Here is a 56314-nt window from a genome sequence, read left to right on the forward strand (position 1 = left end):
GGCCGAGAGCCGGGGCTCCCCTGCGACGTCCCCGCGGGAACATGCCACGGACCGGCCGCAACGGCCAGGACCCAGGCACGACAGCCGGGCACGACAGCCGGGCGCGACAGCCGGGCGCGACAGCCGCGCCGCCCCGCGCCGAGGCCCGGGCGGTGGTCCCCGCCGTCGTCCGCCGCCCTCGCCGCAACCGTGGAAGCAGCACGTACAGCACCAACCCGGCAGCGATGACCGCGCGGTACCTGGCCGGCCGAGAGCCGGGGCTCCCCTGCGACGTCCCCGCGGGAACATGCCACGGACCGGCCGCAACGGCCAGGACCCAGGCACGACAGCCGGGCACGACAACCGAGCGCGACAGCCGCGACGGCCCCCGCCGAGACCCGGGCCGTGGCCCCGGCTGACAGCCGCCGCCCTCGCCGCGGCCATGGGAGCAGCACGTGCAGCAAGCACCAGCGCGGCAGCGATGACCGCAGCCGACCCCCGGCGGGCCCACCCGGCCTCCAGGGGGCGGCCCAGCGAACCGGCCCACGCCGGGGACCGGCCCACCCTGGGGACCGGCCCACCCCGGGACCGGCCCATGCCCGGGCTGCCGCCGGGACTGCGGGCCGGGAAGGCAGAAAGAGGGTCGGAGACGAAGAAGGGCCGGAGTGCTGCTCCGGCCCTTCTCCTCTGATCCGCCGTCGGGTTACGCCCAGAGCTGTCCCTGGAGCGTCTCGATGGCCTCCTCCGTCGTGGTCGCCGTGTAGACGCCCGTCGACAGGTACTTCCAGCCGCCGTCGGCGACGACGAAGACGATGTCCGCCGGTTCGCCGGCCTTCACGGCCTTGCGGCCCACGCCGAGCGCGGCGTGCAGCGCGGCGCCCGTGGAGACGCCGGCGAAGATGCCCTCCTGCTGGAGCAGCTCGCGGGTGCGGGTGACCGCGTCCGCGGAGCCGACCGAGAAGCGGCTGGTGAGGACCGACGCGTCGTACAGCTCGGGGACGAAGCCCTCGTCGAGGTTGCGCAGGCCGTAGACCAGGTCGTCGTAGCGCGGTTCGGCCGCGACGATCTGGACGTCCGGCTTGTTCTCGCGCAGGTAGCGGCCCACGCCCATGAGCGTGCCCGTGGTGCCGAGGCCCGCCACGAAGTGGGTGACGGAGGGCAGGTCCGCGAGGATCTCGGGGCCCGTCGTCGCGTAGTGGGCGCCCGCGTTGTCCGGGTTGCCGTACTGGTAGAGCATCACCCAGTCCGGGTGCTCGGCCGAGAGCTCCTTGGCCACGCGCACGGCGGTGTTGGAGCCGCCCGCGGCCGGGGAGGAGATGATCTCGGCGCCCCACATGGCCAGCAGGTCCCGGCGTTCCTGTGAGGTGTTCTCCGGCATCACGCAGACGATGCGGTAGCCCTTGAGCTTCGCCGCCATGGCCAGGGAGATGCCGGTGTTGCCCGAGGTGGGCTCAAGGATCGTGCAGCCCGGGGTCAGGCGGCCGTCCTTCTCCGCCTGCTCGATCATGTGCAGGGCCGGGCGGTCCTTGACCGACCCGGTCGGGTTGCGGTCCTCCAGCTTCGCCCAGATGCGCACGTCGGCGGACGGCGACAGCCGCGGCAGGCGCACCAGGGGGGTGTTGCCGACCGCGGCCAGGGGTGAGTCGTATCGCATCGGTGATCAGACCATGCCGCCGGCCACGGCCGGCAGGATCGTGACGTTGTCGCCGTCCGACAGCTTGGTGTTGATGCCGTCGAGGAAGCGCACGTCCTCGTCGTTCAGGTAGACGTTGACGAAGCGACGCAGCTGGTCGCCGTCCACGATGCGGGCCTGGATGCCGGCGTGCCGCGTCTCGAGGTCGGTGAACAGCTCGGCGAGGGTGTCACCGCTGCCCTCCACCGCCTTCTGACCGTCGGTGTACTGGCGGAGGATGGTCGGGATGCGGACCTCGATGGCCATGGCTCAGGGCTCCTGTCGGGAGTAGTCAGTCGGGCGCGCGGCAGCGCAGGAACAGCGGGGTGGTGCGTGTGTGCAGCGCCGCGGCTCACGGCCGTACGGCGGCAGGGGTCGGCGTCAACAGATGGCGCTGGCGAGCCTGCACAGGTCGACGTGCAGCCGCGCCACGAGCAGCGACGCCCAAAAGGGCTCCGCCGTCTTGTCGCTCACGTCGTGGAAAACCATGCGCTCATCGTATCGATTCCCGGTCCGGGTTCTGGAATGTGATCCCACATCGCGGACGATTTAGGGCCGGGGAGTGAGACCGCCCTGTTCAGCCCCGTTCAGACCCGCTCAGTACGCTTCGACGATCTCGACCTCCTCCTCCGTGACCTCGCCCTCCACGATCCGGAAGGAGCGGAACTGGAACTCGCCGGCCCCGTCGGTGTCGGCCGTGGAGACGAGGACGTAGTGCGCGCCGGGCTCGTTCGCGTAGGAGATGTCGGTGCGGGAGGGGTAGGCCTCGGTCGCCGTGTGGGAGTGGTAGATGACCACCGGCTCCTCGTCGCGGTCGTCCATCTCGCGGTAGAGCTTGAGCAGGTCGCCGGAGTCGAATTCGTAGAACGTGGGTGACATGGCCGCGTTGAGCATCGGGATGAAGCGCTCGGGGCGGTCCGAGCCCGCCGGGCCAGCCACGACGCCGCACGCCTCGTCGGGGTGGTCCTTGCGCGCGTGGGCGACGATCTGGTCGACGAGGGCCTGGGTGATGGTCAGCATGCTCGTCAGGATAAGCAGAAGGGCCGTTCCGTACCGATGGCTGGTACGGAACGGCCCACATGCCGGACGCCCTGAGTGGCAGCCGCAGGGGGCGCCACGAGTACTCCCTGCGGCTGGACGTCCTGGCTGGTTCGACAGCCGGTCTTCCCGAACTCAGCCGACCTTCTCGAACTCCGCGTCGCGGCGCTCGGCGATCTGCGGGTTGCGGCTCTTGAGCACCGCCCAGCCGATGCCCAGGGCGACGGCCCAGCCGGCCGCGACGTACAGGCAGATCCGTGCGTCCTTGTCGTACGCGATCATGCAGGTCACGCCGACGAGGAAGAGGAGCGCGACCCAGCTGAAGAGCGCACCGCCGGGGGCGGGGAAGGACGAGGCGCGCAGCCGGCCCGCGTCGACCGCGGCGCGGTAGCGGATGTGGCTGACGAGGATCATCATCCAGGTCCAGATGCCGGCCGCGGTGGCGACGGAGGTGACGTAGAGGAACGCCTTCTCCGGGACGACGTAGTTCAGGACGACGCCGATGCCCATGAGCGCCACGGAGACCGTGATGCCGACGGCGGGTGTCTTGCGGGCGTTGAGCTTGCCGAACGCCCCCGGTGCCTCGCTGTTGGCGGCCAGGTCGCGCAGCATCCGGCCGGTCGAGTACATGCCCGAGTTGCAGGACGACAGGGCCGCGGTGAGCACCACGAAGTTGACGATGCCCGCGGCGAGCGGGATGCCGATCTCGCCGAAGGCGTGGACGAACGGGCTCTCGCCGGCGGAGAACTCGGTCCACTTGACGACGGAGAGGATCACCAGCAGCGCGCCGACGTAGAAGACGATGATGCGCCAGGGCAGGGTGTTGATGGCCTTGGGCAGGGTCTTCTCGGGGTTCTCGGACTCGCCCGCGGTGACGCCGACGAGTTCGACGGCGAGGTAGGCGAACATGACGCCCTGGAGCGTCATCAGGCTGGAGCCGATGCCGTTCGGGAAGAAGCCGTCGTGCGACCAGAGGTTGGAGACGGTGGCGGTGTCACCGGCGTCGGAGAAGCCGAGGGTGAGCACGCCGAGGCCGATGACGATCATGCCGATGATGGCCGTGACCTTGATCATCGAGAACCAGAACTCGACCTCGCCGAAGATCTTGACGGAGATCAGGTTGACGCCGAAGAGCACCACCAGGAACACCAGGGCGCTGACCCACTGCGGGATCTCGGGGAACCAGAAGTGGATGTAGATCGCGGCGGCCGTGAGTTCGGCCATGCCGGTGACCACCCACATGAGCCAGTACGTCCAGCCCGTGACGAACCCGAAGAACGGGCCGAGGAATTCGCGGGCGTACTCGGCGAAGGAGCCGGAGACGGGCCGGTAGAGGAGCAGTTCGCCCAGCGCCCGCATGATGAAGAAGATGACGACGCCCGCGAGGGCGTACATGAGGATGATGCTGGGGCCGGCCTTGGCGATGTTCGCTCCGGCACCCATGAACAGGCCGACGCCGATGGCGCCGCCGATCGCGATCATCTGGACCTGGCGACTGCCGAGTCCGCGCTCGTACCCCTCCTCGGGGACGTTTTCCGTGTCGACCTGCGCAGAGGTCATGTGTGGTGCGCCTTTCTCCATGCCGACCCGGACCTTCGTCGGCCTCGGATCGGGTCTCGATCCCCCCGGATTGCTGGAGTGATGCCTGGCCGGCGGTTGCCGACTCGGTGGCGCACCCGGCCGGACATTCGGGTGGTGTCGGCCGGGCGATCGTGAAGATCTATCACGGCGGCAGCACTGATCACACGGGCGTCTTGTGACACACCGCACAGGGAAAACCGGACAAAGCGCAGCCGAAGTCGGCATAGGAGGCGGGCGCGGTGATGTGATCGTTATCCGGATTTGAGTGTCCGTTGAGCGAACACCGATCGGTCATCCGGCGGTCACAGAAACTGCACAGATCAGGACATAAGGGTTCCGACCAGCGTCTCCTGGAGTCCGCCCAGCCACAGGTAGGCCATCACCATCGGCTTGCGCGGGTCCTCGTCCGGGAGGCGGTAGAGGAGGTCGGTGTCCTCCTCGTCGGTGATCTCCAGCCGCGAGCCGATCGCGAGCCGCAGGTCGTTCAGGGCGCCCAGCCACCGCTGGGACTCCTCCGCCGACAGCTTCAGCACCGCGCCGCCCTCGCCGGCCGAGGCCGAGGAGAGCGCGTCCAGGGAGCGGATCACCGCGAGGGCGTTGTCCCGCTTGCCGGCCCGCAGGTCGTTCTCGGTGTAGCGGCGGAACTCGGCGGAGTACGCCCGCTGTTCCTCGGCGTCCCGGTGCGAGGCGGGCTGCTCGGGGTCGCTGTAGGCGTCCGGGAAGAGGCGCTTGAGCACCGGGTCGGCGGGCGGCTCGCTCGGGCCCTGAGAGAACAGCTCGGCGAGCGGGTCCTCGTCAGCGGCGCCCTCGGCGGGTCCGGGGCCGATGAGCTCCAGGAGCTGGACGGCCAGCGACCGGATGATGGAGATCTCGACGTCGTCGAGGGCGACGGCCGCGCCGCCGCCGGGAAGCGGTTCGAAGGTTCCGGGCATGAACGCCTTTTCGCTGCTGGGCGGGCTGCTGGCTACTTGCGGTCCTGCTGGAGGGTGGCCCACAGGCCGTAGCCGTGCATGGCCTGCACGTCGCGTTCCATCTCCTCGCGGCTGCCGCTGGAGACGACCGCCCGGCCCTTGTGGTGGACGTCGAGCATGAGCTTGGTGGCCTTGTCCTTGGAGTAGCCGAAGTACGTCTGGAAGACGTACGTCACATAGCTCATGAGGTTGACCGGGTCGTTGTGGACGATGGTGACCCAGGGGAGGTCCGGCTCCGGTACGGCGAAGACCTCCTCCGCCGACTCGGTCCGTTCGATCTCCAGGGGCGCGGGTGACGTCACACTGCCCATGCTGCCACCCAAGGGGGGTAGTCGCACAAACGGGCCTGGAAGTACGGCGATCGCGTCGACCGGAGACACAATCGTCAGACTGACGAAATGGGGGTACGATCCCGCTCATGAACACAGCGGACCTTGGACTGCCGGTGGATGTTCCCTCGACGGCGCTCTTCACGGACCAGTACGAGCTGACGATGCTGCGGGCCGCCCTGGAGGCGGGCACGGCCGAGCGGCGCAGCGTGTTCGAGGTCTTCACCCGGCGCCTGCCGAACGGGCGCCGCTACGGCGTCGTGGCGGGCACCGGGCGGGTGCTGGACGCGGTGGAGAACTTCCGCTTCGACGCGGGCGTCCTCGACTTCCTGCGCGAGCGCGAGATCGTCGGCGGGGAGACCCTCGACTGGCTCGCCGGCTACCGCTTCAGCGGGGACATCTGGGGCTACCCCGAGGGCGAGGTGTACTTCCCGGGCTCGCCGATCATGCGGGTCGAGGGCACCTTCGCGGAGTGTGTGCTGCTGGAGACCGTGATCCTGTCGATCCTCAACCACGACTCGGCGATCGCCGCTGCCGCCTCGCGCATGTCGTCGGCCGCCGGGGACCGGCCGCTGATCGAGATGGGCGCCCGGCGCACGCACGAGCTGGCGGCGGTGGCGGCGTCCCGGGCCGCGTACGTGGGCGGCTTCGCGACCACCTCGGACCTGGCCGCCGGGTTCCGCTACGGCATCCCCACCGTCGGCACCTCCGCGCACGCCTTCACCCTCCTGCACGACAGCGAGCGGGACGCCTTCCAGGCCCAGGTGAACACGCTGGGGCGGGGCACGACGCTGCTGGTGGACACGTACGACGTCGCCGAGGCGGTCCGTACGGCCGTCGAGGTCGCCGGGACCGGGCTCGGGGCCGTGCGGATCGACTCCGGAGACCTGCTGCTGGTGGCGCACCGGGTGCGGCAGCAGCTGGACGAGCTGGGAGCGACCGACACGAAGATCATCGTGACCTCGGACCTGGACGAGTACGCGATCGCCTCGCTGGCGGCGGCGCCGGTGGACGCGTACGGCGTCGGTACGCAGCTGGTGACCGGGTCCGGGCACCCGACGTCCTCGATGGTCTACAAGCTGGTCGCACGGGCCGAGTCCACCGACCCGAACGCGCCGCTGGTGCCGGTGGCGAAGAAGTCGAGCGGGGGCAAGACGTCCGTGGGCGGACGCAAGTGGGCCGCGCGGCGGCTGGACTCCTACGGGGTCGCCGAGGCCGAGGTGGTCGGCACCGGGCCGGTCCCGACCGAGCTCGCGGACCGGCAGCTGCTGGTGGAGCTGGTCAAGGGCGGCGAGGTCGTCGCCCGCGAGCCGCTGGACGCGGCGCGGGACCGGCACGCGGCGGCGCGTGCGGGGCTCCCGATGTCGGCCACGCAGCTCTCGCGCGGGGAGCCCGTCCTTCCGACGGAGTACGCGCACGGGGCCTCGGGTAGCTAGGAGGTGTCCGCACGGGACTGTGCGGACACCCCCTGATTGCGGTGTGCCGCGATGCGCCGACCCGTGCCCCCTCCCGTCTCGCCCTCCATGTCAATAGGCTCGGAAGTTCACCGGCCGGGCTTGCCGACCTCATAGCCGAAGGACACCGACCATGCGCCGCGCCTTGATCGTCGTAGACGTGCAGAACGACTTCTGCGAGGGGGGCAGCCTCGCGGTGGCCGGCGGTGCCGACGTGGCCGCCGCCGTCACCGAGCTGATCGGCCAGGCGGCCGGGTCCGGCTACCAGCACGTCGTGGCCACCCGCGACCACCACATCGCCCCCGGCGGTCACTTCTCCGCCAACCCCGACTACGTCCGCTCCTGGCCCGCGCACTGCGTCGCCGGCACGGAGGGCGTCGGCTTCCACCCGAACTTCGCCCCCGCCGTCGCGTCCGGCTCCGTCGACGCCGTCTTCGACAAGGGCGCGTACGCGGCGGCGTACAGCGGCTTCGAGGGCACGGACGAGAACGGCACAAAACTGGCCGACTGGCTCCGCTCCCGCGAGGTCACCGAGGTCGACGTGGTCGGCATCGCCACGGACCACTGCGTGAAGGCCACCGCGCTGGACGCCGTACGGGAGGGCTTCCGTACGCAGGTGCTGCTGGACCTGACCGCCGGGGTGGCCGAGGAGACCACGGAGCGGGCTGTCGAGGAGATGCGCAAGGCCAGGGTCGAGCTTTCCGGCAAGCCCGTCGTCTAATCCCTCACCGGTCGGCCGGGCAAGGCGCCTCAGGGCGCTTTGCCCGGATTTTTCAGCGTGGGCAAGCAGTACGCCCTCTACCTGACGCAGCTCGCCGCGGGGGACCACCCGGGCATCACCTCGGTGCCCACGTTCTGGATCCCCGTCGGCGGGAACCAGGGCGTGTTCGTCCACAGCAAGGGCACCGTCCAGCCGGCCTCTTCCCACATCGTGGCGCTGACCGCCGCCGAGGCCGAGAAGGTGCGCAAGAGCTCGGCCCGCCCGGGCAAGTTCACCACGACGGTCACCGGCCTGAAGAAGGCGGCCGCGGTGGCCGCCGCCAAGGAGAGCGCCAAGCAGCGCAAGAAGTAGCGCGGACGGCGGCGCAGGCGAGAGCGCCGACAGCGGCCGGCCAGGGAAGCGGCCCGGACGCGGGGCACCGCCACAGCCGCGGTGGCCCGCGCCGGCGTCACTACGTCTGGGCCGTAGGGCGCCTCAGGAGGGCTCTGATCGGGCGCCACAGTTCCAGGACGAGGTCCGGGCCGCCCACGACACCGTTGTCAGGGGCCGTGCGCCATATCAGGCCGTCGGGGTGGTGGAGGACCGCCGTGATCTCGTCGGGGGTCGGTGGGGCGGCGTTGCCGCGCAGGTAGACCGACCGCAGGCCGAGGTTGCGGAGCCTGGTCAGGGCTCGGGCGCGGTTCACGGAGTGGACGAGGACGCGGACGGCGCCGGGGCCGTCGACGGCGGGACTGGGCAGGTTCAGTGCCACCACCACCATGCCGTTCGGCAGCTTGCAGAAGCCTCCTGCGGCCATGCGGTCATCCCCCCGTGTCGGTCGGTGTCAATAAGAGAGCCACAGGACGCACCTAAACACGAATCGGCGGTGACCCGCCAGTGGGTCACCGCCGATCATGCTCTGACCTGGTAAAACGCCGCCTACTTCACCGCGGGGCCGACCTCGAGCGAGATCGTGGAGCCGTCCTTGGCTTCCTTGACGATCTTGATCTTGGTGTTGGTGTCAGTGATCTTGACGCCGGCGCGGGGGTTTGATTCGTCGTAGTACGTGCTCGTGCGGTCGTTGAAGACCGGGACCCCCTTGGAGGACGGGATCTTCGTCGCGACGTCCGCGTTGTGCAGCGTGATGCCGTCCGTGCGGTACCGGCTGAACGGCGAGTCGTAGGACTGGATGCGGTTGCGCATGAGCGTGCCGTCCGACCACTTCATCGCCGTCGGGTGGGAGTCGACGGGAAGGAGCAGCCCCGTGCCCGGGTGCTGGCTGGTGTTGTTGTCCTTCTGGGAGGTGTCCCACTTCCAGATCAACAGGCCGTTCTGGTAGGGGTAGTGCTCCACCCAGTCCGGACGCGTGGTCAGGAAGCCGTAGTTGTACGGACCGACCTTGAGGGTCTTGTCGTACGACACGTACTGGCGGTTCTCGGCGATGTAGTACTGGGCGTAGTCGTCCGTGATCGCCGCGCCGATGCGGGAGAAGCCCTTCGCCGTCCAGGCCGCGTCCGCGCTCTCCGCGTTGTCGGAGAAGAGGTCGGTGCCGTCGGCGGTGACGGTGATCTGGTCGGCCGTGAAGCCCTTCAGCGCCAGACCGCCGTCGGTCTGGTAGCGCAAGCGCAGGTCGATCTTCTTGCCGGCGTAGGCGTCGAGGGAGTACGCCAGCTTCTTGTAGGCGTCGGCCGAGCCGGTCAGGGCCGGCTTGCCGCTGCCGTCGCGCGGGATCGGCTGCCCGTCCACCGTGCCGTCGAGGGCGGTCCAGTTGGCGCCGCCGTCGGTCGAGACCTCGGCGTAGAGGTAGTCGTAGTCGGCCTCGATGTCGTACCAGCCGTCGAGGGTGAGGGCGGCCGACGCCTTGCCGGTGAGGTCGACGGAGCGGGTCAGCGTGTTGGCGAGGTCGTTGCCGCTGCCGCTCCACCACTGGTTCGCGCCCTGCGCGGGCGCCACGATCTCGGTGGTGACCCGCTTCTCGGGCAGCTCGACCACGAGGGCCTGCTTGTTCTTCGTGTTGTACTCGGCGACGCCCAGTTTGTGCTTCGACTTCGTCGCGGCCTTGGCGGTGTCGTAGTCGAGCCAGCCGAGCTGCAGCTTGTCCCAGGCGGTCATGTCGCCGGGCAGGTCGCCGATGGTGTCCTTGCCGGTGCCCAGCCAGGAGCCGGAGGACATCAGGGTCCAGAAGCCGGTGGAGTTCTCGGCCCCGGTGCCGGAGGTGTCGTAGTGGTCCGGCAGGCCGAGGTCGTGGCCGTACTCGTGGGCGAAGACGCCGAGTCCGCCGTTCTCCGGCTGGATGGTGTAGTCGCCGACCCAGATGCCGGTGTCGCCGATCTGGGTGCCGCCGAGCTTGTTGTCGTCGGGGCCGGTGGCACCGGCGTCCGTGCCGAACGCGTACCAGCGGTGGGCCCAGATCGCGTCCTCGCCCTGGGCGCCGCCACCCGCGGACTCGTCCTCGCCGGCGTGCACGACCTGGAAGTGGTCGATGTAGCCGTCGCGCTCGTTGAAGTCGCCGTCACCGTCGTGGTCGTAGCGGTCCCACTGGTCGTACTCGGCGAGCTTGGCCTTGATCTCGGCGTCGGTCTTCCCAGCCGCCTTCTGCTGGGAGACCCAGGCGCTCACGCCGTCGGCGACCGCGTACCAGGCGCAGTTGTCGGGCTCGCACTTGTTGGAGCCGTAACGGGCCTCGTTGTAGGGGACCTTGACCCAGTCCGAGACCTCGCCCTCGATCGAGTAGCGGCCCGAGGACTGCTTCTCGTAGTACTTCTTCATCGACTCGACACCCTTGCCGGTGCCGAAGTACAGGTCCTGGAAGTGCTGCTGGTTGTAGTCCGCCTGCCAGGCCGTCGAGTTGTCCTTGGTGCGGTCCGGCTTGGCTATCCGGTTGTGCAGCGGGCCGGGGGTGCCGCCGTAGCGGCTGTCGGTCTTGTCGCCGAACTCGACCAGGATCGTGAAGATCTTGTCGGTCTTCTCACGGCCGAGCTCGACGTACTTGCTCTTGCCCTTCTTGCTCTTCAGCTGCACGACCTTCGAGCCGTCACGGTTCTTGACCGTGGCATCGCCCGATATGACCTGTCTCAGGGCTTCCTCGCGCTGGGCCTCCTGAGTCTTGCTCAGCGGGCCTTCGAGGTCGTGCTCGCGGTGGTGGCGATCCGCCGGGTCGTGCCGGTCCACGGTGGTGGACCTGGGAGCGGAGGTGTCGTCGGCCTGAGCCACACCGTATGTCGAGGCGGTGGCCGCCGCGAGCGCCACACCCATGGCGGCCGCTCTGAACGTCCAGGGTCTACTGGTCACTTGAGTTCCTCCCCCGCGTTCGAGCGCGCGGAAGGAAGGGGTCTTGGTCGTGGAAGGCCGCGCGCGTGATCAACGCGTGTAGTCAAGTGACGACATTTGACTAGAGGTTTAGAAGAAAAGACAGACCTTGACTTGGACAGGTCAAGTGCACTATGCGGAGTCACTGTTCGTCTTACGGACGACCGACCCGGCACCCGGCGGGCAGAGTTCGCCGTTCGACAGGCACGTGCCACCGTCCGGTGGGCGCGCGCATATGTCCACTACCTGGACGCCATGACTCCGTGCGCCCCCTGTGCTACGGCACTGTTGGTTAGGTCACGCTTACCGTTCGTTCCACTCGGGCACCCTGCCGGTTAGAGTCGCTTGGCGGAACGCCCGGAAGCTGGCGGAATGCCAGGCCGACACCCCCGTGGACCCCCACTTCGAGGACATGATGGCCATGCCCCGTCCGACTGCCGCACAGCTCGCCTACGGTTCCTGCACCGTGATCTTCTCGACCCTCGCCATGCTGCTGCTGTCACAGACGAGTTCGGCTGTGGGGATCGCGATCATCGCCGTCGCGGCGCTCACCCTCGGTCTGCTGGTCGCCATGACCGTGCCGCTGCCCGGGAAGCGCCTGGCGGCGGTGGAACAGCCCGCGCCCGAGGAACCCGTACGGGCCTCGGTCCCCGCGCCGGCCCCGACTCCGGAACCGGTGCGCGAGCGGGCGGTCTCCTGACCGCCCGCTGACCCTTCCTTCCTTACCTCCAGTTGAAGCGTCTGCGCCTCAATTGGTGCTGACCACGACCGTTTTGGCCGCCTTGTCGTGCAGGCCCTGCTTGTAGGGCCGGTCGAAGAAGCTCCAGCCGCCCGAGATCGCGGTCCAGACGCAGGCACAGCAGAAGGCGAACGGGAGCCACAGCACCGCCGCGCGCATCAGCGCGTTCTGCACGGAGGGCGTGGCGCCGTTGTCGAGGTTGGCCACCCGCATGTGCAGCAGTTTCTTGCCGAGGGTCTGGCCGGTGCGCGCGGTCAGCAGGGTGTCGTAGGCGATGTAGAGGATGGCGGCGACCGCCGACTGCCAGAAGGACCTGCCGACCTCGATGCGGTCGCTGTCCACGTCGTACTCGTTGACGTCGAAGCCCCAGGTGAGCAGCCAGACGACGACACCCACCAGGATCATGTCGATGATGCGGGCGAGTGTGCGCTTGCCGCTGTCGGCGAGCGGGGGCATGCCGGCGAGGGGGTCGGTGGGGTAGGAGCCGCCGCCGTAGGGACCGCCAGGGCCACCAGGACCACCACCGGGAGGGCCGTCGTAGGGGCCGCCGCCCTGGCCGCCGCCGGGAGGGACACCGCCGGGGCCGCCGCCCGGGTACGGCGGGGGCTCGTGGTCGTAGGGCGAGCCCGCGCCCTCGCCGGGCTGTTCGCCCGGGGGCCGCTTCCTGAACGGATCGTCTTCCGGGGGCTGCTGACCGAAGCCGGGGGGCGGTTCACTGCTCATGGCCCGAGTCGACCGCGAACCCCACGGCTCCGCATCCGGCGGGCGGCCGTCCGAGGTACGGATTCACCTGGTGCCGCAGCGGTACGACGCCCTCCCGTGCCGGACGTACGGGTGCTGCTCAGCCCGCCACGAACGTGTGCGCGGCCTTGTCGTGCCAGCACTGGCGCCACGGCTTGTCGAAGAGGCACCAGGCGATGCCGACGATCCCGACGACGAGGAGTCCGGGCACGCTGTAGACCAGCCAGCGGCGCAGGGCCGCGCCGAACTCCGGGGCGTCGTGGCCCTCGATGTCCCGCACTTCGAGACCCATCAGCTTCTTGCCGAGGGTGCGGCCCCACTTGGCGGTGGGCAGCACCTCCGAGACGACACCGACGAGCAGCAGGACGGCCACGACGATGCCGAGGTACGCCGACGTGGTGCCGTCGAGCAGCCAGACCGTGACGGTCTCGCCGGAGAGCTTGGCCTCCTCGATCTTCTCGTTGACGTGGTCGACCGCCTTGATGCCGAGCGGTACGGCGGCCCCGGCGGTGATGCCGGCGAGGACGAGGGTGTCCAGCAGCCGGGCGGCCAGCCGCTTGCCGAGCGCCGCGGGGCGGGCCGACGCCTGGCGCCGGGCGGCCGCCTGGAACACGTCCTCGGTCGGCGGCTTCCAGGGCGCGACGGGCTGCTCGTCACCGCCGCCCGCTCCGGCGAGCCGGTGCACCTGCTGCGCCCAGGAGGACTGACCGCCGCCGGGGCCGGCGCTGAGGGGCATGGCGGAGGCGGCGGGGCCGGGCTGGGGCCCGCCGGACTGCGGGGGGACGGTGGGCGCCGACTGGGGCCCGGACAGCGCCGTCGGGGCGGCTGCGGAGGCCTGGACGCCGGGGTCTGCCGGTGCGGCGGCCCGGGCGGCGGCGGCCTTCCCTGCGCCGAAGCCGGGACGGTTCGAGGCGTCGGCGGAGGCGGCCGCGCCGCCCGGAGCGCCGAAGGCGGGTCCCACCGGGCTGCCGGCCGGGCCGGCCTGGGCTCCGAAACCGGACCCCGCCGACCCGAAGCCCGAGGCACCGGAGCCCGCCGCCCCTGCCTGCGCGCCGAAACCAGACCCTGCCGAGTTGCCACCGGAGCCGCCCGACCCGGCCTGCGCGCCGAACCCGGACGCCGCCGGGCCACTGCCCGGACCGCCCGAGCCCACTGAGCCCGCCGAGCCCGCAGAACCGAACCCCGGAGTCCCGGAGTTGCCGCCGGGGCCACCGGCCGGCTCGGAGCCGCTTCCGGACGCGGCCGTGCCCGGACGCGGCGACACCGCGCGGAACGTCATCGTGCCCTCGTCGGGGGCATCGGCGGGGGCTCCTCCCCCGGCCTTCCCCGTCGGGCGACGGAAGACGAACGTGCTGCCTGCCTCCGCGGCGTTCGCCTCCTGGTCGGCGGGAGACGGTGAATCCCCCTGTGGGGCGGACTCGCCGGCTGGCTGCCGGTCGGCGTGCGACACCCTCGGGTCGGCGCCCTGCGCGCCCTGCGGTGCGCCCCACGAGACGCGGCGGTCCGGATCGCCGCCGAAGCCCGACTGACGGGAGCGGTCGGCGCCCCAGGCGGACGCGGGTTCGGGACGGCTGCCGTGCTGGGCGTCGGCGGGGGACGGCTCGTCGGCCGGGTCCTCGTCGAAGAAGTGTGGACCGGTCTCCTCGACCGGGGCCGAGGCCGAGCCGGAGGGGGAGGCGGCAGAGCCGGAGGCGGCGGCAGAGCCGGAGGCGGCGGCGCCGGGCTGCTCCGCCCCCGCACCGGGCGGCGGCGCGAGCGTCTCGCCGTCCTTGGGCGCGGGACGGCTGGTGCCCGGTACCCAGGCGGCACCATTCCAGTACCGGACATATCCAGGAATGGACGGGTCCGGGTAATAACCTTCGCGGGGCCTGTCGTCACCGGGGGCCGGGGTTGGGGCGCTCATCTCCGTCGTCCCGTATCTGCTCGAGGGCCAAATGGGAGCCTCCACATCTATCAGACGTGCGCAACCCCCACCGCCGCTCCCACCGGACCCACCCCTTTCGAGCACCGATGTGCTACGGATCGCGCGGCCGGACACCTCCCCCTGCGAAAAAACTTCCGGAAACACGCGTAATGCCGCCGCCCCCGCGCGCTCTCTCCTCCCGACCGGCCCTCGCGGGCAGCCGTGCAGAGAAGGGAACACCGTCATGCGCATCGTGGTGGAACGCGAACTGGAGCTGAAACTCGTCCTGTCGCCGGAGCGCCGGATCCCGGTGCCGGCCCGGCTCGGATATGTCACCGACGATCCGTACGCCGTGCACGTCACCTTCCACATCGACTCCGCGCACCCCGTGCACTGGACGTTCGCCCGGGACCTGCTGGTGGAGGGAGTGTTCCGGCCGTGCGGGCGGGGGGACGTGCAGGTGTGGCCGACGAAGGCCGAGGGGCGCAGTGTCGTGCTGGTGGCGCTGACCTCACCCGACGGGGACGCCCTGCTGGAGGCGCCGGCGGCCCCGGTGTCGGCCTGGCTGGAGCGCACGCTGCGGGTGGTCCCGCCGGGGACGGAGGGTGAACAGCTCGGCCTCGACGACGAACTGGCCCAGCTGCTCGCCCAGTGAGACCGGCGAGGACACGGCCGTCAGAAGAGCTTGCCCGGGTTCAGGATGCCCAGCGGGTCGAAGGCCTGTTTGACGGCCCGCTGCATCTCCATCCCCACGGGGCCGATCTCGCGCGCCAGCCACTCCTTCTTCAGCACGCCGACGCCGTGCTCGCCGGTGATGGTGCCGCCGAGTTCCAGACCGAGGGCCATGATCTCGTCGAAGGACTCGCGGGCGCGCCGGGACTCGTCGGGGTCCGCCTGGTCGAAACACACCGTCGGGTGGGTGTTGCCGTCCCCCGCATGGGCGACGACCCCGATGGTGAGCTGGTACTTCTCGGCGATCCGGTCGACCCCTTCGAGCATTTCGGCGAGCCGGGAGCGGGGTACGCACACGTCGTCGATCATCGTCACGCCCTTGACCGCCTCCAGCGCGGTGAGCGACAACCGCCGCGCCTGGAGGAGCAGCTCGGACTCCGCCGCGTCGTCGGCCGGTACGACCTGGGTGGCACCGGCGGCCTCGCACAGCGCGCCGACGGCGGCGAGATCGGCGGCCGGGTCGGTGGTGTCGAAGGCGGCGAGCAGCAGGGCCTCGGTGCTCTCCGGTAGGCCCATCTGCGCCATGTCGTTGACGGCCTTGACCGTCGTACGGTCCATGAGTTCGAGGAGTGACGGGACATGGCCGCCCTCCATGATGCGGCACACGGCTTCGCAGGCGGCGGCCCCGGAGGCGAACTCGGCGGCCAGCACGAGCTGCTCGGGCGGCTTGGGGCGCAGGCCGAGCACGGCCCGTACGACGATGCCGAGCGAGCCCTCGGAGCCGACGAACAGACGGGTCAGGTCGTAGCCGGCGACGCCCTTGGCGGTGCGGCGGCCGGTGGACATGAGCCGCCCGTCGGCCAGTACGACGTCCAGTCCGAGGACGTACTCGGCGGTGACCCCGTACTTCACGCAGCACAGGCCGCCCGAGGCCGTGCCGATGTTGCCGCCGATGGTGCACATCTCCCAGCTGGAGGGGTCCGGCGGGTAGTACAGGCCGTGTTCGCCGACGGCCCGGGACAGGGCGGCGTTGATCACGCCGGGCTCGACGACGGCGATGCGGTCGACCGGGTTGATCTCCAGGATCCGGTCCATCTTGGTCAGGGAGAGCACGATGCAGCCGTCGGAGGCGTTCGCGGCGCCGGACAGTCCGGTGCGGGCGCCCTGCGGGACGACCGGGACGCGCAGGGCGGTGGCGGTGCGCATCACGTGCTGGACCTGCTCGACCGTGCGGGGCAGGACGACCGCGGCCGGGGCGCCGGCCGGGCAGAAGCTCGCCATGTCGTGGGCGTAGGAGGCCGTGACGTCGGCGTCGGTGAGCACGGCCTCGGCGGGCAGGCCGCCGAGCAGGAGATCGACGAGGTTGCCGGTCGCTGCGGTGTCTGCGCCTTCGGAGCTGGGCGCTTCGATACGGCTCATGATCACAGGTTCGCACCCGGGGCCATCGGTGTGAACCCCGTCGGCGGCACCCTTCGCCTGCTCGGGTGTGGTCGTCGTACTGACGCACAGTGAGCGCCATGGAGAACCAGCAGGAGGGTCCGCAGCGGCAGCAGAGCAGCCCGAGGGGCCACTTGCGCACCCGGCGGGTGGTGCTCGCCTGCGTCGCGGGGGGTGCCGTGCTCGGCGGGGTGCTGGTGCTGGTGCCGTGGGAGCGGCCCGCCGAGCCTGCTCCGCCGTCGCCGGGGGCGCCGGCCATGGCGGCGGTCACCGCCGGGGTGCCGGCCGCGCTGCCCGACCTGGCGGAGCTGATCGACGAGCGGGAGCGGCGGCTGCGGACCCATCCGCGGGACGCGCGGTCCTGGGCGGTGCTCGGGGCGGCCTATGTGGAGCAGGGGCGGCGGCTGGCGGACCCGGCGTACTACCCGCGTGCCGAGAAGGCGTTGCGTACGTCACTGAAGGTGCGGCCGGAGCGGAACACGCGGGCCCTGGCCGGGCTGGCCGCGCTGGCCAACGCGCGCCGGGACTTCCCCGCAGCCCGCCGCTGGGGCGAGGCGGCGCTGAAGCTCGAGCCCCGGCGGTGGACGACGTATCCGCTGCTCATCGACGCCTACACCGGGCTCGGTGAGCACGCGGCGGCCAAACGGACGCTGGACCGGCTGACGGAGCTGCGCTCCGGTCCCGCCGTACTGGCGCGGGCCGCCGCCGTCTACCGGGACCAGGGTTGGAGGGAGGACGCGGCGGCCTCGCTGGCGGACGCGGCGGCGGCCGCGCGGGCACCGGCCGAGCGGGCGGCCTACCTGGAGCGGGCCGGGCAGCTGGCCTGGGAACGCGGGGACCTCCAGGACGCGCTGCGGCACTTCCGGGAAGCGGTGCGCCTCGACCCGGACCAGCGGGCCGCGCAGGCCGGACAGGCCAGGACGCTTGCGGCCCTGGGCCGCACGACTCAGGCGCTGAACGCCTACCGGGTGGCGCTCACCAAGCAGCCCTGCCCCCGGTACGCCCTGGAGCTGGGCGAGTTGTACGAGTCGCTCGGGATGCCGGAGGCGGCCCGGGTGCGGTACGGCCTGCTGCGGGAGCGGGTCCGGACTGCCGCCGCGGGCGGGGCCGACGAGGAGCTGGTGCTGGGGCAGTTCGAGGCGGACCACGGCGATCCGCGGGAGGCGGTACGGCGGTTGCGAGCGGAGTGGCGCCGCCAGCCCGGCACCGAGGTCGCCGACGCGCTGGGCTGGGCACTGCACCGGGCCGGGCGGCACGAGGAGGCCCTGCGGTTCGCGGTGCGGGCGACGGAGGGGGAACAGGGGGGCGGGGTGCGCAGTGCGGCGTACGCGTATCACCGCGGCATGATCGAGCGGGAGCTGAAGCGGTACGGGGCCGCGCGACGGCACCTCGCGGAGGCGCTGCGGATCAATCCGTACTTCTCGCCGCTGCATGTGCCTGCGGCGCGGGCGGCGTTGGAGGCGTTGGGGGAGCCGCCCGATGAGGGGGTGCCGGAGATGGACGGGGAATGAGGTCGTGCGGGTGCCCCGTGACACCCGCACGACCTGTCCGGGGCAGCCGGGGTCACAGGTTGCCGCGCCGCGCCTGCTCTCGTTCGATCGCCTCGAAGAGGGCCTTGAAGTTGCCCTTGCCGAAGCCCATGGAGCCGTGCCGCTCGATGATCTCGAAGAAGACGGTCGGGCGGTCCTGGACCGGCTTGGTGAAGATCTGGAGCAGGTAGCCGTCCTCGTCGCGGTCGGCGAGGATCTTCAGCTCGCGCAGGGTGTCGATCGGGACGCGGGTCTCGCCGACCCACTCCCCCAGCGTGTCGTAGTAGGAGTCGGGCGTGTTGAGGAACTCGACGCCGGCCGCGCGCATGGTGCGGACCGTCTGGACGATGTCGTTGGTGTTGAGCGCGATGTGCTGGACGCCCGCGCCGCCGTAGAACTCCAGGTACTCGTCGATCTGGGACTTCTTCTTGGCGATGGCCGGCTCGTTGATCGGGAACTTGACCTTGAGCGTGCCGTCGGCGACGACCTTCGACATCAGCGCGCTGTACTCGGTGGCGATGTCGTCGCCCACGAACTCCTTCATGTTCGTGAAGCCCATGACCTTGTTGTAGAAGCCGACCCACTCGTTCATCCGGCCGAGTTCGACGTTGCCGACGCAGTGGTCGATGGCCTGGAAGGTGCGCTGGGCGGGCGGTTCGACGATCGGCTGGGCCGCGACGTAGCCGGGCAGGTAGGGGCCGTCGTAGCCGGAGCGCTCGACGAGGGTGTGGCGGGTCTCGCCGTAGGTGGCGATGGCGGCCAGGACGACCGTGCCGTGCTCGTCCTTCAGCTCGTACGGCTCGGTGACCGGGCGGGCGCCGTGCTCGACGGCGTAGGCGAACGCCGCGCGGGCGTCCGGCACCTCGATGGCGAGGTCGACGACGCCGTCGCCGTGCTCGGCCACGTGCCGGGCGAGGAAGTGGCCCCAGTCCGAGGAGGGCTTGATGACGGAGGTGAGGACGAAGCGGGCGGAGCCGTTCTCCAGGACGTAGGCAGCGGTCTCGCGGCTGCCGTTCTCCGGTCCGGAGTAGGCGACCAGCTTCATGCCGAAGGCGGTGGAGTAGTAGTGCGCCGCCTGCTTGGCGTTGCCCACGGCGAAGACGACCGCGTCCATTCCCTTGACCGGGAAGGGGTCGGCCTGCCGGGCGGTGTCGGGAGTGTGGTGTGTGGTCTGCGTCATAGCCGCAGGGTCTCCCCGCCCGGCAAGGTGCGCAATAGTTTGCGTATCAGCTGGGCAATCTGTTCAGCAATACGGCCGAAGCATCGGCCTTTCTGTACAGGATGACCATCTCGGGAGGCTGCTGTGACGATCGATCATCTGGACGGCCGGATCATCCTGCTGCTCGCGCGGGAGCCGCGGATCGGGGTGCTGGAGATGTCGCGCCGGCTCGGCGTCGCCCGGGGCACCGTGCAGGCGCGGCTCGACCGGCTTCAGTCGAACGGAGTCATCCGCGGATTTGGTCCGGAGGTGGATCCGGCCGCGCTCGGCTATCCGGTCACCGCCTTCGCCACGCTCCAGATCCGGCAGGGCCAAGGGGCCGACGTACGGGCCCACTTGGCGACCGTGCCCGAGGTGCTGGAGCTGCACACCACCACCGGCAGCGGGGACATGCTGTGCCGGCTGGTGGCCCGCTCGAACGCCGATCTCCAGCGTGTGATCGACCGGGTCGTCGGTTTTGATGGCATCGTCCGGGCCTCCACGGCGATCGTCATGGAGAACCCCGTCCCGCTGCGGATCATCCCGCTGGTGGAGCAGGCCGCGGAGGAGACGTCAACTACCCGGGACTAAAGTCCCGGGCTTGCACAACGGGCATCACTGGCTGTGATGCCGCGTTTGCGTCCAGCCCCGCCCCGGGATGTCCGGGGTGGGGCGGGGGCCGTTGACTGGGCCCCGCGTCGCCACAACTCCCACGCGCGGGCGCGGATGTTGCGGGAGCCGTTCCGGTCTGCGTGATCAACGAATCCGCAGTTCCGGCATGCGAAGAAGGCCTGGGAGACCCGGTTAGCCTTGTCGATGTGCCCGCATTCGGCGCAGGTGCGCGAGGTGTACGCCGGGTCGACGTGCACCACTGGCACCCCGGCCTTGCGGGCCTTGTACGCGATGAACTCTCCGAGCTGGTGAAACGCCCAGGAGGAGTGGGTGGCCCGTTGGGGCTTGCGAAGCCGTACCCGCTCACGGATGCCCGTCAACTCTTCCAGGGCGATTCCGCGACCGGTGCGTTCTGCCTCGGCCACCACATGTTTCGCGATCTTGTGGTTGATGTCCTTCGCCCGCCGCGCCTCCTTGCGCCTGCGTTTCTTCAGGCGCCGTTTCGCGGACGGGGTGTTCTTCTTCTGCAGTTTGGTGCGCAGGCCGCGCTCACGGACCCGGACGCGGTTGAGCTCGCGCCCGGCCATGATCTCGCCGTCGGATGTGGTGGCGATATTCACGATGCCCAGGTCGATGCCGAGGAAGTCCGCCGGAGCCGAGTTCAGCTCCGCCTCGGGGACCTCGCAGGTGGCGCTGAGGAACCACATGCCGTCGCGTTCCAGCAGATCGGACTCGCCCTTGCGGTACAGGGCGAGCGTGGCGAGCTGCTCCACCGAGGCGGTGAAGGCCACGTTCTTGACCCGCCCCGACGTGGTCCAGACCGACACCGTGCGCTCGGCGATCTGCCACGAGAGCATCCGGTCGTCGTAGGGCTGGGCGCCCTGGGGGCGGAAGGCGAGAGGCTTCTCGGTGGCCTTGCGGTAGCGCTTCGAGCCGGGCCTGCCGAGGTTGCCGGCCTTCAGGTTCGCCTTCAGAGTGGTGTACGCGTCACAGGTCTTCTTGATCACGTGCTGGGCGGCCTGCGCGCCCAGGCTCCACCTCGACTTCACCTCGTCGTAGGTGTGCTTGCGCAGGGGGAAGTTCTTGAACTCCCCGCGCTCGAAAGCGATCTCACTCACCCAGGTGGCGGCCTCGTTACAGGCGCGCAGGGTCGCCTCAAGCGCCGCCGCCTGTCCGGGCGTCGGCTCCAGTTTGACCTGCACCACCAGCTTCACGATCACCGATCGTAGGCACCCGTACGAGATGCCCCCACACGTTCGGCCGCGTTCATCACATCGAGTGACTCAACCGACCACGCGCTCACATCACCCGACCGCTCCCCGGCCGAGCCGTCACAGTGATGCTGCGGCGCTCCGCGCCGCAGCCACGGGGATGCCATTCCTCCCGGGCGTAGACGCCCGGGGTGCCTCGCAAGAATTCGCTGAAGTCTAAGGGTGAGCGCGTGTGAACTTCTGGGAGTACGTGGCGGGCCGGCACCAGCAGCTGCTCACGGACGCCTACCAGCACGCGAGCGCCGTCTTCCAGTGCATGGTCGTCGCGACCGTGCTCGGGGTGCTGATCGGCTTCGCCACCTACCGCAGCGCGTGGGCCGGGAACCTCGCGACCACGGCCACCGCCACCATCCTGACCGTGCCGGCGCTCGCCCTGATCGGTCTGCTCATCCCGGTCGTGGGGCTGGGCGTGGCGCCGACGGTGATCGCGCTGACGCTGTACGGGCTGCTGCCGGTCGTGCGCAACGCGATCGTCGGGCTGCGCGGGGTCGACCCTTCGCTGGTGGACGCGGCCACGGGCATCGGGATGTCCCGGCCGGCCCGGCTGCTGCGGATCGAGCTGCCGCTGGCCTGGCCGCCGATCCTGACCGGGATCCGGGTCGCGACCCAGATGCTGATGGGCATCGCGGCCATCGCGGCGTACGCCTCCGGCCCCGGCCTCGGCAACGTCATCTTCCGCGGCCTCGCCTCGCTGGGCAGCGCCAACGCGCTCAACCAGGTCCTCGCGGGCACGCTCGGCATCATCGTGCTGGCGCTGCTGTTCGACGCCGCGTACGTCCTGATCGGGCGGCTGACCATTCCCAGGGGGATCCGTGCCTGAGACCGGCGGCCACGGGGCCTCCATCGAGCTGGAGAACCTGACCAAGCGGTACCCCGGCGGCGCGCAGCCGGCCGTGGACGACGTGAGCATGGAGATCAAGGCGGGCGAGGTCGTCGTCTTCGTCGGCCCCTCGGGCTGCGGCAAGTCGACCACGCTCAAGATGATCAACAGGCTGATCGAGCCGACCGGCGGCCGTATCCGCATGGGCGGTGAGGACGTCACCGACATCGACCCGGTCAGGCTGCGCCGCAAGGTCGGCTACGCGATCCAGTCCGCCGGGCTCTTCCCGCACATGACGGTCGCGCAGAACATCGCGCTCGTACCGAGGATGATCGGCTGGCCGAAGGCCCGGATCAGGGCACGGACCGAGGAACTGCTCGACCTCGTCGGCCTCGATCCCGGCGAGTTCCACGGCCGCTACCCGCGCCAGCTCTCCGGCGGCCAGCAGCAACGCGTGGGCGTGGCCCGGGCCCTCGCCGCCGACCCCCCGGTGCTGCTGATGGACGAGCCGTTCGGGGCGGTGGACCCGATCACCCGCGCCCATCTCCAGGACGAGCTGATCCGGCTCCAGCACGAGCTGCGCAAGACGATCGTCTTCGTCACGCACGACTTCGACGAGGCGATCAAGATCGGCGACCGGATCGCCGTGCTGCGCGAAGGGTCCCGCATCGCGCAGTTCGACACCCCGGAGGCCATCCTCACCAACCCGGCGGACGACTTCGTGTCCGGCTTCGTCGGCGCCGGTGCGGCGCTGAAGCGGCTGAACCTGACCCGCGTACGGGACGTGGAGATCACCGACTATCCGACGGTCACCATCGACGACCCGCTGCAGCAGATCTTCAACAGGCTGCGGGCCAGCGGCACCAACGAGGTCCTGCTGCTCGACCGGCGCGGCCGCCCCTACAAGTGGCTCAGACGCGGCGACCTGATGCGGGCCCGGGGCTCGCTGGCCCGCGCCGGGACGCTGGTGCACGACACGGTCACCCGGGACGCGACCCTGCGGGACGCGGTGGAGGCGGTGCTCACCGACAACGCCGGACGGGTGGCGGTCACGGGGCGGCGGGGCGAGTACACCGGCGTCGTCGACATGGAGACGCTCATCAACTCCGTGCACCAGATGCTGGAGGCCGACCGGCTCGACGCGCTGGAGCACCAGCTGGAGGCACTGCGGGCGGCGCAGACGCACGCGGAGCAGGAGGGCGGCGGAGGCGTCACGCGCGTGGGCGGCGTCGGAGGGACGCGGTGACCGCTCCCGGGCCGCTGCGAACCGCCCCCGAGCAGGGGGCCGGACCCAAGGCCGAGGCGCCCCGGACGTCGCCCGGCCCGCCGCCCCGACGCGTCGGCTGGCAGAAGCTGACCGTCCTGCCCGCCGCCCTGGTGGCCGTACTGCTCGCCACCTGGCTCTGGTTCCAGCAGGCCGACCTGGACGCGCTGTCCCGCAACGCCCTGTCGGGCGGCCAGGTCTCGAAGGCCCTGTGGCAGCACATCCAGCTGACCGCGATCTCCACGTTCTTCGTGCTGATCATCGCCATCCCCCTGGGGATCCTGCTGACCCGCCGGGCGTTCAGCAGGGCCACCCCAGTGGCGATGGCGTTCGCCAACACGGGCCAGGCGACCCCCGCGATCGGCCTGCTGGCGCTCCTCGTCATCTGGCTGGGCATCGGCCGCCGGGCCGCCCTGATCGGCATCATCGTCTACGCCGTCCTGCCCGTGCTGTCGAACACGATCACCGGCCTGAAGGCGAACGACCCGACGCTGCTGGAGGCGGCGCGGGGCATCGGCATGTCGCCGGTGGGAGTCCTGACCCGGGTGGAACTCCCCCTCGCGGTCCCGCTGATCCTCGCGGGCGTCCGCACGGCCCTCGTCCTGAGCGTCGGCACGGCCACCCTGGCGGTCTTCGGCGGGGGCGGCGGACTGGGCGTGCTGATCACGACCGGGATCACCAACCAGCGGATGCCGGTGCTGGTGCTGGGCTCGATCCTCACGGTGGTCCTGGCGCTGCTGGTGGACTGGCTGGCCTCGCTGGCGGAGGTGCTCCTGCGGCCGCGGGGGCTCCGGCCTTGAGACGGCGGATGTGCCTGGCGGCAGCGGGACTGCTGGTCGCGGGCTGCGGCCTGACCAGCGGCTCCCCCATGGCGGACGACGTGCGGCCCGGGTCGGTCGGACGGGGCGAGCCGCTCAAGGGCGCGCGCCTGACGGTGCCGTCGAAGTCGTTCACCGAGGGGCTGATCCTCGGCGCGGTCATGGGCATCGCCCTGGAGGCGGCCGGCGCGGAGGTGCTCGACCGCACGGGCATCCAGGGTTCCATCGGCAGCCGCGAGGCCGTCCGCAAGGGCGACGCCGACGCCGGGTACGAGTACACGGGCCCGGCCTGGATCACTTACCTGGGGCACAGCGAGCCGAAGAATCGCATCAGGTGGCGCTGGAGTGGATGGTGGAGGAGGGGTTCGTCAGGGAGGGGTGACTTACAAAGAAGCCGTTGCAAAGGAGCCTTTGCAAGGCTACCTTTGCATGTATGCCCGAACCCGAGGATCGGCCCACCCATCTGCTCGACGCCCGCTCCCTGCGCGGCCTCGCGCATCCCCTGCGTATGCGGCTGCTGACGGCCCTGCGCCGCGGCGGACCCGCCACTGCCTCCCAACTCGCTGAGAAACTGGGCGAGTCGAGCGGCGCAACCAGCTACCACCTGCGGCAGCTCGCGGAGCACGGCTTCGTCGAGGACGCCCCCGAGCACGGCAAGGGCCGGGAGCGGTGGTGGCGAGCGGTCCACGGGGGCGTGCAGTTCGACGAGTCCCTGCTCCGGCACGCCGACCCGACGGTGCGCGGGGCGGCCTCCGCGTTCCTGCACGAGGTCGCGACCACACACGCCCAGGAACTCTCGACGTTCCTCGGGACCACTCACGAGTGGTCCGAGGAGTGGTACCGCGCCTCGGACGCCAGCGACTTCACCCTGCGCCTGCCGCCCGCGCTCGCCCTGGAGCTTGTGCAGAAGATGCACGACCTCGTGGAGCACTACCGCACCCAGGCTTCCGCCGAAGCCGCCCCGGACGCCGAGCAGGTACGCGTCCACACGCACGTCTTCCCTGTTCGCACGAACTGAAAGGCCCTGCCCGATGCAGTCCGACATCCATCTTGTCCTGCACCACGCCCGCAGCGCCGAACTTCGTGACCGGGCCGACGAACACCGCCGGGCCGCCGCACTCATCCCGCACCGACGCGAGCTGCGCACCCGGCTCGGCTGGACACTCGTCGAACTCGGTCTCCGCCTGGCCACGACGCCCCGGCCGGCCGCCGCCCACTAACAGCTGGGCACGGACCCCTTCCCCGTCTCCAGGGCCACCAGTGAACTCACCGTGCTCTTCAGCGTGGTCACCGGAATCAGCCGCAGGCCCTTCGGCAGCTCGGCCCGCGCGTCCGCGCACTCCGCCTTCGGGACGAGGAACACGCTCGCCCCGTCACGCTTGGCGGCCTGGGTCTTGAGGGCGACGCCGCCCACCGCCCCGACCGTGCCGTCGGCGGCGATCGTGCCGGTGCCGGCGATGACACGGCCCCCGCTGAGATCACCACCGGTGCCGTCGCCGTCGAGCTTGTCGATGATCCCCAGGGAGAACAGCAGCCCGGCACTGGGCCCGCCCACGTCCGCGAGCTTCAGGCCGACCTTGACGTCCTTGTCGTCGAGGCCGAGATGGTTCAGCGCGGCCTGCGTCGCCGCGTCCTGGGACTCCTTCATCTGCTTCTCGTTGTGCCGCTCGATCTCCTGGACGGTGTCACCGCTCGGGTAGATCGCGTCGCGCGGCATGACCGCCCGGTCCGTGCGGAACCAGCTGTCGACGATGTCCGGGAGCGAGACCCGGGTGTCCGGCGAGGTCGCCACGATGGTGGTCATCCGCAGCTGGCCACGGGTGTCCCGGACCGGTGCGCCCGAGATGGTGATCACCGGATCGCCCTTGTCCTCCCCGAGCACGTTCGTCGTCTGCCCGGGCTGCGCCACCGAGAACGGCAGCGGCGCGAACACCGCCGTGGCGAGCAGAGCCACGACGGGCAGGGCACAGACGGCGATGGCCTGGGGGCGCGTGAGGCGAGAGAACACGGGATCAATCTAACTCGGGCGTGGAATCCGGCCTGGCCCAGGTCGCCCGAGGTCCGGCTGGAGGGCTCCGCGCACGTCAGCGCAGCGCGTCCGCGACCTCTCGTGCCGCCTCGACGACCCTCGCCCCCACCCGTTCCGGCACCACGTCCGACAGCATCACCACGCCCACGCTGCCCTCGACGCCCGTGACGCCCAGCAGCGGCGCGGCCGCACCGCATGCGCCGGCCTCCAGCTCCCCGTGGGTCAGGGTGTAGCCCGGGTCCGTCATCGGGTGCTGCCGGGCCGCGAGTATCGCCTTGCCCGCGGCCCCCCGGTCCAGGGGGTGGCGGAACCCGGCCCGGTAGGCGACGTGGTAGTCCGTCCAGGTCGGCTCCACCACGGCCACGGCGAGCGCGTCCGCCCCGTCGACCAGGGTCAGGTGCGCCGTCGCGCCGATGTCCTCGGCCAGCGACCGCAGCGCGGGCATCGCGACCTCCCGTACCAGCGGGTGGACCTGCCGCCCCAGACGCAGCACCCCGAGCCCGACCCGGGCACGTCCGCCCAGGTCACGGCGTATGAGCGCGTGCTGTTCCAGCGTGGCGAGCAACCGGTACACCACGGTCCGGTTGACGCCCAGCTTGGTGGAGAGCTCGGTCACGGTCAGCCCGTGGTCCGTGTCGGCGAGCAGTTTGAGGACACGCAGTCCCCTGTCGAGCGTCTGGGAGGTCTCCGCGGTCACGACGCCCACTCCTTAGTGGTGAGGTCGGCGGCCCTCTGGCGGTCGGATGCGTCACCGAGTCCCGTCGGCAACGCGCTTGAGAGGCCGCCGATCGGCCGGCGGCCCGGCCTGTCCGGGCCGCGTCGCTTCACGGCTGCGCTCCGCGGCGGCGCTGCCACGGGGCGTATGCGTAGCCGGACAGTAGCGAAGGGGGTTCGCTGAGCGGAAGGCTCCGTCCAGAATCCGGGCACGGGTCAGGTCGACTGGCTCCCTTTGCCCCCATACGTACACGCGGGGCTCACTTCATCCGCGTAGCCCACTCCTGCACCTTGGCGATCCGCTGTCGCAGCTGCCCCGCCGTCGCCTCCGCCGCCGGAGGTCCCCCGCACACCCGCCGCAGCTCCGTGTGGATCACTCCGTGCGGCTTGCCGCTCTGGTGGACGTACGCGCCGACCATCGTGTTGAGCTGCCGCCGCAGCTCCATCATCTCCTTGTGGGAGACGACGGGGCGCCGCTCGGCGGGCACTTCGAGCAGGTCGGCCTCCTCGTCCGGCTTCTTGCGGCTGTGCGCGATCTGCCGGGCCTGCCGCTTCTGGAGCAGCAGCTGGACCTGGTCGGGCTCCAGCAGCCCGGGAATGCCGAGGTAGTCCTGCTCCTCCTCGCTCCCCGGGTGGGCCTGCATGCCGAACTCGGCGCCGTTGTACATGACCCGGTCGAAGACCGCGTCGGACTCCAGCGCCTCGAAGGGCAGCATGTCCTGCTCGCCGGTGTCCTCGTCCTGCTCCTTGTTCGCCTCCTCCATCTCCTTCTCGGATTCGGCGTACGGGTCCTCCTCGCCCTGCTTCTTGGGCTTGTCGAGGACGTGGTCGCGCTCGCGCTCCATCTCGTTGGCGAAGGAGAGCAGGTCGGGCACGGTCGGCAGGAACACGGAGGCCGTCTCGCCGCGCCGCCGGGACCGTACGAAACGGCCGACGGCCTGCGCGAAGAACAGCGGCGTCGAGATGGTCGTCGCGTAGACACCCACCGCGAGCCGCGGCACGTCGACGCCCTCGGACACCATCCGCACGGCGACCATCCACCGGTCGGTGTTCGCGCTGAACTCGTCGATCCGCTCGGAGGCGCCGGCGTCGTCGGACAGTACGAGGGTCGCCTTGCTGCCCGTGATCTCGCGGATCAGCTTGGCGTACGCACGCGCCGAGTCCTGGTCGGTGGCGATGACGAGCGCGCCGGCGTCCGGGATGGCCTTGCGCACCTCGGTCAGCCGCTGGTCGGCGGCGCGCAGCACGGCCGGCATCCACTCACCGCGCGGATCGAGGGCGGTCCGCCAGGCCTGGCTGATGGCGTCCTTGGTCATGGGCTCGCCGAGCCGCGCGGCGACCTCGTCACCGGCCTTGGTGCGCCAGCGCATGTTGCCGCTGTAGGAGAGGAAGATGACGGGCCGGACGACGTTGTCGGCGAGCGCGTTGCCGTACCCGTAGGTGTAGTCGGCGGCGGACCGCCTGATCCCGTCCTGCCCCTCCTCGTACGTCACGAAGGGGATGGGGTTGGTGTCGGACCGGAATGGCGTACCGGTGAGGGCGAGCCGGCGGGTGGCGGGCTCGAAGGCCTCCAGACAGGCCTCGCCCCAGGACTTGCTGTCACCGGCGTGGTGGATCTCGTCGAGGATGACGAGGGTCTTGCGCTGCTCCACTCGGTTCCGGTGGAGCATCGGCCGCACACCGACACCCGCGTACGTCACGGCGACCCCGTGGTACTCCCTGCCGAGCGGCCCGGCGCTGTACTCCGGGTCGAGCTTGATGCCTATGCGGGCCGCGGCCTCGGCCCACTGTTTCTTCAGATGCTCGGTCGGGGCCACGACGGTGACCTGCTGCACGACATGGTGGTGCAGCAGCCAGGACGCCAGCGTCAGCGCGAAGGTCGTCTTGCCGGCGCCGGGGGTGGCGACCGCCAGGAAGTCCCGCGGCTGCTCCTGGATGTACTTCTCCATCGCGCCCTGCTGCCAGGCGCGCAGCTTGCTGGCGGTACCCCAGGGGGCCCGGCCGGGGAACGCCGGGGACAGGTGGTGCGAGGCAGAGCTTGTGCCGGCGGTGGTAGTCACGGTCTCCGTTGGGGGTCGGGCGGCTCGTTCGAGGGAGCCTGACGGCTCGGCTACGTATGACAACCGGGCCACCCTACCGGCGGCCCACCACTGCCCATGCGCGGACAAGGCCGGGTCACGCCAGGGTGGGATCCACGTCACAGCCGCCGCAGGCGCTCGGAGATGAGGCAGATGTCGCTCTCGTCCCCGGAGGCGACATCGATGACCAGGCCGTACGCGGTGCCCTGGTCGCAGCCCGTGAGGTCGACGCCGTTGACCCCGAGGAGGCTCGCGGCGGCCGGCCCGGCCGTGCGCTCGTTGCCGTCGACGAGGGGGTGGTTCGTCGCGAGGGCATGCGGCAGCGCGGCCGTCTGCACGCGCGGGTCCTCGGAGGCCGCCGTGCCGAACATGCGGGCGCGCGGGCGGTGCAGGGCGGAGACGGACAGCCCGGCCTCCCGGACCTCCGGGTCATGCCCGCCGAAGGCGATCCGGGCGATCGTCCCGACCTGCGCGACGGTGAGGTGTCCGGTCATTCGCCGAGCCTCCGCAGCAGCTCGGCATGCGCGTCGGCGAGCGACTCCGCCGTGCCCCGCGCCGGCCGGTACGACCGTTTTACGGCCCGCCCCGTGCCGGACAGCCCACCTGCCCAACGGCCCACCTGTCCAACGGCTCTCACCGCTCCCGCACCCGCGTGGTCACCCACGCCCCCACCAGCGCCACCGCGGCCATCGGCAGGAACACCGCGGCGAACGCGGCCGGGTGGGAGCCGGTGGTGTCGGTGGTGGTGTGGGTCACCGTGCCACCGCCGAGGGCGGCGAAGGCGGCGCCTCCGGCGGAGAGCAGGACGACGTTGGAGAGGCCGTCGGAGATCTGCAGGGCGGCGGAGTTGGTGCCGGCTTCCTCGGGGGCGGAGAGCTTGAGCAGGAGCACGCTCGTGGAGGAGATGACGAGGCCCATGCCGAAGCAGCCGAAGGCCCAGGCGACGGCCAGGGTCCAGACGGGCACGGAGTCGATCAGCACACTCGGTGCGGTGGCGATGGCCGCCGCCACCAGCAGCATGCCGAGGGTCGTCAGCCGCTCCCGGTACGGCTCGAACCGCGGCCGCGACTGCAACCACGAGCCCAGCGCCCACGTCCCGCCGCCCGCGGCGAGCGAGAACCCGGCCAGCGTCGGACTGAGCCCGCGCTGCGTCACCAGCATCAGCGGCACGAAGGATTCCGCGGCGATGAAGGACCCCGCGGCGACGCCGCGCAGCAGTACGACGGAGGGCAGTCCGCGGGCGGCCCGGTAGGTGCCGCGCGGGAGCAGCCCGAGCACGGCGGGCACCAGCAGGGCCAGTCCGACCGCGCCCGGCAGGAGCGAGAGCGGGCGTAAGTCCTGGGCGGCGTACTGGAGAAGGCCGGCGCCGAGGGAGATGGCCAGGGCCAGGCGGATGCGGCGGCGGTTGAGGGAGGGAGGTCGGCCGGCAGAGGCGGACTGCGAGTCCGGCTCGGCCGCCGGCACCGGTCCGGACGCGCGGCGCCGTATCTGCGGCAGTGCGAGCGCGAGCGGAAAGACGACGAGCACGGGTATCCCGATGAACACCCACCGCCACCCGAGCTGCTCGGTCACCGTGCCGGCGGCGAGCGGGCCGACGATCGACGGCAGGATCCAGCTCGCGGCGAACGCGGCCATGATGGCCGGCCGCAGCCGCTCCGGATACGCCCGCCCGACGACGACATAGAGCGCGACGATCACCAGCCCGCCGCCGAACCCCTGTACGGCCCGCCCCAGGATGAACACCCACATCGTCCCGGCGGTCCCCGACAGCAACAGCCCGGCCCCGAAGGAGGCGATGCCCGTCGTCAACGGCCCGAGGGGCCCGCGCCGGTCCGACCACTGCCCGGAGAGCACCATCGCGAACAGGCTGGTCGTGAAGTACCCGGAGAACGCGAACGCGTACAGCGACACCCCGTCCAACTCCCGCGCGGCGACGGGCATCGCCGTACCGACCGCCGTCGCCTCGAACGCGATGAGCAGCACGACGGAGACGATCCCGAAGCTCAGCGCCCGGTACGCCCGCCCCAGCACGGTCTCGTCCACTCCGGGCTCGGAGGGCAGGTCATCGGCATCCACGACATCTGCGTCACGCGGCTTCGGGACGGTCATGACCGCCAGGGTAAGGGCCACAGAACACTTTGACCCCTGTCGCGAGACGGTCCCCGCCTGCGACCTTGGTCGTACGACTCCTTGTCGCGCACCGGCTCGCGCCGATCAGCCCAGGACCGGCATGGGACGTCATGCTGTGTCTGTTCACGCCGACGCTTGGAGGAGAGCGCGATGACCGAACGAACGGGCAAGGTGATCTGCGACATCACGATCTCGGCCGACGGCTACTCGGCCGGGCTCAACCAGAGCGAGGAACGCCCGTTCGGCGACGACGGCGGCGACGGCTCGGGCGGCAAGCTGCACGCCTGGATGTTCGACACTCCCGACGAGAACCGTGCCGAGGTCGACCAGTTGGCCGCCGCCGGGGCATTCGTCATGGGGCGCAACATGTTCGGCCCTGTGCGCGGCGAGTGGGACCGTCAGTGGAACGGCTGGTGGGGCGGCAATCCGCCGTTCCACGCACCGGTGTTCGTGCTCACCCACCACCCGCGCGAGCCGCAGTCGATGGACGGCGGCACCACCTACCACTTCGTGACCGACGGAATCGCGTCGGCACTGGCACAGGCACGCGCGGCGGCCGGCGACGGCGACGTCCTGATCCTCGGCGGCGCGACCACCATCAACCAGTACCTCGCCGCCGGCCTGGTCGACGAACTGCGGCTGCACGTCGTGCCGTTCACGCTCGGCGCCGGCACGCGGCTGTTCGAGGGCGTCCCGCCGCTGAAACTGGAGCAGGTGAAGTCCCGGCCGGCGAGCCTGGTCACGCACCTGACCTACCGCGTGCTGCCCTGAGCCGGAGGACGTCGTCGCACGCCGACCTCAGCCTCTGCCGCGCCCGGACAAGCACTAACCGGCGTCGGGAAGCGCTGCCGGGCCGGTTTCCCCGTCGGCCTTCCGCCGCGCCCGGCGCGCGTTCTCCGCACGTACGGCGTCCAGCCACCGCCACAGGCCGACCTCCTCGAGCCGCAGTCCGGGACAGGCGATCCGATGCGGTACGCGGCACACGGCACCGGGCGCGGGCTCTTCCTCACGGCTGTTCCACGCGGTCCCGCCCGAGTCCACGTACCAGCGGTGCCAGGCGGGCACCAGGTGCGCGGGCACCGGCATGTCCGGTTCGAGAAGGACGTGCCAGCCGTAGTAGGTGACACGCCGATCACCGACAAGCCCGCAGTTCGGGCAGACGGGTGGAGCGGGCGGCTCAGGTCCGGTGGCGCCTTCCATCGCGGCCTGGGCCCGGTCGGTCTTCTCCCACGGCTGCGGCGCGTCCGATGGCCGCTGCCGGTGTCCGTCGGGGTCGGGTAACGGGATGATGCTCGACTCGCCTGTATCCCCCATGGAACCGAGCATGTGGGTGCGTTCAGGAGTGGGCCAGGGCGCAATCAGGGCGCAACGGGAGCAGTCGGGTGGGGACGAGGGCCGGATCACCGCTCCGGCTGCCCCATCCCGCCCTTGACCCTGACGCAGGGATGACGAGGAGTTCGTCACTGCCGTCGCGGACATCGACAGGCGGCTGGAGGCGGAGATCCGGCAGCGGCAGCGGCGTCGTGAGCGGATCGCTCGCCTTGCCTCCGGGGAGAGTCCGGCCCTGCCCGCGGAGGTGGTCGGGTTCCTCGACCGGCTGCGGGCGCTCGGCGTCGACGAGCGGATCGTCCAGGCCGAGCGCGACGGCTGGATCCCGCTGGCCGCGCGCTCGCCCGAGCGAGTGGCGCAGTGGGTCGCGCGCAAGCAGGAGCGGATCGCCGATCCGGAGTTCGCCGAGTTCTATGTCGCTTTGAGTGCGGCTCTCGAGTGCGGCGACGACCCGCAGCTCGTCGAGCCGGCCGACCGGGTGGCCGCCTACGTCACGAAACTGGCCGACGAGCGGGGCGAGGAGTACGTCGGCGACCCGGCCGGCATCGAGCCGGTGCTCGCCGAGTTGATGGACAGGCTCGTCTTCGACACCGTGCCCTCCGCCCGTCGGCTCATCGAGCTGCTGAAACAGCGGGGGTGGGCCGGCTGGACCACCCTCCGGCGCGTGGACCCGGCTCCTGCGGCACCCGCTCCTACAGCACCCCGCCCGCCTCGTCCTGGAACGCGTCCGTCCAGTAGTGGCGGCCCGATCTGCCCGCCGTGACGCCCGTCGGGTCGACCGCCGACAGGACCTGGAGCATCGTCATGGCCAACTGGTCGTAGGTGTCGGTCGTCAGCTCGTGGTCCGACTGGGCGTCGATCGCGCGCTCGCGGTGCAGCAGCCAGAGGGTGAAGGCCAGGGTCGACACGTCCGTGTTCAGCGGGTACAGCGTCGCCTCGGGCTCGCTCCAGTTCAGGACCGCGCCCGTCGCGCCGTCGACGACCAGGCTGTTGTCCTCGACGAGGTGGCCGAGGCGTATCAGGCGGTGGGCGCCGGAGGGGAGCTCCGTCAGGGCGTCCGTGTCGGCGTGGTACTCCGCCAGCGTCGCCAGGGGGACGTCCGTGTCCAGGGAGAAGACGTGGGCGTCCTCCGGCAGGCCCACCTCGCGCAGGAAGCGGCGGGTCGGCTCGTGCGTGAGGGTCGCGGGGAAGTCGACGTCCTCGAAGCGGGCCACCTTGCCGGGGCCGAACTCCTGGTCCAGGAGGCGGTGCGGGAGGTCCAGGGACAGGCCGGATGCGCCGCCCCGGCCCGCGACCAGGGACAGAGGGCGGATCAGGGCCGCCATCTTCCAGAACGGGGCCGGCTCGCCGTCCGCCTCGTCCCGGAACACCGCCAGCAGGTGCCGGGAGGCCTCCGCCACCGCCTTCGGGCCGAAGCGGCCCGCGTAGGAGGCGAACTGGCCGCGCAGGCCCGCCAGTTCGTCCGTCGCCTCGGCGAAGCGCACCAGCGTCCGCAGCGAGGGCGCCAGGGGGCGGCGGTCCATCAGGTCGGGGCGGTCGTGCAGGAAGTACGTCGTCGAGATCTCGCCCGTCGCGCCGTCCAGCAGGACCGACTCCGTCTCCAGGCCTGCGGGGCCGAGCAGTCCGCCTATCACGAGCTGCTCGCGCAGCTCCGCCGACAGCCGGTCCTCCGGACCGCCCGTCGAGTCCGCCACCCTGCGCAGACCCTCCCGGCCCAGCTCGGCGAAGCTCAGCACGCCGCTGTCGCCCGGCAGCCCGGGACCGGTCAGCCAGTGCCGCGTCGACGCGTGCGTCACCCACGGATCCAGCTCGGACTCGGTCAGGGTGATCACCGCGGAACCGGCGTCGGTCGTACTCATGGGCTCCCCCGCATGTGCTTGCTCACCGTCCCCTGGCGGAGCACGGCAGACCGCCCGGCCAGGCCCGGCAGCCGTCCCCCACTGCCCAGAACAGTACGCCCCACCACTGACAACGCCCCGGAGCAGCGACGCACCCGGCGACCACGCGTCCACCTCACCAGACGCTCAGAGAACCCTCGCGCGTTCCCTTCCCGCCAGAATCGCCTCCACGGTCTGTCCCACCGTCAGCTCCGAGGTGTCCAGCCACAGTCCGATGCGCGGCGTCCGCGTGCGCAGCGCCTCGTCCAGCATGCCGACGGTCCAGGCGGCGCCGTATCCCGTCTTCGACCGCTCCGCCTCTCGCGCGGCCACCGCCTCGGGCCGCGGCGCGAGGACGACCACGTACAGCGGCCGGGTGCGCACCAGGCCGGCGTACGTCCTCAAGTCCTCGCCCAGCACCACGTCCTGCACGACCGCCGTGAACCCGGCCTCGGCGTACGCGTCCGCCGTCGCCGCCGACAGGCGGTAGAGCCGGAGTTGGGCCTCGGCCTCATCCCCGGCGCCGGGGAGGTACTCCTCGCGGCCGGACACGATCATGCGCCGGAACAGGTCCCCGCGGACGTGCGCGGCCCGCGGCAGGGTCTCCGCCAGCGCCTGTGCGACCGTCGACTTGCCGGCCGCCATCACCCCGGTGACCAGGACGACCCCGGCCGGCTCGGGCATCAGGACCGTTCCGTGACCACCGCGGCCTGCGGGCGGATCGGCAGCCGGTTCACGGGGCGGCCCGTGGCGGCCCGTACGGCGGACGCGATGGCCGCCGGGGACGTCACCACCGGCACCGCGCTGACCGCCTTCGCCCCGAAGGGGGCGACGACGTCCCGCTCCTCCACCAGCCGGACGATGCGGATGTCGGGCGCGTCGAGGGCCGTCGGGAGGGCGTAGCCGGTCAGGTCCGGGTGGCGGATCAGGCCGCGCGGGGTGCGCAGGTTCTCGGTCAGCGCGATGCCCACGCCCTGGGTCACGCCCGCCTCGATCCGGGCGGCCAGCTGGGTGGGGTTCAGGACCCGCCCCACGTCCTGGGCGACGGCCAGTTCCACGACCCGTACGGAACCGAGCTCGATGTCGACGTCCACCACCGCGCGGATCGCGCAGAAGGCCATGCCGACGAACGCGTCACCCTGGCCGGCCTCGTTCAGCGGCTCGGTCGGGTGCGGGCGGCACTGGGCGGTGGCCCACAGTTCCTTGCCGTCCAGCGCCTCGGTGACGGTCGTCGAGAGGACTCCGTCGTACGACGTGATCTTGCCGTCGGTGATCTGGAGCAGCTCCGTGGACATGCCGAACTTGTGGGCGAGCGGCTGGAGGAGCTGCGTGCGGACCATCTTGGCCGCGCGCTCCACCGCGCCGCCCGACACCCAGGTGTGCCGACCCCGGCAGCCCGCGCCCGCCGGGGGCTGGTCGGTGTCGACCGGCGCCACGTGCACCTCGTCTATGCCGAGCGTCTCCTGCACGATCTGCCGGGCCAGGGTCGTGAAGCCCTGGCCGGTCTCGACCGCCGCGCACAGCACCGTCGCCACACCGTCGTGGACCTTCACGGTCGCCGTGGAGACCTCGTCCGCGCCCTCGGCGCCGAGCATGTGCACCATGCCCACGCCGTAGCCCACGCCCCGGCGCACCGCGCCCGGTTCGCCCGCGCCCTCTGGGCCGCCGGGCAGCAGCCACTCCTCCTCGGGCGTGTCCTTGGGCAGCGGCGGCAGCGGGAAGTCCCGCACGGCCTGGAGCAGTTCGGCGACCGGGGCCGGGCAGGTCACCGTCTGGCCGGTCGGGAGCACATCACCCGTCGCCATGGCGTTGCGCAGCCGCACCTCGGCCGGGTCGATGCCGAGCTTCTTGGCGATCTTGTCCATCTGCGCCTCGTAGGCGGCACAGACCTGCATGGCGCCTTCGCCTCGCACGTGGCCGGACGGGGGGTTGTTGGTGCGTACGGCCCAGCCCTCGATGAAGGCGTTCGGGACGACGTACGGGCCGCAGGCGAACGCGACGGCGGCGGCCAGGGCGTCGGCGGAGGTGTCGGCGTAGGCACCCGCGTCGAGCAGGATCTGCGCCTCCACCTTCACGAGTCTGCCCTCGCCGTCGGCGTGGTGGCGGTAGCGCAGGAGGGTGGGGTGCCGGTGGACGTGCCCGAGGAAGGACTCCTCGCGTGTGGCCGCGAGTTTCACCGGGCAGCCGGTCCGCAGCGCCAGCAGGCCGAGCGGGAGCTGGAAGCCCTGGTCCTCGCGGTCGGCCGTGGCCCCGGGGACACCGGTGACGACGACCTTGACCCGCTCGGGTTCCAGGCCGAAGGCGGCGGCGGCCGTGTCGCGGTCGGTGTGCGGATCGGTGGAGGCGAGGTACAGCTCCACCCCGCCGTCCGGGCGCGGTACGGCCAGGCCCGCCTCGGCGCCGATGGGCGCGGGGTCCTGGCGGCCGATGCGGTACAGGCCCTCGACGACGATCTCGCCGGCCGCCTCCGGGTCGCCGTGGCGCAGCGGGATGTGCCGGATCAGGTTGCCGTCGGGGTGCAACGGCTCCGCCTCGAAGGCCTGCTCCGGGTCGGTCACCGGGTCGAGCACCTCGTACTCGACGATGACGGCGGCGGCGGCCATCCGCGCGGTGTCCGGGTGGTCGGCCGCCACGGCGGCGATGGGCTCGCCGTGATGGCGTACGACCTCGGAGGCGAAAACCGGGCGGTCGGCCTTCCCTCGGCCGTGCAACGGGCTGCCGGGGACGTCCTCGTGGGTGACGACGGCGCGCACGCCGGGCATCTCGCGTGCGTGGGAGGTGTCGATGGAGACGATGCGCGCGTGCGGGTGCGGTGAGCGCAGCACGGCCGCCCACAGCAGGCCCTCGGCCCACAGGTCGGCGGCGTACGGGAAGGTGCCCTCCGTCTTGGCGCGGGCGTCGGCGGCCGGGAGGGAGGCGCCCAGGCCGTGCGGCAGCGGCTCCGGGGCGGGGGCGGCCTCCGCGGCCTGTGCGGCCTGCGCGGTGGCTGCTTCGTTGCTCACGCGGGGCCTCCGTCCTGGCCGTAGGGCTGGTCATGGGGGTCTGGAGTGTGCGGTTGCGGGGGCGAGCCGAAGGCCGACGCGTTGACGCCGCCGGCGCCCGGGCCCGCCTGGCGCGGGATACGGGCCTCGTCGGTGTCGCCGTCGGCGGGCGCGGAGTGTGCCTCGCGTTCGGCGACGACCTCCTGTACGGCGTCCACCAGGCCCCGGTAGCCGGAGCAGCGGCACAGGTTGCCGCACAGCGCCTGGCGGGTCTCCAGCTCGGTGGGCGCCGGGTTGCCCTCCAGGAGGTCGTGCACAGTCATCGCCATGCCGGGCACGCAGAAGCCGCACTGCACGGCGCCGCAGCGCGCGAGCGCCCGCTGCACGTCCGACGGCTGCCCGTCCTCGGCCAGGCCCTCGACGGTACGGACCTCGCTTCCGGCGGCGGTCACGGCCGGGACCAGGCAGGACGCGACGAGCCGCCCGTCGACCTGGACGTTGCACGCGCCGCACTCGCCCTGCGAGCAGCCGTCCTTGGCCCCCGCGAGTCCGAGCCGCTCGCGCAGCACGTACAGCAGGGACTCGCCGATCCACGCGTCGCTGACGGGGCGGTCGGTGCCGTTGACGCGCAGGACGTAGGAGGCGAGGGGGTGTTCCTCCTGCGGGGCCGTGGAGGGCGTGTCCTGGGACGCCTCGCCCTGGGGGTCGGCCGAGTCTTGCGAGACGGCGGACGGGTCCTGCTGTGCCTGGTCGTTCGGGGTCTCGCCGTCGGCTTCCCCCGGTCCGGCGTCCTCCGGTCCGGCGTCCTCCGGTCCGGCGTTGTCCGGGACCGCCTCGGCCGGGAGGGGCCCGGCGGGCGGCTCGGCGGGGGCGTCGGCGGCCTCTGGGGCGTCCTCGGCGACCTCACCGGGGCCGGGAGCGCCCTGTGAGGCTTCCTGGGCGGTCTGCGGGGGCGCGGCGGCTTCCGCGTGTGCCTCGTGCGCGGGCTCGGCGGGGCCCTCCCCCGGTGCCTCGGGGTACGGCTGGAGGGAGGCGGGCCGTTCGGGGGTGTGCGCGGCGGACCCGGGGTGCCCGGGGTGCTCGGGAGCGTCATCGGCGCCGACGGGGTGCTCGGGCGGCTCACCGACGTGACCCGAGGGGTCCGGCGCGTGTCCGGGTGCTCCGGAGGGCTCCGGGCCGTGGTGGTCCGTGAAGGCGGACGACTCCGGGCGGTGATCGGTGAAAGCCGACTGCTCCGGGCCGTGGCCGGGTACGCCGTGCGGCTCCGGGCCGTGGTGGTCCGTGAAGGCGTGCGGCTCCGGGCCATGGCCGGTGAAGGCAGACGGCTCCGGGCCGTGGTGGTCCGTGAAGACGGACGTCTCCGAGCCGCGGTCCGTGAAGGCGGGCGACTCCGGGCCCTGGTCCGTGAAGCCGTGCGGATCCGGCCCGTGGTCGGCGAAAGCCGGCTGCTCCTGCGCGTGGTCGGCGTCGGGCGGCCGAGGTGCGTGACCGGCTCCGGGCATCTCGGGCCCGTGGCCGCCGAATCCGGACGACTCAGGCCCATGACCGCCGAATTCAGGCGACTCAGATCCATGGCCACCGAACCCGGACGGCTCCGGCGCCTGCCCGGCACCCTCCGAGTGCTGCGGTACGTGCCCGGTGCCGTCGGTCGCTCCCGGGGCGTGGCCGGCCGCCGGGTCGGCCTCCTGCGGCAGAGGGCCGGCGTGCGGCTGCTGCGGGGCGTGGGTGCTCCGCGCGGCCGGATCCGGTGCGTACCCGGAGGCCGGTCCGGCGGCCCCCGGCTGCCCGTGTCCGTGCCCGCCGCCCTGCTCGTGCCCGTGCGGGTGACCCGGCCCGGCCTGCTCCTGCCCCGTCGTGTCCTGCTGTCCCCACGGCCGGCCCGCCGCCTGCGTGGCCCACGGCGCGGGCGCACCGCCCGGCAGCGTGGGCGGTGGGGTGCCGCCCCACTGTTCGACCAGCGAGGACGTGGTGAACTCGCCCGACTCGTCCGGCAGGTCGCCCCCGGCGACGGGGATGGACCACTGCCCGGTCACGTCATGGCCGGGCGCGGACTCCGCCGCCGTGGTCTCCTCGAAGTTCCACTGCCCGGTGGCTCCCGGGTTGTACGTGAAGCGGTCGTCCTCGCGGTGCCGCTCCTGCCCCGCGTCGGAGCCGTACGGCGTGCCGGATCCGTACGGCTCCTGAGAGCCGTACGACCGCTCCCCCGTGTCGTGCCCCGGCTGCTGGTGACCGCCGTGCTCGTGGCCCTGCTGGTGTGCCGCGTGCGGGTCGTGCCACTGGGCGCCGTCGACGGGCGCGCCGGGCACCGGCCACGCGCCGTGGGCGGCCGGGTCTGTTCCGGCGGTCGTGGCGGGGTCGACCGTTATCTGCGGCGGTACGTAGCCGTGGCCGGGCGCGGCGAGGGGACTGTCGGCGGCCAGCAGGGCGTCGACGCCCCCCTCGGGGAGTTGGACGAAGGCGGTGGCGCCGTCGTCGTACTCGCCCTGGGGCAGCGGGTCCCAGCGGCTCCCGCCCCGGGGCGTGCCCTCTCCGTGCTGGTCGTCGGTCACGACAGCGCCCTCCCCAGTGCTCGTCGGGCCAGCGCGGCGACGGTGCGCCGCAGGTGCAATACGGCGGGCGGAAGCTGCGGTACGGAGCCGTCCTCGGCCGGGGCCGCGTCGGGAATGCAGGCCGCGGCGACGTACTCCCCGAAGGCGCTCAGGGCCTCCGGCACGAGCGCGCGGTTGTTGTCCCAGTCGATGAGCCGGCCGACCCACTGCTCGGCCTCCAGGGGCCGCAGCGGCATCGGCGCTATGGCACCCACCGCGCAGCGCACACCCCGGCGTGCGGGGTCCAGAACCAGGGCCACGGATGCCACCGCGCGCCCCGGGCCGGTACGGCCGGTCGCCTTCAGGAAGACCTGCGGGGCGTGCAGCAGGGGCACGCGCACGTAGCCGATGAGTTCACCGGCGCGCAGCATGTCCATCCCGGCCAGCAGGTGCGACACCGGGATCTCCCGGCGGGCTCCACCCGGGCCCGCGATGATCAGTGTCGCCTCCAGGGCGGCCAGCACCGGCAGCGCGTCCCCGGTGGGGGCGGCCGAGGCGATGTTGCCGCCCAGGGTGCCCGCGTTGCGGATGTGCGGCGGGCCGGCGGCGCGCGCGGCGGCGGCGAGCGCCGGGATCAGGGCCGCGAAGTCGGGGCGGCCCATGCGCGCGTGCGTGAGGCCCGCGCCGAGCAGCGCGTGACCGTCCAGGTACTGCCAGCCGCGGATCTCGCTGATCCGGCCGAGTCCCACCAGCGCGGCGGGCCTGAGCTGCCCGGAGTTGACGGCGGCCATGAGGTCGGTGCCGCCCGCGACGGGCACGGCGGCGGGTACGGCGGTGAGTGCCGCGACGGCCTCGTCCAGCGTCGTGGGCAGCGTGACGGCCTGCCCCGCCTGCGGTGCGTGCGTGGTCAAACCGGCTGCCCCTTCCCGCTGCCCCACCTGGTCCCACCTGTGCTGCCGTACGGTACGTGCTGACAGGGCGGACGTGGCAACTCTGGCACATCTTGGCGAGAGCCGAGGACACGGGTCCGCTAGGAGGCATTCGCCCACCTCAACGGGGAGATGGTCCGTTTTCGCACGGGTTCACCTGTGCGTACGGATTGGCACTTTCGGTGACCCTTGTGCGCATTTTCCGTGGCCTGTTCGAGCTGTTCGGTAGCGACTGCGGTGCTACCGGCTGGGCGGCGGGCCGTCGATCGGGCGGCCCAGCACCCCGGGGCGCCGCTGCCAGGGCAGCGGGCCGGCGGGTGGCCGGTAGGCGACGCCGAGGGCGTCGAGCCGCCGGCAGTGGGCGGTCATACGGCGCTCGAAGCCGGCGAAGTCCCGTTCCGCCGGGGCGGGCAGGGCGCTCCAGGCGACCTCGGCGAAGGCCGCGAGCCGGGGGAACGTCTGGTAGTCCACGCGCGCGTGGTCCTCCATCACCTCGGTCCACACGTTGGCCTGGGTGCCGAGCACGTGCCGGGCCTCCTCGGGCGTCAACTCCGGCGGCACGGGCTCGAACCGGTAGACGTCCTCCAGGGTGCGCACCCACCCGATCGGTACCGGCTCGTCGGGGCCCGGGGCCTGACGGTGGTCCAGGTACACCTGCTGCTCGGGGCACATGACGACGTCGTGGCCGGCCCGGGCGGCGGCGATGCCTCCGGCGTAGCCGCGCCAGGAGGACACGGCCGCGCCCTGCGCCAGCCCGCCCTCCAGAATCTCGTCCCAGCCGATCAGCCGGCGCCCGCGCGCGGAGAGCCACGCGTCGAAGTGCCCGATGAACCAGGACTGCAGCTCGTCCTCGTCCGCGAGGCCGAGTTCCCTGATGCGCGCCTGGGCGGTCGCGGACCGCCGCCACTGGTCCTTGGGGCATTCGTCGCCTCCGACGTGGACGAACTCCGACGGGAACAGCTCCAGTACTTCCTCGAAGACGCCCTCGTAGAAGCGCAGGGTGTTGTCAGTGGGGGCGAGTACGTTCGGGTTGATTCCCCAGGTGTCCCAGACGGAGAGGGCGGACGTGTCGATGACGTCGGTGTTGCCGAGTTCCGGGTACGCGGCGATGGCGGCCTGCGAGTGGCCGGGCACGTCGATTTCGGGGACGACGGTGATATGCCGCTCGGCGGCGTAGGAGACGATCTCCCGGATGTCGTCCTGGGTGTAGTAGCCGCCGTGCGGCTTCTCCTCCCACAGCGGCGAGGCCCGGTGGCCGATTTTGGTCCGTGCCCGCCAGGAGCCGATCTCGGTCAGCCGGGGATGCCGCTCGATCTGGATGCGCCAGCCCTGGTCGTCCGTCAGATGGAAGTGGAAGACGTTGAGTTTGTGCGCCGCCATCAGATCGAGATAGCGCAGGACGCCTTCCTTGGGCATGAAGTGCCGGGCGACGTCGAGCATGAGGCCGCGCCAGCGGAATCTCGGTGCGTCGTGGATGGTGACGGCGGGCACTTCCCACGCCTGCCTACGGGTCACCGGCGCGCGGCGAAATGCCTCGGGGCCGAGCAGCTGACGGAAGGTCTGGGCGCCCCGGAACAGGCCCGCCCGGCTCGCCCCGTCGAGGACGGCACGGTCGCCGTCGACGGTGAGGCGGTACGCCTCGGGCCCGCCGAGTTCGCCGGCGAGAGCCGGCAGGATTCGCAGTTGGACCCGGTTCATGCCGCCGGTGTGCGGGGGCAGCGGCAGTCCGGTCGCCGCGCCCACGGTCGCGCGCAGCCACCGCGCGACGGGCTCGCTGCCGGGGTCCGCCTCGATCCCGGTGTCCGCGTCGAGGCGGAAGCCGGGCCCGTCCCCGGTCTCGGTACTCAGGGGTGCCGGCACGACATCCGTCGGAAAAGTCGTCACGTCAGTCCTTCACCGCTCCGCCCAGTCCGGAGACCATGCGGCGCTGTACGAGTACGAAGAAGACCAGGACCGGAATGGTCATCACCGTGGAGGCGGCCATGACGCCGCCCCAGTCCGGGTCGTCGGGCTTGTAGAAGACCAGCAGCGCCATCGGCAGTGTCGACTGGGAAGTGTCACTGATGATGAACGACTTGGCGAAGAGGAAGTCGTTCCAGGCGGAGCTGAAGGAAAACACGCTGGTGGCCACGAGCCCCGGCAGGACGAGCGGGAAAAGGATCTGCCACAGGAATCGCGCCCGGCTCGCCCCGTCGATGTAGGCGGCCTCCTCCAGCGCCTCCGGAACGGCTTTCACGAACCCCCGCAGCATCCAGATCGCGAAGGGCAGCGAGAAGGCGATGTGGGGCAGGATCAGCGAGCCCAGGGTGTTCAGCTGACCGAAGTCCCGCGTGAGGAAGAAGAGGGGGATCGTCAGTGCCTCCACGGGCACCAACCGGGCCACCAGAAACATGATCAGCAAGGTGGTCCGGAGGCGGAAGCGGAATCGTGTCACGGCGGTCGCGGCGAGAAACGCGACGAGCGCGGAGGCGATCACCACACAGCCCGCGACGACGAGGCTGTTGAGGAAGTAACGGCCGAATTCCTGCTGCCCGAAGACGCGCCGGAAGGAGTCCATGGAAGGCGCGAGAGTCCACGGCCTGGGCTCGCTCGACTCGATCTCCCCGGCCGGTTTGAAGGCGCTGAGCACCATCCAGTAGAGGGGGAAGGCGACGACGACCGCGATCAGCAGGGCCGAGGCCTCGGCGGCATCACGACGCCGATCGCCGAGCCGAGGCTGTACTGCGACGACGCGAACGCCTGCTGGTAGGCGTAGACGTTCAGGACCAGGTTCTGTCCTGCGATGCCGCCGCCGCCCGTCATGACGTAGATCTGGGTGAAGACCTTGAAGTCCCAGATGACCGACTGGATGGTGACGACGACCAGGATCGGCCGGAGGATCGGGGCGAGGACGGATCGCCAGATGCGCCACTGCGAGGCGCCGTCGAGGCAGGCGGCCTCCAGCACCTCGCCCGGGACGGCGCGAATACCCGCGTACACGGTCACCATCACGAACGGGAAGGAGCACCACACCACTTCGAGCAGCACGAGGAAGAACGCGCTGAGACGACCGTACGTCCACGAGTGGTCACCGAGACCCAGCATCCGGTTCACCGGCCCGAAGTCCGGGTCGAACAGGAACAGCCACACCGTGGAGCCGGTCACCGCCGGGGTCGCCCAGGCGCCCGTAGCGGCCAGCATCAACGCCAGCCGCGGTACGGCCCGTACGCGTGTGAGCAGCACGGCGAGGGCGCAGCCGACCGCGAGCGTGGAGACGACACAGGCCGCCGCGAACAGCACGGTGGCGAGCAGCACTTGCCAGAACTGCGGATCCCCGAACAACTCGGCGTAGTTCGCGAGCCCCTCGAAGCTGGTCGGCTCCCCACCACTGACCTGCGCCTGCGTGTACTGGAAGAACGAGATCAGGCCGAGCTGGTAAATGGGGTACACGAGCAGCCCACCGAGCACGACGAGCGCGGGCGCGAGATACAGCCAGGGCGTCCACCCACCGGATGCGAGCGCAGACCTAGCGGCCACACCCCGTCGCGCCCCCGTCCCGCGGGCGCCCTTGGCGGAAGCCCGCCGCCCCGGCGAACCGCCGCCATACCCGGCGCGGACCTCGCCGGAACCGTCCCCGCCCGCCCCGGTCGGGGTCGCGATCGGGTCGGTGACGTCCCAGGAGCGGACGCGGGACTGCTACCGGTCAGGCCATGTGGGGTTCCCGCCGGGGCACTCCCGGCCCGGGCGACTCCCGCGGGGGCACTCCCGGCGGGATCGGTTCCCGCGGCAGCGGGCGCGGTCGGGACGGCTCCCACCGCACCACTGCCGGCCAAGCCGGCTTCCGCGGCAGCCGCTCCCGTCCGCTCAACCCCAGCCGAGTCGGCCCCGGCCAGGCCGACCCCCACGGGGTCACCCCCAGCCGGGTCGTTCCCAGCCGGGTCGGCGACCGCCGAGTCGGTGCCGGTCAGACCGGCCCCAGCCGAACCCCCCACGGCCCCCACCGGGTCAACCTCAGCCCGGTGGGCCACCTCCGGATCACTCCCGGACACGCCGACCCCAGCCGAACCCCCCACGGCCCCCACCAGGTCACCCGTCCCCGGCCCACTCCCGGTCACGTCCTCCCCGGCCGGATCGCTCCCCGCCAAGTCGGCCCCCGCCCGGTCGGCCCTCGCCGATTCCCCCCGGTCGTTTCACCGGCCTCACCTCGCGGAACCGAACGCGGTGTTCATCTTCTTCGCGGCGGCCTCGGACGCGGCGGCCACGCTCTTCTTGCCGGCGATGATCTCCTGGAACATCGTCGGCAGGACGAGCGAGGAGTCGATCTGGGACCAGGCGGGCGAGGCGGGGACGAACCTGGTGCCGGCGGAGAGGGTCTGGACGAAGGGCTTCACGAACGGCTCCTCCTGCGCGACCTGCTGGCGGACGTCCGTGAAGGTCGGCAGGAAGCCCATCGCGTCGAAGAGTTCGGTCTGGGTCTTCTTGGAGGCGATCTGCTCCATCAGCCGGACCGCGAGCGTGCGGTGGGACGTGCTCTTGAGGACGCCGATGTTGTTGCCGCCCGCGAAGGCCGGTGCGATCGAGCCGGATTTCACCCTCGGCAGCGGGACGACGGCGTACTTGCCCTTGACCTTCCCGGCCTCGACGGCGGTGTGGCTGAAGTCGCCGCCGATCGCCATCCCGGCCTTGCCCGCGGCGAAGGCGGAGATCGTGTCGTCGCTGTGCACAACACATCGGAGGCTAGAGACTGCATGAACACGCCCACAAGAGGTCTCAACCACTCTGTGACCGGCGGACGCATCCTGCGCAACACCCGGACAGCACAAAAGCCCCCAGGGCGCGCAAAACGCACCTTGGAGGCTTTATGCCGCGCGGGCCGGGCCTACTTGTCGCCCTTGCCCTTGCCCTTGTCGTCGTCGCCGGAGCCCATGGACTCGTAGATCTCCTTGCACATGGGACACACCGGGTACTTCTTCGGGTCGCGGCCCGGCACCCAGACCTTGCCGCACAGCGCCACGACGGGGGTGCCGTCGAGGGCGCTCGCCATGATCTTGTCCTTCTGGACGTAGTGGGCGAAGCGCTCGTGGTCACCGTCACCGTGAGAGGTCTGCGGCGTCGGCTCTACGAGGGTCCCCGTACCAGTCCCGCGCTCGGGCTCGAGAGTGCTCATAGGCCCAAGGGTACTGAAGGTCACGGACATCAGTTGAGCGAAGGGTCGTCCGGGTACGTCGCCACCATCGCCAGCTCGTTGCGCTGGCGGCGCAGCACCTCGCGCCAGAGCCTCTCCGGGGACGGCGAGGAGACGTCGCCGGGCTCCGACTCGACGACGTACCACGCGCCGTCCACCAGCTCGTCCTCCAGCTGGCCCGGGCCCCAGCCGGCGTACCCGGCGAAGATCCGCAACGAGCCGAGGGCGGAGGCCAGCAGTTCCGGCGGGGCCTCCAGGTCGACCAGGCCGATCGCGCCGTGCACCCGGCGCCAGCCCAGCGGTGCGGCCTCCCCCGACGCGCCGCCGGGGACGACGGCGACCCCGAGGGCCGAGTCCAGCGACACCGGGCCGCCCTGGAACACCACGCCGGGTTCGCCGGCGAGATCCCCCCAGCCCTCCAGGATGTCGCCCACGTCCACCGGGGTGGGGCGGTTGAGGACGACACCGAGAGAGCCCTCCTCGTCGTGGTCGAGGAGCAGCACGACCGCGCGGTCGAAGTTCGGGTCCGCCAGGGCGGGCGTGGCCACGAGCAGCCGCCCTGTGAGCGAGGACACCTCGGTCATGCCAGACATGATCCCGCATCTTCCCTCCCTGTGGGGAGGCAATGCGGGGGCTGGAGTGAACGCAGCTCAGGGCGCACTGATGCGTCCCACGCGCACGGACGTGACCGTGACCCCACGTGCCCGGCACGGAACGGTTCGTGTTGTGACAGAGCTATGACGTGGCTGGGTCTGACTCGGGCTTACGGAAGGGGGGTGGAGGGCGATTACCCTTTCCCTCCTGGCCCCTGCCCGACTCCACGGAACGCGAGATTCATGACCGTCAACGACGATGTCCTGCTTGTCCACGGCGGAACCCCGCTGGAGGGCGAGATCCGTGTCCGCGGTGCGAAGAACCTCGTACCGAAGGCCATGGTGGCAGCGCTGCTGGGCAGCGCTCCGAGCCGGCTCCGCAATGTTCCGGACATCCGTGACGTACGGGTCGTGCGGGGTCTGTTGCAGCTGCACGGTGTGACGGTCCGTCCGGGGGACGCACCCGGCGAACTGGTGATGGACCCGACGCGCGTGGAGAGCGCGAACGTCGCTGACATCGATGCCCATGCGGGTTCGAGCCGTATCCCGATCCTCTTCTGCGGCCCCCTTCTGCACCGCCTCGGCCACGCGTTCATCCCGGGCCTCGGCGGCTGCGACATCGGCGGCCGGCCCATCGACTTCCACTTCGACGTGCTGCGGCAGTTCGGCGCGCGGATCGAGAAGCGGGCGGACGGGCAGTACCTGGAGGCTCCGCAGCGGCTGCGGGGTACGAAGATCCGGCTGCCGTACCCGTCCGTGGGCGCGACCGAGCAGGTGCTGCTGACGGCGGTGCTGGCCGAGGGTGTCACCGAGCTCTCGAACGCGGCTGTCGAGCCGGAGATCGAGGACCTGATCTGCGTCCTTCAGAAGATGGGCGCCATCATCGCGATGGACACCGACCGGACCATCCGCGTCACCGGTGTCGACAAACTCGGCGGCTACACCCACCACGCCCTGTCCGACCGCCTGGAGGCCGCGTCCTGGGCGTCCGCCGCGCTGGCGACCGAGGGCAACATATACGTCCGTGGCGCCCAGCAGCGCTCGATGATGACGTTCCTCAACACCTACCGGAAGGTGGGCGGGGCCTTCGAGATCGACGACGAGGGCATCCGCTTCTGGCACCCCGGCGGCCAGCTGAAGTCCATCGCGCTGGAGACGGACGTCCACCCCGGTTTCCAGACCGACTGGCAGCAGCCGCTGGTGGTGGCCCTGACTCAGGCCACGGGCCTGTCCATCATCCACGAGACGGTCTACGAGTCCCGCCTCGGCTTCACCTCCGCCCTGAACCAGATGGGCGCCCACATCCAGCTCTACCGCGAGTGCCTGGGCGGCTCGAACTGCCGCTTCGGCCAGCGCAACTTCCTCCACTCGGCCGTCGTCTCCGGCCCCACCAAGCTCCAGGGCGCCGATCTGGTCATCCCCGACCTCCGCGGCGGCTTCTCGTACCTCATCGCGGCCCTGGCGGCCCAGGGCACGTCCCGCGTCCACGGCATCGGCCTCATCAACCGGGGCTACGAGAACTTCATGGAGAAGCTCATGGAGCTGGGGGCGAAGGTCGAGCTGCCGGGCAAGGCGCTCGGATAGCACGCGCAATGATGCCCAAAGGGGCGGCCACCCGGTTCGGGTGGCCGCCCCTTTGGTGTCACTGTGCCTCGTACGTCGTCCCGAGACGTACGAACAGCCAGGTCACTTACCCTTGGCCGCTTCCTTGAGCTTGGAGCCCGCGGAGACCTTCACGCTGTAGCCGGCCGGGATCTGGATGGGCTCGCCGGTCTGCGGGTTGCGGGCGGTGCGAGCGGCACGGTGGGTGCGCTCGAAGGTCAGGAAGCCGGGGATGGTGACCTTCTCGTCGCCCTTGGAGACGATGTCGCCGACCACGTCGGCGAACGCGGCCAGCACGGCGTCGGCGTCCTTGCGGGTCACCTCGGCGCGGTCGGCCAGCGCGGCCACCAGCTCACTGCGGTTCATGTTGTTACTCCCGTGTTCATCTTGCCGTTGAGGCGTCAGATCGAAGCCGATGCTGCCAGGGTCCTGTGTGAGTCCCCGGACCCGGGTCCGTCGTCAGACCCTCGCGCCCAGGGACGCATCCTGCCTCTACCTGCGGCGGGAAAGCCAATCCGGCACCCGCAGGAGTCGTGAGAACACCCTTGGGAGTCACACGAAAAGAGGGCCTGAGCCTGGCCGACACGATAGAGGGCGGCCCAAGGGGTGGGGTTCCCCGACGCGCCGTTGCCAGGCCAGTCGTGGCAATCCTCACAGCCGTCGGCAGGGCTGTCGCCCTACGGCTGCAAGGTCGTCGCCGTCGCGCCGACCGCCTTCGCGGCGTCCCGCACCGCCCCGGCGACCGCGCCCGCGACCTTGTCGTTGAAGACGCTCGGGATGATGTAGTTCGGGTTCAGCTCGTCCTCGGTCACCACGTCCGCCAGGGCGGTCGCGGCGGCCAGCATCATGTCGGTGTTGACCGTGCGGGACTGCGCGTCCAGCAGACCGCGGAAGACACCCGGGAAGACCAGCACGTTGTTGATCTGGTTCGGGAAGTCGGAGCGGCCGGTGGCCACAACGGCCGCGGTCTGGCGGGCGATTGCCGGGTCGACCTCGGGGTCCGGGTTCGCGAGCGCGAACACGATGGCACCGTCGGCCATGGCGGCCACGTCGTCGCCGTCGAGGACGTTCGGGGCCGAGACGCCGATGAAGACGTCGGCGCCGCGCACGGCCTCCCTGAGCGTGCCGGTCAGGCCCTCGGGGTTGGTGTTGTCCGCGATCCAGCGCAGCGCCGAGTCCGGGGCGGCGTCCACCAGGTCCTCGCGGCCCGCGTGCACGACGCCGTGGATGTCGGCGACGACGGCGTTCTTGACACCCGCGGCCAGCAGCAGCTTCAGAATGGCCGTACCGGCCGCGCCGGCGCCGGACATGACGACCCGGATGTTCTCGATCGCCTTGCCCGCGACGCGAAGTGCGTTCGTGAGGGCGGCGAGGACGACGATCGCGGTGCCGTGCTGGTCGTCGTGGAAGACGGGGATGTCGAGGGCCTCGCGCAGCCGGGCCTCGATCTCGAAGCAGCGGGGCGCGGAGATGTCCTCGAGGTTGATGCCGGCGAAGCCCGGGGCGATCGCCTTGACGATCTCGACGATCGCGTCGGTGTCCTGGGTGTCGAGGCAGATCGGCCAGGCGTCGATGCCGGCGAACCGCTTGAAGAGGGCCGCCTTGCCCTCCATGACGGGCAGCGCGGCCTTCGGGCCGATGTTGCCCAGGCCCAGCACGGCGGAGCCGTCCGTCACGACCGCAACGGAGTTGCGCTTGATGGTGAGGCGGCGGGCGTCCTCGGGGTTCTCGGCGATCGCCATGCAGACGCGGGCGACGCCCGGCGTGTAGACCATGGACAGGTCGTCACGGTTGCGGATGGGGTGCTTCGACGCCATCTCGATCTTGCCGCCGAGGTGCATGAGGAAGGTCCGGTCCGAGACCTTGCCCAGCGTGACGCCCTCGATGCCGCGGAGTTCCTCGACGATCTCGTCTGCGTGCGCGGTCGACGAGGCCGCGATGGTGACGTCGATACGGAGCTTCTCGTGACCGGATGCGGTGACGTCGAGGCCGGTCACCGAGCCTCCGGAGGACTCCACGGCGGTGGTGAGCTGCGAGACGGCGGTTCCGCTCGCGGGCACCTCCAGCCGGACCGTCATCGAGTAGGAGACGCTGGGCGCCGTTGCCATGGCCGACTTCCTCTGCTTTCACCTGACGCTGAGTTGTGCCGTCCGATCGTCGCACCTACCGCTGAGTAGCAGGTAGCCACCCTCGATTGCGAACTTTTTGTTCGCGGAACAGGCCAGCAAAAAGAGACCCACGTCACGTATGGACGTGGGTCTCTTCACAAGTAAGTGGCACCGACCCGCCATGCTCGCCTCGCGGCAAGTGGTCGCTCGTAGCGACGAAGGTTGGGCCCGGGGGCTTGGATCGGGCCGGTGCCACATCCAGGCTAACAAACAGATCCCGTAAGGCCATTCCCGTACCGGGAGTTCATCTCGCCGACAAGTGGGTAGCGAGGTGCGGTCCGCCGGAAGGCCGGGATCAGTCCCTGAGCAGGTCCGGCACTCCCCTCGCGTCGGGCTCGTCCCGTTCGGCCGAGACGACCGTGAGTTGCTGGGTGGCCCGGGTCAGTGCGACGTAGAGCACACGCAGACCGGCCGGGGACTCGTCGGCGATCTCCGCCGGGGAGACCACGACCGTCGCGTCGTACTCCAGGCCCTTCGCCTCCAGGCTGCCGAGCGCCACGACCCGGTCGCCGAGCCCGGCGAGCCAGCGCCGGGCCTCCTCGCGGCGCTGCATGGCGACGACCACGCCGACCGTGCCGTCTACGCGCTCCAGCAGCCGGGCGGCCTCGGCGCGGACGGTCTCGGCCAAGGTGTCGTCCACGACCGTGAAGCGGGGCTCGACGCCGGTGGAGCGGACCGCCTTCGGGGACTGGGAGCCGGGCATGGCCAGGGCCAGCACCTTGGCGGCGAGCTCGGCGATCTCGGCCGGGTTGCGGTAGTTCACGGTGAGCTCGAAGCGGCGGCGCGGGCGGGTGCCGAGGGCTTCGTCGCGGGCCTGGGCGGCCTCGTCCGGGTCGGACCAGGAGGACTGGGCCGGGTCGCCGACGACCGTCCAGGTGGCGTGCCGGCCGCGGCGGCCGACCATGCGCCACTGCATGGGCGTGAGGTCCTGGGCCTCGTCGACGATGACGTGCGCGTACTCGGTGCGCTCCTGCGCGAGGCGTTCGGCCCGTTCGCGCTGCGACTCCTCGCGCACCGGCATCAGCTCCTCCAGGCCGGTGAGCTGGTCGAGCGGGTCGAGTTCGCGCCTCTTCCGGGGGCGGGCCGGGGCGCCGAGGATGGCCTGGAGCTCGTCGAGCATCGCGATGTCGTGCACCGAGTGGCCGTCGCGCCTGAGGGAGCGGGCGACCTTGCGGATCTCGCCGGGGTTGAGGATCCGCCGGGCCCAGCGGCCGAGGCGCCGCTCGTCGGCCATGGCGACCAGGACGGCCGCCGGGGTCAGCTCGGGCCACCAGGCGTCGAGGAACTCGATGAAGGCGTCCTCGGAGGTGATGTCCTCGTCGAAGGAGGAGCGCAGCTCGGCGGCGAGCTCCGGGTCGGTGTGCCGGCCGGCCGCGCCGGACTGCTCCCACAGGGCGTCCAGGAGGAGCTTGCGGGCGCGGGGGCGCAGCAGGTTCACGGGGGCGGTGCCGCCGAGGGCGGCGCGGCGGATGCCCGCCAGCTGCTCGGCCTCCAGCTCCAGGCGGCGGCCGAAGGCGACCACGCGCAGCCGGGCCGGTGAATCGTTCAGCTCCAGGGCTCCGCGCGCGGCCTTGCGCAGCACCTTGAGCATGCGGGACGAGCCCTTGGCGCGGGCCACGGCCGGGGAGTCGTAGAGGGTGGCCTCGGCGCCGTCGACGAGGGAGCCGATGGCGCGGATGGCGACCTGCCCCTCCTCCCCGAGGGAGGGCAGCACGCCCTCGGTGTAGGCGACGAGCAGCGGGGTCGGCGAGACGATCAGGATGCCGCCCGCGTACCGGCGGCGGTCCTGGTAGAGGAGGTAGGCCGCGCGGTGCAGGGCGACGGCGGTCTTGCCGGTGCCGGGGCCGCCCTCGACGTACGTGACGGAGGCGGCGGGGGCGCGGATGACCAGGTCCTGCTCGGCCTGAATGGAGGCGACGATGTCCCGCATGGTGTGGCTGCGGGCCTGGCCGAGCGCGGCCATCAGGGCGCCGTCGCCGATGACGGGCAGCTCGTGGCCGTCGAGGCAGGCCGTGAGCTCGGGGCGCATCAGGTCGTCCTCGACGCCGAGCACCTTGCGTCCCTTGGAGCGGATGACCCGGCGGCGGACGACCCGGCCGGGGTCCACGGGCGTCGACCGGTAGAAGGGAGCGGCGGCCGGGGCCCGCCAGTCGATGACCAGCGGGGCGTAGTCCTGGTCGAGGACACCGATGCGGCCGATGTGCAGCGTCTCGGCGATGTCGGCGGTGTTGTCCTCCCGCACCGCGCCCTCGGCGGGCTCCACGGCGGTGTACGCGCCGTCGGGGCCCTTCTTGCCGTCCTTGCCGCGCAGCAGGTCGATGCGGCCGAAGAGGAAGTCCTCGAACTCGTTGTTCAGCCGGCTGAGGTGTATGCCGGCGCGGAAGACCTGCGCGTCCCGCTCGGCGAGCGCGCCGGGCGTGCCGACCTGGCCTCGCTGGGCGGCGTCGTTCATGAGGAACTCGGCCTCGTGGATCTTCTCCTCGAGGCGCCGGTACACCCGGTCCAGGTGTTCCTGTTCGACGCCGATCTCTCTGTCTCTCAGGGAGTCGAGCGCGGTTTCCTGTGGAGCCTGAGCGGCCACCGGGCCCCCTTCTGACGTGCTGGGCAGCCGTCCACCGTACGCGAAGGGGACCCGGTAAGGCTACGCGTCGACCTCGACCAGCCGCTTGCCGTCGAAGGTGACTACCTCGAAGTGGTCGATCTCGTTCGGCTCGAAGGCGGCGCCGCCCTGGACGTACAGCGGCTCCTTGGCCTTCTCGGACTTGGCGTCCGGCAGGCCGTAGCCCCATTCCGGGACGGACCAGGAGGACAGGGTCTCCCGCTCGCCGTTCTTGCCGACCGCGACGAGGGCGCACTTGAGCGGGCCCTTGACGTTCTTCAGCTCCGTGACCACGCCCGTCCCCCAGTCCTTCTTCTGGAGGGCGACCGTCGCGGTGACCTTGGTGCTCGGGTCGGTGGCCGAGATCTTGTCGGAGATGCCGTCGAAGGCCTCCTTGGCGGGGCTGGAGGCGAGCGGGCGGTTCTCCGCGCCGCCGCCGTCACCGCCGCCGTTCGTCGCGACCGCGACGAAGGGGCCGCCGATGATCAGCGCGCCGGCCGCGGCCACCATGTAGAAACTGCGGCGGCGCTTCTGGGCGCGGCGGTCGGCGACCTCGTCGACCAGCTTCTCGACCAGGCGCGGCCGGGGCTTCGCGGACAGCGACTCGCCGATCGCGGGCGTGCCGGAGCCGGGCAGGTCGGCGAGGGCGGCGAGCATCGGCTCCATGCCGGCCAGCTCGTCGAGCTGCTGGGCGCACCATTCGCAGGTCGCGAGGTGGGCTTCGAAAGCGGTTGCTTCGGCGTCGTCGAGGATGCCGAGAGCGTAGGCGCCGACGGTCTCGTGCTCGTTCGGCACCGGAGATCCCTGCATGGGTCCAGACATACCCATGCCTCCCGTACCGAATCCCTGGTTTCCCCCGTAAACACTCATCACGCCGTCACCCCCCGCTCCTCCAGTGCCAGCTTCATCGAACGCAGGGCGTAGAACACCCTGGAGCGGACGGTTCCGCTGGGTATGCCCAGGGTCTCGGCCGCCTCATTGACCGTACGCCCCTTGAAGTACGTCTCGACGAGCACCTCCCGGTGGGCGGGGGTCAGGTCGTCGAGTGCGTCCGACAGAGTCATCAGCCACAGCGCCTTGTCGATCTCGTCCTCCGCGGGGATGACCTCCAGCGGCGACGGGTCGACCTCCTGCGGCCGGGCCTGCCGGCTGCGGTGGCCGTCGATGACGATGCGCCGGGCGACCGTCACCAGCCAGGGGCGTACCGATCCGGTCGCTCGATTGAGCTGTCCGGCGTTCTTCCAGGCACGGATGAGCGTCTCCTGCACGACGTCCTCGGCGCGCTGCCGGTCTCCGGCGACCAGGCGCAGGACATACGCAAGCAGGGGTCCGGCGTGTTCGCGATAGAGCGCACGCATCAGCTCCTCGTCGGGTTCCGAGGGCTGGGACATGCGATGTCGGGCCCTCGGTGCACGTTCATTGGCCACGACGGAATCCTTGCGCACGCCCACCTCCGGTGTCCGGGGGTTCCCCCAGTCGGTCGCTCCACATGCCGTACGGACGCGAGCGGTTGGGCGTTCAAAGAGACGTGACAGATTTCTTCGAAGTGACGTGACGAGCGGGACATGGGCGCACATTCCCACCCCGCATCCTTTACATTTCCGCCACATTGGCAAGATCAAGCCAGGCCTTCCCTACGGGGGCGTAGGTAAACGGCGTGTAATCGAAATCACTTCGACAGCGCATTCACAGAAGTCGCATTTAGGACAAGAAAATTGAATGCAGCGCCCACCCAACGCCCTTGCTGCGAAGGGCAAAAGGGACTCAAGCGCGAGTGAGTGCCGCGCGGCGACGGTGCCGGGCGACCCGTTCGCGGTTCCCGCAGACCTCGCTGGAGCACCAGCGCCTCCTGCGTCCCCGGGAGGTGTCGAGGTACACGATCGGGCAGTTGTCGCCCTCGCACTGGCGCAGGGCCGCCCGGGCGACCGGGTCGGTCATCAGGTCCACGGCGTCCCGGGCGACGGCCGCGAGCAGGGCGGGGCAGCCGGGCGGGCCGTCCAACTGTCGTACGAGTTCGCCGTCCGCGCCGCGGACGGCGCGCGGGGCGGGGGGCGCGGTACGGGCGAGGTCGTTGACGCGCGCGAGCGCGAAGTCGTAACCCCGGGCTCCGGATCCCGACCAGCCGCGCACCAACCGGTCGACCTGGCCGCGCAGTTCGCGGAAGGCGGTCGGCCAGGTGGCGTCGGCGTGGGCCAGGGCGGTGTCCGCCGGGACGAGCCCGGAGCCGGTGATCCAGGCGCGCAGCACGTCCACGGAGTCCAGCCGTTCCTCCGGATGCGTGGTGGAGAGCAGATCGAGGCAGATCCGCCCGGCATCGAAGCGCAGCTCGTACGGGGCCGTGGCCGTACCCAGTGCCATGTGCCTGTCACCGCCTAGGGTGCACCCCGGTCGCGAGGGGTTCGGTGGGGTGCCAGTGAGAGGGCTGGGAAACCGTTCCCTCTTACAGTGCCTGCCCACTGCGACGCCGGAAACCCCCCGCACGGGCCGGTCGTGAGGGGGGGCTTCGCCCGGGCACGGGTTCCGGCCATGGCGTGCACGCCTTGCCGAGCGGCGGCGGGTGTCAGCGTGGCGGTATCTCGCTCAACTCGCGGATGCGGTCACGCGTCCGCGTACTTCGTGTCCGCTGCCGGGTCCAGGGCGAGGCGGTAACCCCGCTTGACCACCGTCTGGATCAGTTTCGGGGCGCCGAGGGCCGTGCGGAGGCGGGCCATGGCTGTTTCGACGGCGTGTTCGTCGCGGCCGGAGCCGGGCAGGGCGCTGAGGAGTTCCGCGCGGGCGACCACCCAGCCGGGGCGACGGGAGAGGGCGCGCAGGAGGGACATGCCGGCGGGCGGCACGGGCTTGAGTTCGCCGTCGACCAGGACGGCGTGGCCGCGGATCTCCACCCGGTGCCCGGCGATCGGCAGCGCGCGTGCCCGGCCGGGCAGTTCCTTGCAGAGGAGCTGGACGAGAGGGCCGAGCCGGAAGCGTTCGGGCTGGATCGTGTCAATGCCGCGGGACTGCAGCGGCAGGGCGGTGACCGGGCCGACGCAGGCCGACAGCACGTCGTGGCTCAGGGCCTCCAGTACCTCGGGGAGCATCCCGCGCTCCTCCGCCCGGGAGAGCAGGGAGGCCGCGGCCGGGGCGCTGGTGAAGGTCAGCGCGTCCACGCCCCGGGAGATCGTCGCGTCCAGGAGCCGGTCCACCGGGGCGATGTCCTCCGGCGGCATCCACCGGTAGACGGGCACGCCCACGACCTCGGCCCCGCCCTCCCGCAGCGCCTCCACGAACCCGGGCAGCGGCTCACCGTGCAGCTGGATCGCGATCCGCTGCCCGTCGACGCCCTCCTCCAGCAGCCGGTCGAGCACCTCCGCCATGGACTCCGACGACGGCGACCACTCCTCCGTCAGCCCGGCGGCCCGGACCGCGCCCTTCACCTTGGGCCCGCGCGCCAGGATCCGTACTCCGCCGAGCCGCGACAGCAGATCGTCGCCGAGCCCCCAGCCGTCGGCGGCCTCGACCCAGCCCCGGAAACCGATCGCGGTCGTGGCGACGACGATGTCCGGCACCTGGCGGA

General features: G+C 71.4%; 52 protein-coding genes and 2 pseudogenes (1 of these 54 running past the window's edge). 16 read left to right on the forward strand and 38 right to left on the reverse strand.

Features of this window, described 5'->3' with window-relative positions; translation table 11 throughout:
- Window positions 1–682: 682 nt before the first annotated feature.
- From ACIBNA_RS25540 to clpS, 7 genes are all read right to left on the reverse strand, one after another.
- Window positions 683–1633 carry a PLP-dependent cysteine synthase family protein gene (locus ACIBNA_RS25540; RefSeq protein ID WP_274816625.1) on the reverse strand — a complete coding sequence of 317 codons (951 nt, stop codon included), beginning with the start codon at window positions 1631–1633 and terminating at the stop codon, window positions 683–685.
- A 6-nt stretch (window positions 1634–1639) separates the two neighbouring features.
- Entirely contained in the window at window positions 1640–1918 is a 279-nt protein-coding gene (locus ACIBNA_RS25545; protein WP_356669266.1) for a MoaD/ThiS family protein, read from the reverse strand.
- Between the two features lie 114 nt (window positions 1919–2032).
- On the reverse strand, window positions 2033–2140 hold the full coding sequence (locus tag ACIBNA_RS25550) for a putative leader peptide (protein ID WP_342456385.1): 108 nt from the start codon (window positions 2138–2140) through the stop codon (window positions 2033–2035).
- A gap of 108 nt (window positions 2141–2248) precedes the next feature.
- Window positions 2249–2671, reverse strand: a complete 423-nt coding sequence (locus tag ACIBNA_RS25555; protein WP_086844176.1) for a Mov34/MPN/PAD-1 family protein — start codon at window positions 2669–2671, stop codon at window positions 2249–2251.
- A 153-nt stretch (window positions 2672–2824) separates the two neighbouring features.
- Window positions 2825–4249 carry an amino acid permease gene (locus tag ACIBNA_RS25560; RefSeq protein ID WP_399167449.1) on the reverse strand — a complete coding sequence of 475 codons (1425 nt, stop codon included), beginning with the start codon at window positions 4247–4249 and terminating at the stop codon, window positions 2825–2827.
- A gap of 341 nt (window positions 4250–4590) precedes the next feature.
- Window positions 4591–5202, reverse strand: coding sequence for a DUF2017 domain-containing protein (locus tag ACIBNA_RS25565; protein WP_399167450.1), 612 nt, complete (start codon window positions 5200–5202; stop codon window positions 4591–4593).
- A 32-nt stretch (window positions 5203–5234) separates the two neighbouring features.
- Window positions 5235–5552, reverse strand: a complete 318-nt coding sequence (clpS, locus tag ACIBNA_RS25570; RefSeq protein WP_020270284.1) for an ATP-dependent Clp protease adapter ClpS — start codon at window positions 5550–5552, stop codon at window positions 5235–5237.
- Window positions 5553–5659: 107 nt separating this feature from the next.
- Here clpS and ACIBNA_RS25575 point away from each other — a divergent pair, with 107 nt between their 5' ends.
- From ACIBNA_RS25575 to ACIBNA_RS25585, 3 genes are all read left to right on the forward strand, one after another.
- The gene (locus tag ACIBNA_RS25575) at window positions 5660–7006 is read left to right on the forward strand and encodes a nicotinate phosphoribosyltransferase (RefSeq protein WP_399167451.1); all 1347 of its coding nucleotides are present in this window, start codon (window positions 5660–5662) and stop codon (window positions 7004–7006) included.
- Window positions 7007–7157: 151 nt separating this feature from the next.
- Window positions 7158–7745, forward strand: a complete 588-nt coding sequence (locus tag ACIBNA_RS25580; RefSeq protein ID WP_399167452.1) for an isochorismatase family protein — start codon at window positions 7158–7160, stop codon at window positions 7743–7745.
- Window positions 7746–7802: 57 nt separating this feature from the next.
- Window positions 7803–8096, forward strand: a complete 294-nt coding sequence (locus tag ACIBNA_RS25585) for a hypothetical protein (protein WP_399167453.1) — start codon at window positions 7803–7805, stop codon at window positions 8094–8096.
- Window positions 8097–8196: 100 nt separating this feature from the next.
- Here the strand turns inward: ACIBNA_RS25585 and ACIBNA_RS25590 are convergent, their stop codons facing one another.
- Both ACIBNA_RS25590 and ACIBNA_RS25595 read right to left on the reverse strand, forming a co-directional pair.
- Window positions 8197–8541: a hypothetical protein gene (locus ACIBNA_RS25590; RefSeq protein ID WP_399167454.1), complete on the reverse strand. Its 345-nt coding sequence runs from the start codon at window positions 8539–8541 to the stop codon at window positions 8197–8199.
- A 122-nt stretch (window positions 8542–8663) separates the two neighbouring features.
- The gene (locus tag ACIBNA_RS25595; RefSeq protein ID WP_399167455.1) at window positions 8664–11015 is read right to left on the reverse strand and encodes an immune inhibitor A domain-containing protein; all 2352 of its coding nucleotides are present in this window, start codon (window positions 11013–11015) and stop codon (window positions 8664–8666) included.
- Window positions 11016–11448: 433 nt separating this feature from the next.
- On the opposite strand from ACIBNA_RS25595, the gene ACIBNA_RS25600 reads away from it, so the two are divergent.
- Window positions 11449–11733, forward strand: coding sequence for a hypothetical protein (locus ACIBNA_RS25600; protein ID WP_399167547.1), 285 nt, complete (start codon window positions 11449–11451; stop codon window positions 11731–11733).
- A 48-nt stretch (window positions 11734–11781) separates the two neighbouring features.
- Here ACIBNA_RS25600 and ACIBNA_RS25605 read toward each other — a convergent pair whose 3' ends face one another.
- The gene (locus ACIBNA_RS25605; RefSeq protein WP_399167456.1) at window positions 11782–12495 is read right to left on the reverse strand and encodes an RDD family protein; all 714 of its coding nucleotides are present in this window, start codon (window positions 12493–12495) and stop codon (window positions 11782–11784) included.
- 118 nt (window positions 12496–12613) lie between these two features.
- Window positions 12614–14416, reverse strand: a complete 1803-nt coding sequence (locus tag ACIBNA_RS25610; protein ID WP_399167457.1) for an RDD family protein — start codon at window positions 14414–14416, stop codon at window positions 12614–12616.
- A 244-nt stretch (window positions 14417–14660) separates the two neighbouring features.
- On the opposite strand from ACIBNA_RS25610, the gene ACIBNA_RS25615 reads away from it, so the two are divergent.
- Window positions 14661–15071, forward strand: coding sequence for an SsgA family sporulation/cell division regulator (locus ACIBNA_RS25615; RefSeq protein WP_399167458.1), 411 nt, complete (start codon window positions 14661–14663; stop codon window positions 15069–15071).
- 20 nt (window positions 15072–15091) lie between these two features.
- Here the strand turns inward: ACIBNA_RS25615 and ACIBNA_RS25620 are convergent, their stop codons facing one another.
- Window positions 15092–16513 carry an FAD-binding oxidoreductase gene (locus ACIBNA_RS25620; protein ID WP_399167459.1) on the reverse strand — a complete coding sequence of 474 codons (1422 nt, stop codon included), beginning with the start codon at window positions 16511–16513 and terminating at the stop codon, window positions 15092–15094.
- Between the two features lie 92 nt (window positions 16514–16605).
- On the opposite strand from ACIBNA_RS25620, the gene ACIBNA_RS25625 reads away from it, so the two are divergent.
- Window positions 16606–18036, forward strand: coding sequence for a tetratricopeptide repeat protein (locus ACIBNA_RS25625; RefSeq protein ID WP_399167460.1), 1431 nt, complete (start codon window positions 16606–16608; stop codon window positions 18034–18036).
- 52 nt (window positions 18037–18088) lie between these two features.
- Here ACIBNA_RS25625 and hppD read toward each other — a convergent pair whose 3' ends face one another.
- Entirely contained in the window at window positions 18089–19234 is a 1146-nt protein-coding gene (gene hppD, locus ACIBNA_RS25630; RefSeq protein WP_399167461.1) for a 4-hydroxyphenylpyruvate dioxygenase, read from the reverse strand.
- Window positions 19235–19357: 123 nt separating this feature from the next.
- On the opposite strand from hppD, the gene ACIBNA_RS25635 reads away from it, so the two are divergent.
- Entirely contained in the window at window positions 19358–19843 is a 486-nt protein-coding gene (locus tag ACIBNA_RS25635) for an Lrp/AsnC family transcriptional regulator (protein WP_399167462.1), read from the forward strand.
- Here ACIBNA_RS25635 and ACIBNA_RS25640 read toward each other — a convergent pair.
- Complete coding sequence (locus ACIBNA_RS25640; protein WP_399167463.1) at window positions 19840–21078, reverse strand: RNA-guided endonuclease InsQ/TnpB family protein; 1239 nt, start codon at window positions 21076–21078, stop codon at window positions 19840–19842. The genes ACIBNA_RS25635 and ACIBNA_RS25640 overlap by 4 nt on opposite strands.
- 229 nt (window positions 21079–21307) lie before the next feature.
- Here ACIBNA_RS25640 and ACIBNA_RS25645 point away from each other — a divergent pair, with 229 nt between their 5' ends.
- The 6 genes and pseudogenes from ACIBNA_RS25645 to ACIBNA_RS25670 all read left to right on the forward strand — a co-directional run bounded on the left by ACIBNA_RS25645 (window position 21308) and on the right by ACIBNA_RS25670 (window position 25257).
- On the forward strand, window positions 21308–21955 hold the full coding sequence (locus ACIBNA_RS25645; protein ID WP_399167464.1) for an ABC transporter permease: 648 nt from the start codon (window positions 21308–21310) through the stop codon (window positions 21953–21955).
- Complete coding sequence (locus ACIBNA_RS25650; protein WP_399167465.1) at window positions 21948–23201, forward strand: betaine/proline/choline family ABC transporter ATP-binding protein; 1254 nt, start codon at window positions 21948–21950, stop codon at window positions 23199–23201. Before ACIBNA_RS25645 ends, ACIBNA_RS25650 begins: the two co-directional genes overlap by 8 nt.
- Window positions 23198–24019, forward strand: coding sequence for an ABC transporter permease (locus ACIBNA_RS25655; RefSeq protein WP_399167466.1), 822 nt, complete (start codon window positions 23198–23200; stop codon window positions 24017–24019). The genes ACIBNA_RS25650 and ACIBNA_RS25655 overlap by 4 nt, the downstream gene beginning before the upstream one ends.
- 8 nt (window positions 24020–24027) lie before the next feature.
- Window positions 24028–24381, forward strand: a pseudogene (locus ACIBNA_RS25660) (glycine betaine ABC transporter substrate-binding protein); the annotation flags it as partial.
- Window positions 24382–24470: 89 nt separating this feature from the next.
- On the forward strand, window positions 24471–25055 hold the full coding sequence (locus tag ACIBNA_RS25665) for an ArsR/SmtB family transcription factor (RefSeq protein ID WP_399167467.1): 585 nt from the start codon (window positions 24471–24473) through the stop codon (window positions 25053–25055).
- Between the two features lie 13 nt (window positions 25056–25068).
- Window positions 25069–25257, forward strand: a complete 189-nt coding sequence (locus ACIBNA_RS25670) for a hypothetical protein (RefSeq protein ID WP_399167468.1) — start codon at window positions 25069–25071, stop codon at window positions 25255–25257.
- Here ACIBNA_RS25670 and ACIBNA_RS25675 read toward each other — a convergent pair.
- The 5 genes from ACIBNA_RS25675 to ACIBNA_RS25695 all read right to left on the reverse strand — a co-directional run bounded on the left by ACIBNA_RS25675 (window position 25254) and on the right by ACIBNA_RS25695 (window position 30967).
- Entirely contained in the window at window positions 25254–26045 is a 792-nt protein-coding gene (locus ACIBNA_RS25675) for a S16 family serine protease (protein WP_399167469.1), read from the reverse strand. The two genes, ACIBNA_RS25670 and ACIBNA_RS25675, sit on opposite strands and share 4 nt — an antisense overlap.
- A 76-nt stretch (window positions 26046–26121) precedes the next feature.
- Window positions 26122–26763 carry an IclR family transcriptional regulator gene (locus ACIBNA_RS25680; protein WP_399167470.1) on the reverse strand — a complete coding sequence of 214 codons (642 nt, stop codon included), beginning with the start codon at window positions 26761–26763 and terminating at the stop codon, window positions 26122–26124.
- Between the two features lie 277 nt (window positions 26764–27040).
- Window positions 27041–28840 carry a DEAD/DEAH box helicase gene (locus tag ACIBNA_RS25685; RefSeq protein WP_399167471.1) on the reverse strand — a complete coding sequence of 600 codons (1800 nt, stop codon included), beginning with the start codon at window positions 28838–28840 and terminating at the stop codon, window positions 27041–27043.
- Window positions 28841–28977: 137 nt separating this feature from the next.
- Complete coding sequence (locus tag ACIBNA_RS25690; RefSeq protein WP_399167472.1) at window positions 28978–29352, reverse strand: type II toxin-antitoxin system death-on-curing family toxin; 375 nt, start codon at window positions 29350–29352, stop codon at window positions 28978–28980.
- Window positions 29353–29491: 139 nt separating this feature from the next.
- The gene (locus ACIBNA_RS25695; protein ID WP_399167473.1) at window positions 29492–30967 is read right to left on the reverse strand and encodes an MFS transporter; all 1476 of its coding nucleotides are present in this window, start codon (window positions 30965–30967) and stop codon (window positions 29492–29494) included.
- A 171-nt stretch (window positions 30968–31138) separates the two neighbouring features.
- Between ACIBNA_RS25695 and ACIBNA_RS25700 the strand changes: the two genes are divergently transcribed.
- Complete coding sequence (locus ACIBNA_RS25700) at window positions 31139–31759, forward strand: dihydrofolate reductase family protein (protein ID WP_399167474.1); 621 nt, start codon at window positions 31139–31141, stop codon at window positions 31757–31759.
- Between the two features lie 54 nt (window positions 31760–31813).
- Here ACIBNA_RS25700 and ACIBNA_RS25705 read toward each other — a convergent pair whose 3' ends face one another.
- A complete protein-coding gene (locus ACIBNA_RS25705) occupies window positions 31814–32302 on the reverse strand; it encodes a DUF6083 domain-containing protein (protein ID WP_399167475.1) in 489 nt (162 codons plus the stop codon).
- A 262-nt stretch (window positions 32303–32564) separates the two neighbouring features.
- Between ACIBNA_RS25705 and ACIBNA_RS25710 the strand changes: the two genes are divergently transcribed.
- A complete protein-coding gene (locus tag ACIBNA_RS25710) occupies window positions 32565–33080 on the forward strand; it encodes a hypothetical protein (RefSeq protein ID WP_399167476.1) in 516 nt (171 codons plus the stop codon).
- On the opposite strand, the gene ACIBNA_RS25715 is transcribed toward ACIBNA_RS25710, so the two are convergent.
- The 11 genes and pseudogenes from ACIBNA_RS25715 to ACIBNA_RS25765 form a co-directional block, all read right to left on the reverse strand.
- Window positions 33010–34176: an SUKH-4 family immunity protein gene (locus ACIBNA_RS25715; RefSeq protein ID WP_399167477.1), complete on the reverse strand. Its 1167-nt coding sequence runs from the start codon at window positions 34174–34176 to the stop codon at window positions 33010–33012. The genes ACIBNA_RS25710 and ACIBNA_RS25715 overlap by 71 nt on opposite strands.
- 165 nt (window positions 34177–34341) lie before the next feature.
- Window positions 34342–34878, reverse strand: a complete 537-nt coding sequence (locus ACIBNA_RS25720; protein WP_399167478.1) for an AAA family ATPase — start codon at window positions 34876–34878, stop codon at window positions 34342–34344.
- Complete coding sequence (locus ACIBNA_RS25725) at window positions 34878–37196, reverse strand: xanthine dehydrogenase family protein molybdopterin-binding subunit (protein WP_399167479.1); 2319 nt, start codon at window positions 37194–37196, stop codon at window positions 34878–34880. The genes ACIBNA_RS25720 and ACIBNA_RS25725 overlap by 1 nt, the downstream gene beginning before the upstream one ends.
- Window positions 37193–39724, reverse strand: a complete 2532-nt coding sequence (locus ACIBNA_RS25730) for a 2Fe-2S iron-sulfur cluster-binding protein (protein WP_399167480.1) — start codon at window positions 39722–39724, stop codon at window positions 37193–37195. Before ACIBNA_RS25730 ends, ACIBNA_RS25725 begins: the two co-directional genes overlap by 4 nt.
- On the reverse strand, window positions 39721–40614 hold the full coding sequence (locus ACIBNA_RS25735) for an FAD binding domain-containing protein (RefSeq protein WP_399167481.1): 894 nt from the start codon (window positions 40612–40614) through the stop codon (window positions 39721–39723). Before ACIBNA_RS25735 ends, ACIBNA_RS25730 begins: the two co-directional genes overlap by 4 nt.
- A gap of 258 nt (window positions 40615–40872) precedes the next feature.
- Window positions 40873–42516, reverse strand: a complete 1644-nt coding sequence (locus ACIBNA_RS25740; protein ID WP_399167482.1) for a beta-N-acetylhexosaminidase — start codon at window positions 42514–42516, stop codon at window positions 40873–40875.
- A gap of 1 nt (window position 42517) precedes the next feature.
- Window positions 42518–43303, reverse strand: a complete 786-nt coding sequence (locus ACIBNA_RS25745; RefSeq protein ID WP_399167548.1) for a carbohydrate ABC transporter permease — start codon at window positions 43301–43303, stop codon at window positions 42518–42520.
- Entirely contained in the window at window positions 43297–44148 is an 852-nt protein-coding gene (locus ACIBNA_RS25750; protein WP_399167483.1) for a carbohydrate ABC transporter permease, read from the reverse strand. Before ACIBNA_RS25750 ends, ACIBNA_RS25745 begins: the two co-directional genes overlap by 7 nt.
- A gap of 662 nt (window positions 44149–44810) precedes the next feature.
- Window positions 44811–45326: pseudogene (locus tag ACIBNA_RS25755) on the reverse strand (extracellular solute-binding protein); the annotation flags it as partial.
- Between the two features lie 164 nt (window positions 45327–45490).
- Window positions 45491–45778, reverse strand: coding sequence for a DUF3039 domain-containing protein (locus ACIBNA_RS25760; RefSeq protein WP_399167484.1), 288 nt, complete (start codon window positions 45776–45778; stop codon window positions 45491–45493).
- A gap of 29 nt (window positions 45779–45807) precedes the next feature.
- Entirely contained in the window at window positions 45808–46380 is a 573-nt protein-coding gene (locus ACIBNA_RS25765; protein ID WP_399167485.1) for a YqgE/AlgH family protein, read from the reverse strand.
- Window positions 46381–46632: 252 nt separating this feature from the next.
- On the opposite strand from ACIBNA_RS25765, the gene murA reads away from it, so the two are divergent.
- Complete coding sequence (murA, locus tag ACIBNA_RS25770) at window positions 46633–47973, forward strand: UDP-N-acetylglucosamine 1-carboxyvinyltransferase (protein WP_399167486.1); 1341 nt, start codon at window positions 46633–46635, stop codon at window positions 47971–47973.
- A gap of 102 nt (window positions 47974–48075) precedes the next feature.
- Here murA and ACIBNA_RS25775 read toward each other — a convergent pair whose 3' ends face one another.
- The 7 genes from ACIBNA_RS25775 to ACIBNA_RS25805 form a co-directional block, all read right to left on the reverse strand.
- Window positions 48076–48357, reverse strand: coding sequence for an HU family DNA-binding protein (locus ACIBNA_RS25775; RefSeq protein ID WP_003990598.1), 282 nt, complete (start codon window positions 48355–48357; stop codon window positions 48076–48078).
- 311 nt (window positions 48358–48668) lie between these two features.
- Window positions 48669–50099, reverse strand: coding sequence for an NAD-dependent malic enzyme (locus ACIBNA_RS25780; RefSeq protein WP_399167487.1), 1431 nt, complete (start codon window positions 50097–50099; stop codon window positions 48669–48671).
- 355 nt (window positions 50100–50454) lie between these two features.
- Window positions 50455–52740: a HelD family protein gene (locus tag ACIBNA_RS25785; RefSeq protein WP_399167488.1), complete on the reverse strand. Its 2286-nt coding sequence runs from the start codon at window positions 52738–52740 to the stop codon at window positions 50455–50457.
- 60 nt (window positions 52741–52800) lie between these two features.
- Entirely contained in the window at window positions 52801–53628 is an 828-nt protein-coding gene (locus ACIBNA_RS25790; RefSeq protein WP_399167489.1) for an anti-sigma factor family protein, read from the reverse strand.
- Window positions 53628–54149: a sigma-70 family RNA polymerase sigma factor gene (locus ACIBNA_RS25795; RefSeq protein WP_010039908.1), complete on the reverse strand. Its 522-nt coding sequence runs from the start codon at window positions 54147–54149 to the stop codon at window positions 53628–53630. Before ACIBNA_RS25795 ends, ACIBNA_RS25790 begins: the two co-directional genes overlap by 1 nt.
- Window positions 54150–54522: 373 nt before the next feature.
- Window positions 54523–55116 carry a CGNR zinc finger domain-containing protein gene (locus tag ACIBNA_RS25800; protein ID WP_399167490.1) on the reverse strand — a complete coding sequence of 198 codons (594 nt, stop codon included), beginning with the start codon at window positions 55114–55116 and terminating at the stop codon, window positions 54523–54525.
- Window positions 55117–55355: 239 nt separating this feature from the next.
- Window positions 55356–56314 carry the 3' portion of a uroporphyrinogen-III synthase gene (locus tag ACIBNA_RS25805; protein WP_399167491.1) on the reverse strand. Its footprint extends 193 nt past the window's final position, so 959 of the gene's 1152 nt are visible here — the last part of the coding sequence; its start codon lies off the right edge, out of view — the gene reads right to left on this strand; it ends in the stop codon at window positions 55356–55358.

The organism is Streptomyces sp. NPDC050164, assembly GCF_044459945.1.
Classification (GTDB): domain Bacteria; phylum Actinomycetota; class Actinomycetes; order Streptomycetales; family Streptomycetaceae; genus Streptomyces; species Streptomyces coeruleorubidus_A.

Coding starts and splice junctions, on each gene's coding strand:
- ACIBNA_RS25540 (WP_274816625.1), bottom strand. CDS start 1,633: ATGCGATACGACTCACCCCTGGCCGCGGTCGGCAACACCCCCCTGGTG.
- ACIBNA_RS25545 (WP_356669266.1), bottom strand. CDS start 1,918: ATGGCCATCGAGGTCCGCATCCCGACCATCCTCCGCCAGTACACCGAC.
- ACIBNA_RS25550 (WP_342456385.1), bottom strand. CDS start 2,140: ATGGTTTTCCACGACGTGAGCGACAAGACGGCGGAGCCCTTTTGGGCG.
- ACIBNA_RS25555 (WP_086844176.1), bottom strand. CDS start 2,671: ATGCTGACCATCACCCAGGCCCTCGTCGACCAGATCGTCGCCCACGCG.
- ACIBNA_RS25560 (WP_399167449.1), bottom strand. CDS start 4,249: ATGACCTCTGCGCAGGTCGACACGGAAAACGTCCCCGAGGAGGGGTAC.
- ACIBNA_RS25565 (WP_399167450.1), bottom strand. CDS start 5,202: ATGCCCGGAACCTTCGAACCGCTTCCCGGCGGCGGCGCGGCCGTCGCC.
- clpS (WP_020270284.1), bottom strand. CDS start 5,552: ATGGGCAGTGTGACGTCACCCGCGCCCCTGGAGATCGAACGGACCGAG.
- ACIBNA_RS25575 (WP_399167451.1), top strand. CDS start 5,660: ATGAACACAGCGGACCTTGGACTGCCGGTGGATGTTCCCTCGACGGCG.
- ACIBNA_RS25580 (WP_399167452.1), top strand. CDS start 7,158: ATGCGCCGCGCCTTGATCGTCGTAGACGTGCAGAACGACTTCTGCGAG.
- ACIBNA_RS25590 (WP_399167454.1), bottom strand. CDS start 8,541: ATGGCCGCAGGAGGCTTCTGCAAGCTGCCGAACGGCATGGTGGTGGTG.
- ACIBNA_RS25600 (WP_399167547.1), top strand. CDS start 11,449: ATGGCCATGCCCCGTCCGACTGCCGCACAGCTCGCCTACGGTTCCTGC.
- ACIBNA_RS25605 (WP_399167456.1), bottom strand. CDS start 12,495: ATGAGCAGTGAACCGCCCCCCGGCTTCGGTCAGCAGCCCCCGGAAGAC.
- ACIBNA_RS25610 (WP_399167457.1), bottom strand. CDS start 14,416: ATGAGCGCCCCAACCCCGGCCCCCGGTGACGACAGGCCCCGCGAAGGT.
- ACIBNA_RS25615 (WP_399167458.1), top strand. CDS start 14,661: ATGCGCATCGTGGTGGAACGCGAACTGGAGCTGAAACTCGTCCTGTCG.
- ACIBNA_RS25625 (WP_399167460.1), top strand. CDS start 16,606: ATGGAGAACCAGCAGGAGGGTCCGCAGCGGCAGCAGAGCAGCCCGAGG.
- hppD (WP_399167461.1), bottom strand. CDS start 19,234: ATGACGCAGACCACACACCACACTCCCGACACCGCCCGGCAGGCCGAC.
- ACIBNA_RS25665 (WP_399167467.1), top strand. CDS start 24,471: ATGCCCGAACCCGAGGATCGGCCCACCCATCTGCTCGACGCCCGCTCC.
- ACIBNA_RS25670 (WP_399167468.1), top strand. CDS start 25,069: ATGCAGTCCGACATCCATCTTGTCCTGCACCACGCCCGCAGCGCCGAA.
- ACIBNA_RS25690 (WP_399167472.1), bottom strand. CDS start 29,352: ATGACCGGACACCTCACCGTCGCGCAGGTCGGGACGATCGCCCGGATC.
- ACIBNA_RS25695 (WP_399167473.1), bottom strand. CDS start 30,967: ATGACCGTCCCGAAGCCGCGTGACGCAGATGTCGTGGATGCCGATGAC.
- ACIBNA_RS25700 (WP_399167474.1), top strand. CDS start 31,139: ATGACCGAACGAACGGGCAAGGTGATCTGCGACATCACGATCTCGGCC.
- ACIBNA_RS25705 (WP_399167475.1), bottom strand. CDS start 32,302: ATGGGGGATACAGGCGAGTCGAGCATCATCCCGTTACCCGACCCCGAC.
- ACIBNA_RS25715 (WP_399167477.1), bottom strand. CDS start 34,176: ATGAGTACGACCGACGCCGGTTCCGCGGTGATCACCCTGACCGAGTCC.
- ACIBNA_RS25720 (WP_399167478.1), bottom strand. CDS start 34,878: ATGCCCGAGCCGGCCGGGGTCGTCCTGGTCACCGGGGTGATGGCGGCC.
- ACIBNA_RS25760 (WP_399167484.1), bottom strand. CDS start 45,778: ATGAGCACTCTCGAGCCCGAGCGCGGGACTGGTACGGGGACCCTCGTA.
- ACIBNA_RS25765 (WP_399167485.1), bottom strand. CDS start 46,380: ATGACCGAGGTGTCCTCGCTCACAGGGCGGCTGCTCGTGGCCACGCCC.
- murA (WP_399167486.1), top strand. CDS start 46,633: ATGACCGTCAACGACGATGTCCTGCTTGTCCACGGCGGAACCCCGCTG.
- ACIBNA_RS25775 (WP_003990598.1), bottom strand. CDS start 48,357: ATGAACCGCAGTGAGCTGGTGGCCGCGCTGGCCGACCGCGCCGAGGTG.
- ACIBNA_RS25780 (WP_399167487.1), bottom strand. CDS start 50,099: ATGGCAACGGCGCCCAGCGTCTCCTACTCGATGACGGTCCGGCTGGAG.
- ACIBNA_RS25790 (WP_399167489.1), bottom strand. CDS start 53,628: ATGAGTGTTTACGGGGGAAACCAGGGATTCGGTACGGGAGGCATGGGT.
- ACIBNA_RS25795 (WP_010039908.1), bottom strand. CDS start 54,149: ATGTCCCAGCCCTCGGAACCCGACGAGGAGCTGATGCGTGCGCTCTAT.
- ACIBNA_RS25800 (WP_399167490.1), bottom strand. CDS start 55,116: ATGGCACTGGGTACGGCCACGGCCCCGTACGAGCTGCGCTTCGATGCC.